Origin of the sequence: Rhodococcus sp. NPDC057297 (assembly GCF_042667435.1) — a bacterium.
In the GTDB taxonomy this organism is placed as follows: domain Bacteria; phylum Actinomycetota; class Actinomycetes; order Mycobacteriales; family Mycobacteriaceae; genus Rhodococcoides.
The window spans coordinates 533,339-590,269 of sequence record NZ_JBHUZE010000001.1; the positions used below are offsets into that span (position 1 = coordinate 533,339).

Sequence of the window (56,931 nt, forward strand, 5' to 3'; positions counted from 1 at the left end):
CAGGAGACCGAGCCCCTCGTCGCGCAGAGTTCTGACGAATCCCCATCCGAAAGCCACGCCGAGGCCGAGGCCGACGATGGCACCGAAGAGCGCGATGAGCAGTGACTCCAGATAGATCGTGCGCCTGACCTGGGGGCGCTGCATGCCGACGGCCCGGAGCATTCCGATTTCACGGCGTCGTTCGACGACCGACAGAGCGAGAGTGTTGACGATTCCCAGCACGGAGATGACGACGGCGAGCGCGAGCAGCCCGTAGAGGACGGCAAGCAATGTGTCGATCTGCTGGCCCTGCGCCCCCTTGAATTCGTCGCGATCCTGGACTTGAACGACGACGAACGGCTTGGTGGCGGCTTCCAGGTCGGTCCTGAGCACGTTCAGGTCGGTTCCCGGAGCGGCGCCGACGAGCACCACGATGTCCGACCGGACGATGCTCGGAGTCACCTTCTGGTAGACGTCGTTCGAGATCATCCACTGCCCTACCAGCGGGTTGTCCTCGTAGACGGACGTGACCGTGACGGGAACCTGCTGCCCGTCGACCGACGTCATGTTCACGACCGAGCCGAGCGCCCACCCCTCGTCGCGCGACGCGGAGGACGACACAGCGATGCTGTCTCCTTGCAGCTCCGGCGACCCGGCGACGACGACGCTGTCGAACAATCCTTCCGGGCTCCCTTCGAGTGCGACGCCGAAGGCGGGCTCGTCGTCGATGTCCACCGACACCGGGTGAAGTACGGCGACACGATCGACCCCGTTCACCTCCCGTGCGGCTGCGGCGGCGCCCGTCGGAATTCCGATCGACGGTGGGCCGCTGAAGATGTAATCGGCTTCGATCCCGTTGTCGACCAGGGCGTCGACGCTTGCTTTGGCGGTGGATCCGAGAACGCCGATGACCGAGACCAGCATAAGCCCTAGCATGAGCGCAAAGGCAGTGGCAGCGGTGCGTCGGGGATTGCGAACCGAGTTGGTGCGGGCCAGGCGTCCGATCGGGCCGAACGGCCGCGTCAGAACCGAACCGAGGGCGCCGACGACGGGCCGGGACAGCGACGGTGCCGCCAGCGCGACGGCGACGATCACGGCCACGGCACCTGCGCCGACGGTCGCTGCGGCAGCGCCGCCGGTGGATTGTGCTCCGATGACGACGGCAGCGGCGCCGATCGCGCCGATCACGACGCCGATCCAGGTGCGCATGCGCAGACTGTCACCCGCGGAGGCGAACTCCTCGCGCATCGCGGCGATTGGAGGGACCTTGGCGGCACGACGTGCGGGTGCGTATGCGCTGAGCACGGTGACGACGATGCCGACGGCGAAGGCGACGACGACGGTTCGAGGTTCGAGTGCCAGTGCGCCCGAGGGCAATCCGAGGTCGAAGGCGTTGAGTAGTGCGCGTAGGCCGTAGGCGAGACCGATGCCGCCCGCGAAGCCGAGTGCGCTGCCGATGACGCCGACGACGAGTGCCTCCAGCACCACGGAGCGGCTTACCTGGCCGCGGCTGGCACCGATCGCGCGGAGCAGGGCGAGTTCGCGAACGCGCTGGGCGACGATCATCGAGAAGGTGTTGTAGATGATGAACGTGCCCACGAGCAACGCGATCGCGCCGAATGCGAGCAGGAAGTAGTTCACGAAGGACAGGGCTTGTTCGATCTCGGCCTGTGCTTCGTCCCGGACGTCGTCCGCGGTCTGCACCTTCAAGTCGGGCAGCGCGGCGGCGATCTCGTCCCTGAGCTCCGTCTGCGACGCGCCGGTTCCGGCGATGTCGTAGTACTGCACGTGCTCGCCGTCGGAGAACAGTTCGTCGGCCTGGCCCTCGGTGAACTGGATGCCGATGTACCCGCCGGATTCGGCGGCGGTGTCGTAGATACCGGTCACGGTGACGTCGACGGTGCCCTTCGACGGCACGAGGACCTGAGTGGTGTCCCCCACGCCGAGCCCGGATCGCGTGGCGCCGCCCTCGTTGATGATGATGTCGCCCGGTGCCGTGGGCGCCGAACCTGCGACGAACACAGCGTCCTCGCCGAGTCGTCGATCGGGCGGTAGGTACGCCTCGCCGATCGTCGGCGCGCCACCGGTCTGCACGGCAGCGCCCGAGGAATCGAGTACGACGATCTGACCTCCGACATACGGTGCGACCGCACGAACGTCGGGCAGGGACGAGATGACGTCGGCCGCGGAGACAGGGACGCCGCTCGAGCGTGCGTCCTCGGCGCTGACGCGGACGTCGGCGCCCTGGGCGGTGTCGGAGAAGATCGAGGAGAACGTTCGTTGCAGCGTGTCGGTGAACACGAAAGAGCCTGCAACGAAGGCGGTTCCGAGCACGACGGACAGGACGGTCAGTGCGAGTCTGACCTTGTGGGCGGCGAGATTGCGCAGTGAGACCTTGCGCATGGGGTTGGTCGCAGGCATGGTCAGGCCGTTTCCAGACGCTTCATGCGGTCGAGTACGTTCTCGGCAGTCGGGTTCGCGAGGTGGTCGATGACCGAACCGTCGGCGAGGAACACGACGCGGTCTGCGTAACTGGCGGCGCGGGGATCGTGTGTGACGATCACGACGGTCTGATCGAACTCGTCGGCGGCAGCGCGGAGGATGCTCAGCACCTCACCGGACGACCGGGAATCGAGGTTGCCGGTCGGCTCGTCGCCGAAGACGATGTCGGGTCGGCCGGCGAGCGCACGTGCGCACGCGACGCGCTGCTGCTGGCCACCGGACAGTTCGCTCGGCCGGTGGCCGAGACGGTCACGTAGGCCGAGTCGGTCGACGACGGTGTCGAGCCACTGCGGGTCGGCCTTGCGCCCCGCGATGTCCAGCGGCAACGTGATGTTCTCCAACGCCGTCAGCGTGGGCACGAGGTTGAATGACTGGAACACGAAACCGATTCTGTCCCTGCGCAGTCCGGTCATCTGCTTGTCGTCGAGATTCGTCAGCTCGGTGTCACCGATCGTGACCGTTCCCGAGGTGGCCGTGTCGAGACCTGCGAGGCAGTGCATCAGCGTCGACTTGCCCGACCCCGACGGGCCCATGATCGCCGTGAACTCGCCGCGGGCGAACTCCACCGTCACGTCCCGCAGCGCGTGGACCTGAGTGTCGCCGGAACCGTAGGTCTTGGTGAGGGCACTCGCCCGGGCGGCAGGCGCTGAACCTGCGGAACGAGCTGAGAGGCCGGTGTCAGTCATGGCATCAGTGTTTCAGTGTTTTCTGCATTTCCATATCGGGGAGACCACCCATCCGCCCCTAGTATGGAGAGATGCGCATCGGAGCACACGTTCGCGACAGTGCCGACCCGCTCGGTTCTGCGGCAAGCCTCGGGGTCGATTTCGTTCAGATGTTTCTGACCGACCCGCAGAAGTGGAACAAGCTGACACCGCATCCGCAGGGTGAGGAATTGAAGGCGAGTGACGTCGACGTCGTCGTACACAGTTCGTACGTTCTCAACGTCGCGAGCCTGAACAACCGGATCCGCATTCCGTCGCGTAAAGCGGTGATCGAGCAGGCGTCCGCTGCGGCCGACATCGGTGCCATCGGATTGGTCGTCCACGGCGGACACGTCCGCGACGGTGAGGACACCGCCAAGGGGTTCGAGAACTGGCGCAAGCTTTTCGAGCGTCAGGCCGACGACGGCGGTTTCGCGGTGCCGATCTTCATCGAGAACACCGCAGGCGGGGACTTCGCGATGGCCAGGCACTTCGACGACATCGCGCGGCTGTGGGATGCCGTCGGCGAATTCGGTGCAGGCTTCTGCCTCGACACGTGCCATGCATGGGCGGGTGGGGAGGAATTGGTCGGTGTGGTCGATCGGATCAAGGCCATCACCGGACGAATCGACCTGGTGCACTTGAACAATTCACGCGACGAGTTCGATTCCGCTCGCGACCGGCATGCAAATCTCGCCGACGGAACCATCGACGCGGATGTCCTGGTTGCAGTCGCGGAGGCGTCGGGTGCACCGGTGATTCTGGAGACTCCCGCAGAAGGTCTCGCGGCGGACGTGCAGTACCTGAAGTCGCTCTGAGGTTTCAGGTCCGAACGAATGCCGAGACGGTCTTTTCCCAGAACCGCTCGAAATCGTCGACGTCGGCGCGAGTGAAAACTCGGCTGTTCCATCGAAACTCGGCGTCGACCATGACTACTCCGTCGAGTTCGGACACACTGCACGTGACCGAGAGGTTGTGACGGAGGGGTTCGTCGTCACCGGGCGCGGCGATCGCTGCGGCGTCGGGCTCGAACGAGAACGCGATCTGCGCGCCGTGCTTGCGGGCGAGGGCGGGTGCACGCCTGGCGGTGACGTAACCCTCGCCGCCGTCCGGGACGGCGGCGATGCGGCGTCGAACTTCGGTGAGAATCGTGCCCGGCGCACCGGTCACCGGCAGCCGAACCGGGTACCGGGCAGAATCCTGCTCCACTGTGCTGCACGGAAGATCCACGAGAACTCCGGAAAAGGAGCACCGGCACCGGTCGCTCTGCCACGCGCCGACGGTGGCGGCGAGGACGGACAAAAGCGTCTCGGACGTCGGGTGCTCCGGTGCGGCCCACTGAGTGTGGGTTTCGGTGACGACGGAGGAGGAGACGGTGTCGATTCGTTCGTCGGTACGCCTGCTGCCGAAGGTGCGCTCCTCGGGCGTGAGGACAGCGACCCAGTACGGGGCCTCCACTGCAGATTGCCCGAGCATGCCGACACCACCTCGAAGTTTTCGTCTTACTGTCGCAAGCCTTACCTAACCTTGCGCCACTGTAGCCAAAGCACCGGGGATCGCCAAACGAGGGATCAGGAAAGCAGACGAGGAACGGTCGGCGCGGGAGGAAGTGCGCCGGCGTCGAGCTGGTCGAGTAGGCCTTCCGACCAGCTCAGCAGCCCGGAGATGTCGAGACCGTGAGGTGGGTCGAGTTCGTAGTCGCGGATCCGGTCGTGCCCCTGTCTCAGCAGGGACCTCGCGCCGACGACGTTGCCGCGGAGAACGTGCGTCAACCCGACGGCGAGCTGGGCGAGGCCCTGCCAGAGCCTGCGTTCCGGCTCGGGCGAGTCCTTCCACGTGCCTTCGAGGATTTCGTGCGCGTGGAACGGCATCGACGCGTCGAGCAGCTCCTGCGCTCGCGTGATGGCCTCGTCGGGAGGCAACCTCAGATCGTCGGGAATGCGTTCGACGCCGACGGCGCCCCGCGCGAGCGGCCTTCCCAGGCCGTCACGGGGGCGCCCGTTGAGCGGTTTGCCGGTGGCGTCGCGTTCACGGTCCGGCACTCTTGTCTCACACCTCGCTGGTAGATGCTTCCGCGGTTTTTCTCGGAGCCGTCGCGGCCGCCGAGTTCTCGCTCGCATGGATCGTTCGACTTGCCTTCGGATTCTGTGCAGGCTGCCGTCCGGACTGTCGCGCCGAGGTGATCGTCACGCCGATCAGGGCCAGCAGAGCGATCGCCGACACGGCAACCATCGTCAGCGATACTGCCACGTTGTCGTTGCCGAGCGCACCCACGACGGGAGCGATGATCGCGCCTGACCCGAACTGTGCCGCTCCGAGCAGTGCAGCGGCGGTGCCTGCTGCCTCACCGTGCCGTGAGAGGGCAAGGGCAGGCGCGTTGGGCATGACGAGGCCGACAGCACCGAGCACGAACCACAGCGGAATGAGGAACCCAAGGATTCCACCGACCCCGGCGACCGCGAGGATGGTCATGACCAGCGCTGCCACGACAGCCGCCGAGAGGGCGCTGATCACGATACGCACGGGCGTGAAGTGTCCGAGCAGCACGACGTTCAACTGCGAGGCGCCGATCAGTGCAATCGCTCCGAGTGCGAACACGATGGCGAACTGCTGTTCGCTGAGACCGAACTCGTCCTGAAGGACGAAGGACGATCCTGCGATGTACGCGAACATGGCCGACATCGCGAGTGCTGCGACGAGCACGAGAACGACGAACTGTCCGTCGCGGACGAGACCGCCGTAGGTGCGTACGACGGGCATGACGCCTCCACTGCGACGACGCTCGGGTGGCAGGCTCTCGCGTAGGGAGAAGACGGCGAGGATCAGCAGCGCGACGCCGAGCACGGCGAGGACGGCGAACACCCACCGCCACGTTCCGACGATGAGAATGCCGCCGCCGATCGTCGGTGCGAGCACGGGCGCCACTCCCATGACCAGCATCAGACGAGACAGAACCGTCGCGGCCGCGCGACCGGTGAAGAGGTCACGAACGACGGCCATCGCGACGACGGCCGCCGCTGCCGCGCCCAGTCCCTGCAGGCCACGGAAGAGTCCGAGTACGGCCACGTTCGGGGCGATGACACACAGAAGCGACGCGCCGATGTGCACCGCGGTGCCGACGATGAGGGGAAGGCGTCGGCCGACGACGTCGGAGAGCGGCCCGATGACGAGCTGCCCGAGCGCTAGCCCGATCAGCGTTCCGGTGAGCGTGAACTGCACTGCAGCCGCAGAAGAATTCAGGTCGTCGACGATGGACGGCAGAGCGGGTAGGTACATGTCGATCGTCAGCGGCCCGAGTGCGATCAGTGCTCCCAGCACCAGAATGATTCTCAAGCGCTCGGCAGAGGTCGGTTCTGTGGATGCCACGGCATCGGTTGCTTGCGTCACCCAAGCGTCAGCAACCGATGCCGGCGTGTTGTTCCCGACTCTGCGGAAAAGTTCCCGGTGTGGCAGAGGTTACGTAATCGTGAAGGCCGGGAGCGGAGCCCGCAGGAGTGACCAGTTCGAAGGCCTGGCCGGCTCAGATTCGTCCGGATACCTCGGTGAGCCGTGCGATCTCGTCGGAGGCGAGCGACAGACGAGGGGCGTCGAGCAGAGCGGGCAGCTGGGAGATCTTGCTGGCGCTGGCGATCGGCGCGGTGACCGTCGGCTGTGCGAGAAGCCACGCGAGTGCGACGGTGGAGATCTCCGCGTCATGGGCGTCGGCGATCTCGTCCAGTGCGGTCACGACGTCGAGGCCCTTCTCGGAGAAGTATCCCGTGGCGAGCTGCTCACGTGCCTGCCCCTCCAAGTCCTCGCGGGTGCGGTACTTGCCCGTCAGGAAGCCGGCTGCGAGCGAGAAGTACGGGAAGACACCGAGGTTGTTGTCCGTGGCCAGCGGAGCGAGTTCGGTCTCGTACTCACTGCGCGTGACGAGGTTGTAGTGCGGCTGCAGGGCGATCGGCTTGGCGAAATCGTGCTCGTCCGCGAGCGACACCCATTCGCGGATGCGATCGGCCGAGTAGTTCGAGATGGCGACGTACCGCACCTTCCCGTCCTTGACGAGTTGGTCGAACGCGGCGAGTGACTCGACGAGCGGGGTGTTCTCGTCGTCGTAGTGGGCGTAGTAGACGTCGATGTGATCGCTCTGCAGTCGTTTCAGTGATGCCTCGGCGGCCGCGGCGATGTTCTTCGGGGCCAGACCCTTGAACTCCGGGTGCTGGCTCACCTTCGTGGCGATCACGACGTCGTCGCGGTTGCCTCGTGCGGCAGTCCACTTGCCGATGATCGTCTCGGATTCACCGCCCGAGTTACCGTCGGCGAAAGCGGAATAGGAATCTGCGGTGTCGATGAAATTGCCTTCACCTGCCGTGAACGCGTCGAGGATCTCGAACGATGCTTTTTCGTCGCTCGTCCAACCGAAGGTGTTTCCGCCGAGAGCGAGGGGAAAGATGTCGAGGTTCGAATTTCCGATGGCGACCACGATGACTCCTTATCTAGGCAAACTAGTCCTGTGTGGCAACGCGGAAAGGGAGCCGAATTGTTCCGCGCGGCGCTCCGGAGGCCCTCGTGTTCCGTATCTAATGCCAGGTGTGGTCGACGAGCGGTGTGCGTGGCCCGAATTTCGGTTTGATTGCCCGGCCGCTGATCTGAAGTAGCTTGACGGCACGAAAGCGATGCGGTGCAAGCGGTTTCATGTATTCGATCATTCCGGCGTCGTCGAGGGGGCGACCGAGAAGCGACCAGCCGACCACAGCGGCCAAGTGGTAGTCGCCCACGGACAAGGCGTCGGGATCGCCGAAGGCACGTTGCGCGACTTCCGCTGCCGTCCAGATACCGACCCCGGGGACAGCCCGCAGGCGACGCGTCGCATCCGCGAACGACATCGAGGCCGCTTCCTCCATCCGCGGCGCTACCTGTGCGCATCGCACGATGGTCTTGGAACGTGCAGGATCGACGTTGGCGAGGTGGTACTCCCACGAGGGAATACGGCGCCAGACGTCCGGAGTGGGCGGAACGAACATCGGCTTCGGAGTCGGCCCAGGTGCCCGCTCGCCGAATTTCGTGACCAGCCTGCGCCACGACGAAAATGCGGACAATCCGTGTACTCGCTGCTCGAGGACTGCGGGCACCAGGGCTTCCATGACGAGTCCGGTTCGACCGAGGCGCAGATGCGGATGCTGCCGGTGAGCTTCCTTCAACGTCGGATGCTCCGGCGCGAAGCCCGACGAGTCGTCCTCACTGCCCAGTAGAGCGGGCAGAAATGCTGCGAACTCCTCGGCGCCGGGACCCCACGCCTGGCTCCGCACCGCGGTGCGCGAGACCGGAGTGAGCCGATACGTGACCGGGCCGGAGGGAAGACGCGACGCTCGCCAGACGCTGCCTGCGCTGTCCCGCTCGAATGTGGGGTCCCCCTTGCCCCTGCGTAGGTCCCGGAGGCACGCCATCGGGTCCAGCGGGGACGCCGACTCGTACACCGTCGAGACGTCACAGTCTTCGGCGGCCGATGGGAGGCCTGGCGTGGTCTTCGGGAACATCGTGCCGCCGACTTTATCCCCTCCGACCGACACGCCGGAATTGGATCAGGTCGCCGGGGCCTACGCGAATCCTCCGGCGACGGCGACGACCGTTCGGCCGGTGACACCCCCGCCGGAGATAGAACCGAGTGCACTCTCGACGTCCGACACCGGCACCTCGGTGGTGAGCGCCGACAGACGCTGCGGACGCAGCTCGGTTTCGAGCTTCTGCCACAGTGCCCGGCGCTCGTCGATGGGGAGCAGTACGGAGTCGATGCCGAGCAGAGACACGCCTCGGAGAATGAACGGCAGCACCGTCGTCGGCAACTGCGCGCCCCCGGTCAGGCCGCTCGCAGCGACAGCGCCGCCGTACCGGACCGTGCTCAGCGCATGTGCCAATGTCTTGCCTCCGACGCAGTCGACGACGCCGCCCCACTCCGCCCTACCGAGCGGACGCGGCTTGGCGTCGGGATCCTCCGGCAGCCGGCCGATGACCCGCGTTGCACCCAGCTCTGTCAGCAGTTCGGTGGCGCCCTCCTTGCCGGACGATGCGACAACTTCGTAGCCTGCGGCCGAGAGGAGGTCGACGCTGAGGGTCCCCACTCCGCCGCTGGCACCCGTCACCAACACCGGCCCGTCGGACGGAGTCACGCCCGCCGTCTGCAGTGCACGAACGCTCAGTGCCGCGGTGAAGCCCGCAGTGCCGATGGCCGCGGCGTCGCGCGTCGACAGGGTGTTCAACGGCACCACCCACTCGGCGGGAACGCGCGCGAACTCCGCGTATCCACCGTGCTGCGCAGTACCGATGTCGTACCCGTGCGCAACGACGCGCTGACCCACCTCGAACTCCGGCGACGTGGACTCCGCAACTGTTCCCGCGATGTCGATGCCAGGAACGATGGGGTACTCGCGGACGACTCCACCCTTCGGCGTGATCGCCAGAGCATCCTTGAAGTTGACCGACGAAAACTCCACCGCAATCGTCACGGACGGTCCCGACACGTCCGGCAGAAACGAAGCGTCGACGCGTTCACGCGAAAGCGTGATCCCGTCGGCTTCCCTTGCCACCAGTGCTTCGAACGACGACGGGGTGGAGTCTCCTGGTGCTGCAGTTGTCACGATTCGAGTCCTCGGTCGGTGCGAATGTGTGATCGACCCTGACGGGTGCGGTCTCGGATGCTTTCCCACACTACCCATTCGGACACCCTTACGGCCTCGAGCGGGGCTCGGCCCTCGAAATCAGAGGTCCGCCGGCTCCACTCCTGCCCTCCTCGGTCGTTCCGCCGGCTCCACTCCTGTCTTATCCGGTCGTTCCGCCGGCTCCACTCCTGCGCGGCGCCTGTTGTTTGTCGGTGGGGCGAAGTAGGGTCCTTCCCGTGATCATCGTGAGTACTGACGGTTCGTGTCTGCGGAATCCGGGTGGCGCCATCGGCTGGGCCTGGGTCAACCACACAGGGCCGTCCAACTCCGGTGGAGAAGCGTCGGGAACCAACCAGATAGCCGAGCTTCGAGCGCTTTTGGAGGCAATCCTCGCTCATCCCGGTGACGAGCCGATGCTCATCGAGTCGGATTCGCAGTACGCCATCAAGTGCGCCTCGGAGTGGCTGCCGGGGTGGAAGCGCAAGGGCTGGAAAACCGCGGGCGGATCGCCGGTGCGCAACCTGGAATTGGTGCAGAGCATCGATCGAGCAATCACGGACCGCAGCGGACCCGTCCGATTCCGCTGGGTCCGTGGACATGTCGGCAACCACTTCAACGAGGCCGCCGACGCGCTTGCCGGTGAAGCTGCCCGTGCCGTCGCCTCGGGCAAAGCGGGCCCCAGCAAACCTGTTGCTACCGCTGCCAGTGCGCCCGCTGCTGCCGCACCTGCCCGCAGCGAATCCCTCGACGAGGTCGCCACCCTCTTCTGAGGCTCGAGCCAGAGCTTGGCAGCGCTCGCACCTCAGTGTCTCGCATCTCAGTGTCTCGCATCTCAGTGTCTCGGGGCGATGCGAGCGTTCGGTAGTTCGGGCGCAGGAAGTCTGAACCCCGGTATCCGGTACCCATCGACCGTGCCGAACTGGTCGTCACGTTCCGCATGCTCCGCTCCTGCCTTCCCTGGTCGTTCCGCAGGCTCCACTCCTGCCTTCCCTGGTCGTTCCGCAGGCTCCACTCCTGCCCCGGCCTCCCAGGCCTCGCGGTAGGCCACGATGTCGTCGTGGGTGCGGCCCATGAAGTTCCACCACATCACTACTTCTTCGCCGAACGGCGGTCCGCCGAGTAGGAGCATCCGTGCATCATCGGTGCCCGAGTTCCGCAGGGTGATGGCGCGATTGCCGGGTTGGAGGTACCCCAATTCGGCTCGGGCAAGGGTGCCGGATTTCGCACCCTCGGTATCTGCGTGGTCAGCTGGGGCGACAGCCTCAACGTTCACCGAGCCCTGGTCGACGATGATGCCGTGCTCGAAGTCCTCGTCGACGTCGAGTTGGACGGCACTCCCTGCGGCAAGGACGATCTCGGCACCGAGGAGCGGTGTGAAGGTCGGGACGGGGGACGTCCGGCCCGCGAGAGATCCCAGGAACACTCGCAGCTCGGCTCCACCCGTTGTCACGGCGTCGGGGACGTAGTGCTGAAAGTCCGGCGACGTGAATCGAGCGGACCCGGGTAGTGCGACCCACAGCTGCATGCCGTGCAGGATGCGGGTGTTGTCGGTCGAGACCTCCGAGTGCGAGATTCCGCGGCCCGCGGTCATGAGGTTCAGCTCGCCGGGGTGGACGAGTGCGTGCGATCCGATGCTGTCACGGTGCTCGATCTCACCGGTGAACAACCAGCTCACGGTCTGCAGCCCGGTGTGGGGGTGCGGCGGGACGTCCATCCCGCCGGACGCGGTTACGTCGTCGGGACCGTAGTGATCGGCAAAACACCACGCGCCGATCAGGGTTCGCTGTTTCGTCGGTAGCGTTCGCCGGACGTTCATGGCGCGAGGGCCGCCGAGGGGAACGTCGCGTGGAGTGATGATCTCGAGGTTCATCGATAGCCGCCTGTCATGAGATGTCTTTCTGCGCGAGCCTCAGTTTGGTGCACAGTGCCGTCAGTGTTCGCAATTCTTCGTCGGTCAACGCGTCGCCGACGTATCTCCTGATGCGCGACGCGTGCTTCCGTCCGATCTCCCGTTGCACAGCGAGGCCGTCGTCGGTGAGGCCGACGACGGTTCCGCGTTTGTCGTTCGGGTCCGGTTCGCGTGTGACGAACCCGAGTTTCTCCAGCCGTTCACAGAGTCGACTGAGCGAGGGTTGCGTCAACAGGATCTCGGCGTTGAGGTCGTGTAGACGCGACTTCCGCGCCGGGCAATTGCTGAGCGTGAACAGTACGTCGTATTCACGCAGGCTGATCGGACCCCAGATGTCGTCGGCGGTGAACTTGCGCATCAGCGCCACCTGGGAGCGAAAGAGCGACTCCCAGGCGACGACCGACAGTTCGGTGCTAGACGGCAACGGCCGTCTCCTTCTCGGCGAGCATGCTCGCGTGGGTGGGAGGGTTCTCGGGAACCCCGGCCGGTCGTCGTGCAGCGAACTCCGCGCGCAGTGTCGGCACGACGTCCTCGCCCAGTAGATCGAGCTGCTCGAGCACCGTCTTCAGCGGCAGACCGGCGTGATCCATCAGGAACAGTTGGCGCTGGTAATCGCCGAAGAAGTCCGCGAACGCGAGCGTCTTCTCGATGACCTGCTGCGGCGAGCCGACGGTCAGCGGTGTCTGCTCGGTGAATTCCTCCATCGTCGGGCCGTGTCCGTAGACGGGCGCGTTGTCGAAGTACGGCCGGAATTCGTTCACCGCGTCCTGGCTGTTCTTGCGCATGAACACTTGACCGCCGAGGCCGACGATGGCCTGGTCTGCTCGGCCGTGTCCGTAGTGCTCGTAACGCTCGCGGTAGAGGTTGATGAGCTGGATGTAGTGCTCTTTCGGCCAGAAGATGTTGTTGGCGAAGAATCCGTCACCGTGGTACGCGGCGATCTCCGCGATCTCAGGGCTCCGGATCGAGCCGTGCCACACGAACGGCGGGATGTCGTCCAGCGGGCGAGGCGTGGAAGTGAAGCTGTCGAGCGGAGTGCGGAAGTTTCCCTTCCACGTCACGACGTCCTCGGTCCACAGCCGTCGCAGAAGCTGGTAGTTCTCGAGCGCGAGCGGAATGCCTTGCCGAATGTCCTTGCCGAACCACGGGTAGACGGGTGCAGTGTTACCGCGCCCCATGATCAGGTCGACGCGGCCGTCGGACAGATGCTGCAGCATCGCGTAGTCCTCGGCGATCTTCACTGGGTCGTTGGTTGTGATGAGGGTCGTCGACGTGGAGAGGATCAGGTTGTCGGTCTGGGCGGCGACGTACCCGAGCATCGTCGTCGGCGACGACGGCACGAACGGCCGGTTGTGGTGCTCACCGGTCGCGAACACGTCGAGACCGACCTCTTCGGCGTGCTTGGCGATGGTGACCATGGCCTTGATCCGCTCGTTTTCGGTGGGTGCGCGACCTGTCGTGGGGTCGACTGTCACGTCGCCGACGGTGAAGATTCCGAACTGCATGGTGTGCTCCCTGGCCGAATCCATCAAGCGCATTTTCATGCGTTTGCATTGACTTCTACTCCAACGGGAGTGTGGTCGGCAGTATTCCAGGCCCGTCCAGAAAAACTTTCGAAAAAGTTTCGATCCGGACCCATCCAGCCTTTCACCTGCGGCGAATGTTGGATGAGACGCCCGCGGCTGCTGTCGCCCCCGACCGCCGTCAGCTGTGGGCGTCTCCCTTACTTCTCGGCTCTGCAACGTTCGATGCTCCGGAATGCCGAAGCTGACTCAACCGGCTCAGCGTTCTCTCCAGATCGATACTCCCTGACGGGATCAAGCCGAAGGTCTCCCGTCGGCCGTCGGCGAACTTCTCCAGCGGGACCCGCGCCTGAAATCGAGTCCGGATGTCCGCGTCGTACAGGATGTCCACGAGGTTCGAGAATCTCCGAACAGCATCGTCCGACGCGTCGGCCAGTGCAGGAATCTGCGTGATGGTCAGCTCCGCACCCGCGTCGAGATGATCGACGACGGCCAGGTAATCGCTCGTCGACCTCGGGGCCTCGCACAGGTCGACGAAGGACTCTCCTGCGGCAGATTCGGTGATGGACCAGCTTCCGGCTGTGAATCCCGAACTCTTCGGGACGGCATCGCCGAGGGTGCGGTAGTCCACGGGTCCGTCGACGCACACCACTCGGAGATTCGCTTTCAGAACCTCGATGGTCGGGACGAAGGCGTCGTGAAACAACGGGTTGGGCAGTAAGCCGTCGGGTGGGTAGTTGGACGTCGCGACAAGGGCGACGCCTTGGGTCACGAGGGCGTCGAGCATCCGGGCGATGAGCCGTGCGTCGCCGATGTCGTGCACGTGGAATTCGTCGAAGCACAGCAATCGGGTGCGGCCGAGTAACGCGTCGAGCGTCGGTTCGAGCTGAAAACGATGAACGAAGTACGACGCGTGCAGGTCGCGGAAGAAGGTGTGGAAGTGAAAACGTTTCTTCGGCTCCGGTGCGGCGTCGAAGTACCTGTCCAACAGCCAGGTCTTTCCGCGTCCGACGGGTCCCCAGAGGTACAGGCCGAGTTCCTCGGCTCGGGTGAGAATGTCCACGGCGGATCGCTGGGACGGGTCCAGCTCGAAGTCGGCAGCGAACGCATCACGGGATACCGGTGGCCTCATGAAGGGAACTCTACATATGTAGAGGTTTTCGCGGTACGATCGACGCCATGGACAGAAGATCCGCGATTGCGGACGCGGCGATCGACGTCATCGCCGATTCCGGACTCCGGGCACTGACCCACCGCAAGCTCGACGACGCGATGGCGCTGCCGGCCGGATCGACGTCGTACTACTTCCGATCGAAAGCCGATCTGTTCGCTGCTGTGATCGCCCGGATAACCGACACGTCGCGAGCCGAGTTCACCCAGATGTCGACCGTCGAGGGTGATCCGGTGGGGGTGACGGTGCGGTATCTGGACCATCTCGTCACGGAGCGGGCCGCCCAACTACGCGCCCGCCACGTGCTGATGCTCGACCCGACGGTGTCCGACGCCGACCGCGCCGCGCTGGCGGGCAGCCTGTTCTCGGGGCCTGGTGCCGTCGAACTGTTCGGTGATGCCGACGTCGGTGCCGGCTACATCGCGTTGTGCGAGGGATTGGTGACGGTGGCTCTCGGGTCTCGCGCCGCGCGCGCGGAGGTGTTCCGTGCTCCTGTAGTCACTTACCTGAAGGGTGCGGGGAAGCTCTAGTTCACGAAGTCGACGCTTCTCACCCCTAGCGTCGAACGTCATGCGACGACTACCAGGTGCCACGCTCGCCCTAACCGTGGTCGCACTGTCCATGCTGGCAGCGGTCACGTTCACTGCATGTTCGTCGGCCGAAGCGGACCGGTCGCCGGACCCTCGACCTCAGTCGTCGAACGGCCAGTTCGATCTACAGGCGCACCGGGGTGGACTCGGCCTCGTCTCCGAGAGCACCCTCGAATCGTTCACCACTGCACTGGAGCTCGGCGTGACCACGCTGGAACTGGACACGCAGATCACCGAGGACGGGATTGCCGTCGTCACCCATGATCGGCAGGTCTCGTCGAAGAAATGTCTGGACACGGCACCTGTCGTCGAGCAGGATCCCGAGTTCCCCTACGTCGGCAAGTATGTGAACACGTTGACTCTGGCGCAGATTCGGACCCTGGACTGTGGGACGTTGCAGCTGGCGGACTATCCGGAGCAACGAACGGTGCCGGGTGCGCGGATGCCGACGTTGGCCGACGTTCTCGAACTTGCCGCCAGTGCCCCCGGGATCAAGCTGAATGTCGAAACCAAGGTCGAAGCGGCAAGCCCGACGGAGACGGCACCTCGTGAGCAGTTCGTCGACACTGTTCTCGGCACCATCCGGGCCGCTGGGATGCTCGACAGAGTGACGATCCAGAGCTTCGACTGGGGCGCGCTGCAGCGGGTCCGGGTAGTGGAACCTGCGCTACCGACCGTCGCTTTGACGAACGGTGACTTTCTGCAGATCGGTCAGTCCGGGAGGTCGCCGTGGCTCGGTGGCTTGGATATCGACGATTTCGACGGTGACCCGATTGCCGCGATCCGCTCGTTCGGCGCGTCCGGATTCTCGCCGGTTCAGGGAAATCCACAGAGCGGCAAGGTAAGTGACCCGGACTTCGAGCTGTACGTGACCCAGAAGATGATCGACGACGCCCATGCCGCTGGAATTCAGGTCATTCCGTGGACAGTCGACGACCCCGAGACCATGAACGTCTTGCTGGACATGGGAGTCGACGGGATCATCACCGATTACCCGGACCGGCTGCGCGCGGTGCTGAGCGACAGGGGTATGCCGCTACCCGATCCGGTCAAGGTAGGCGGCTGACCCACACGTCGGTGCGTCAACCGAGGTCGTACACGACTCCGGTGAGTCGTTCACTAGCTTCCCAGAGCTTTTCGGCGAGCTGGCGGTCTTTGGCCTTGCCGGAGAGCTTTGCCGGTGCGGGAGCGCCACGGGACTCGAACAACCACTTCGGGCCCGTGTACGACCCCGGTCCACCCTTCTCGAGTGCGTGGAGGGTAGGAAGTGCGCCGGCTTTTGCGGACTGCGAGATGATCGGCAGCCCGACGGCCGCGACGAGGGACGCGATCTTGGAACTTCCCAGGCCGTCGGGACTCGAGTACAACTCGGTCGACGAAATGCCGGGGTGGGCGGCGTTGCTCGTGATGTCGATCTTCGCGGCATCGAGACGGCGCTGAAGTTCCAGTGCGAACAGCAGATTCGACAACTTGGAGTTGGCGTAACCCCGCTGCGGGTTGTACCCGCGCGTGGCCTGCAGATCGTCGAAATCCAGTTTCGGTGCTTGCTTGTGGGCGACCGAGGAGACGGTGACGACGGTGGCCTTGTCCGACGCGCGGAGCTTAGGAAGCAGGTGGCCGGTCAACGCGAAGTGGCCGAGGTGGTTGGTGCCGAATTGAAGTTCGAAACCGTCGACGGTCTCGCGCCGCGTCGCGGGCATCATGACGCCTGCGTTGTTGATGAGGACGTCGACGCGGTCAGGAGCCGACGCCGCGAAATCACGCACCGAGCTCAGATCGGCCAGATCGAGTTCGGCAGTGTCCACGACGCCGCCGGTGCTGTTGGTTTCTGCGGCAATCTTGTCCGCCGCTGTCTTGGCCTTGTCCAGGTTGCGGCAGGCCAAGGTCACGTGGTCGCCTTGCTTCACCAACTGGAGCGCGGTGAAGTAACCGATTCCGGTGTTTCCGCCGGTGAGAATGACGCGTCGCTGTTTGTTGTCAGGCACCCGACCAGGTTACCGGCGAGTTTAGGATGTGGCCATGAATGAGCCGATCGACCACTTCCCCGCAGGCACCGGACGCCCCGCAGCAGGCGCATTCTTCGCCGCCGGTTTCACATCGCTGGAGGCGTTGGCCGGGCAGTCGGAATCGGAGCTCGCACAGCTCCACGGCGTCGGGCCCAAAGCGCTGAGCATTGTGAAGGCAGCATTGGAAGCGGAAGGCCTCGGGCTCGAACTTTAGACTGAGTCATTGCGCAGGCCCCACTCCTGAGCCCTTCTGCTCAGAACGGCGGTGGCCGGTACTTCTCGCGTTCGGCGACCACGGCGCGATGCTCGAGGAACTTCTCGCGGAGGTACATCGCGTCGGCTCGGCGCTGCGGATCGTCGAGTCTCGCGATGTCCGCCAGACTTGGTGCGCCGCCGTCGGTGCGCGCATTCAGGAGCCTCCAGAGTTGGCAGTCCTCATCCGTGATGTTGGCTTCCCACCACGTGGGTTCGTACAGTTCGTCCGGCGGGTCGGGTAAGTCGTCGTGGCGGTCGATGTTCTTGCGGGTGTCGGATCGACGGGATGCGCCCCTCGACGTCGGTTCGGACGGCATGCGGAATGGACGGACGTGGACGAAGTCCCCGGGGATGTCGACTGTTCCGAACGCGGGTGGGGTTATGTGCTGCAGCCCAGCCCCTGAGCGCCAATAGATTCCGTCCCCGGCGAGCTTGGTGCACGCCCACAGTCTCAGAGTCTTGGCCTGATGGTGGTACGGGCACAGTGGATGCAGATTTCCGAGAACGGTCCAGCCTCCGGACATCGGATCTCGATGATCGAACGGAACGATGTGGTCGATGTCGCAACGGGCAGCCGGTACCCCACAGTTGGGGAACGTGCAGGTGTGATAGCTCGCGCGAACCAGCGCGACCAGAGCGGCGCTCGGCCGGTAGGTGAGAGCTCCGGGCGGAGGCGTGCAGAATCCTCCATGTCCGTCGGGGTGCAGGCCCTCGGCGAGCGACGGGTCGAATGCAACAGCGTCCATGAACGCAGCAATCGCCGCGGACAGCGCTGCTTCTTCCCCGATCGCCGACGCATGCGGGTTCTCCTTCGCCCGCTGCGTAGGAGTCGGCAGAGGCGCTGCAGGACGTGTTCGGCCACGCGCGACAACCCGCCGAGCACGAGCAGCCCTCCGCCGACTGCGCCGTACTGAATCTTGCTCCGGTGGTCTGGAATTCGGTGTAGCAGGAGGCTCGGTACCACCATCGTTGTTACCGAGGCCGTCGTTGTCACCGAGATCGTCGTTGTTACCGAGACCATCGTTGTTACCGAGACCGTCGTTGTTACCGAGACCGTCGTTGTTACCGAGATCGTCAGTCGCGCCATCGATGTCGAGGCCGCGACGTTCGCGTGCGGCGGTCAGGGTTTCGGTGAGCAGGACCTGCCAGCGAGAGTCGGTGGCGAGGAGTCGGACGGTTTCCGCGTCCAGAACTGTGCCGTCGGACAGTGTTGCCGGCTCTTCGTTCAGTCCGAGCAGGGTTTCGATGTCGATGTGAATGTTCAGCAGGTGTGGTCGCCGGTTGGGGTTCTTGGCATCGACTCCCCGAAACGGGCATTGCTGGCTCCCGCAACGGCATTGGAGCGCATCTTCTCGGTGGATCAACGCAAGCAGGGCGTGTCCGCGTAGTTCTTTCTTGGTTCGCGGATCTTTCGGGCAGACGGTGGCTACGTACTCGTCGAGGAGGGCGTCGCATTCAGCGCCCTCGAGCACGCTCATCTTGGACACCAGGGTGGCGATGCCGGAGTCGTTGCGGCGAATCTCGGCGCATCGTTCTTCGGCGAGCGCAGCTTTTTGTGCAGCCGCGGCCTCGTCAGGGTCGTATTGGAACCAGCGGCGCCAGATGTTCTCCCGCAGCGCTTTCGGAGCACATCGCTGTGCAGCGGCGAGAATGTCTGCCTCCAGAGCTGACACAGTCTCGTCGCTGGCGCGGAGCAGGGTCAGAACTACCGTTCGGACACGGCCGTAGTCGAGGTCCCCGGCCGTGAAGGCGGCATCGATTGCCGGCAGACGCCAGAACAGATGGTTGGCGACAACGATCATCTGGCGCGCAACAGTTCGTGTCGTCGACATGGACACTGCTGCTTCGTATTCGACTGTGTGTCGGGCGCGATCGACGTTCGGTTCCTCACTGCCGTGCTCGGCCCCCAGCGCATGGACGTCCATCTCTGCGCACAGTCGTATCTCGTAGAGATCCTGCAACTCGTGAATCACCACTGCCGACGCTCGGTTCTCTGCCCGCCGTCCATCCGACAGGCGCGTCAGTGACCGCGATGCCGCACTGTCTGCATCGGATCGAACCTGCGTGGAGCCCCCCGGCTGTGCCATGCCACCTAGAGTAATCGAACATATGTTCGAACACAAGGGCCGACGATGCCTCTCTTGATCTTCTTTCTCGGCCCCACATCGGTGTGGTCGGGTCGTCTGCTCCGGTATGGCTCCCGCAACCTGGCTAACCTGAGGCGATGACCAGTACAGGCGTTGTCAGGGAGTGGTATGCCGACGAAGGATGGGGCGTTCTCGCCTCCCTGGACACTCCCGGCGGCTGCTGGGTTCACGTCAGCATGCTGTGGGCCATCGCGCTGCCTCCTGCGCGCGAGAACGAGTCCATTCATATCACCGGTTCCAGTGTTGACGCGGTCGTGGGGGAGACCGTGGATTTCGAGTGGGAACAGGTGAGACAGGACGGTTACGACTATCGCGGAATCAGCGTGAGGCCTCGTCGAGATGGCCCCGAACGGACCATTCGCTGGGAGTACGGAGGCGATCGCCGTCATTCGGGGGTGGAATTTCGGACCGCTCCGCGGCTGCAGGAATAGACGGATGAAATTATCCGACGTGCGTCCACGCGAGCCGACGATCACGGCCTAGCCTGATGCGGGCGCACGGTAGAACGTCCCGCCGGCGGGGCTGACTTGGTTCGCAATGTTGGCTGTCACCAGTATTTGGCCCGATCCGGAGTGGACATCGGTTCGGTATCCATCGTTGGTAGGTATCACCCCAGAAGTGTTTCTGCTGTCCCTGGATTCGCCCGGCGGGTTTCGTCAGCAGATGCACCTGTGGATTTGTAGAAGCCGATCCTGATTCCGGCTGCCTGTAGTCGCAGTGGTCGCTCCTGAGGTGCCCGTGTGAGACGCTGGGGTGCATGGTGAGCATGGGGGCGTGGTCGCTGGCGGACAAGGCGTCGAGGCTGGGGTGGAAGACGGTCGGCCGACGGGTCGACCTCGACGGCGACCAGTCGTGGTTGCGGGGGCCGGTATCGGGTCCGGGCGTCGTTCGGGACAGGTGGCTGCAGCAGGAGGCGGAGCGCATCGGTGGGCGCGTCGTACCCGGTTCCTCGTCGGACGGGTTGCTGCACAGCTTCGACGCGCTGGCCGGTCCGCAGTTCGACCCGAGCGCGATCGATCCGCGCATTCGCGAGTTCTACGAGCACACTGCTCGGTGGCGCATGGATGCGTGGACGCAGTGGACGACGGGCTTCGGGCTACCCGGTGCGGCCATCGAAGCGATGTACGGCAAACGTGTGCAGCAGCTTGCTCTTCCGGTACAGCCGCTGGCGGTGGCGCACGGTGTGGACAGTGAGGTCACCGAGATCGTCGACGCCGACGGCCGGCACGCCGGCTCAGCCTGGTTGCGAACTCTGCGGAAGACCGGCGACTACATGTACAGCGGTTACTACCGCGCCACGACCCTGCCCTCGGCTTCGAGTCCGAGCGTCCACGTCACCTTCCCGTTGGAGGACGGTAACGTGCAGGTCTTCCTGAAACCGACTGTCGGTCCACATGGTTCGCTGATTCTGACGTCCCCGTCGGGCAAGTTCGGGGCGGACGGCGCCTACACGGTCGTGTTGGACAAAGGTGCTTGGTACGCAGCCAGAGCGCCCATCCACGAGGTCTTCCATGTCTACGTCGACGAGGAGGGGGTGCTGCGGACCGATCACGTGCTGAAACTGTGGAACGTGACCGCTGTCCGGCTGCACTACCGCCTCACGCCCCTCGGCTGATCTCAGGTCCGATGTCCGCGCCTTCCCTCGACGAGATCGTCCGGATGTTGCGCGCCGCGGGCTGCGTGTTCGCGGAAATCGAGGCTCGGCTACTCGTCGATGCGTTCGGTGTGAACGCGCTTGAAACCGCTGTCGCACAGAGAGTCGACGGCATGCCCCTGGAACAACTTCTCGGTTGGGCAGAGTTCGCGGGTCTGCGGGTGTCGGTAGCGCCCGGTGTGTTCGTGCCGCGTCGCAGAACCGAGCTGCTCGTTCACGCCGCGGTCGATGCGGAGCCTTCGGTGGTGCTCGACATCTGTTGTGGTTCCGGGGCAGTCGCCGCTGCGATCGCACACGAGCGGCCCGGGGTGGCGCTGCATGCCTCCGACATCGCACCTGCTGCAGTTCGCTGTGCGCGTCGGAATCTGGAACCCGTCGACGGTCACGTCTACGAGGGGGACATGTACAGCGCTCTGCCACCACACCTTCGGGGGACCGTCGACGTCGTGGTCGCCAATGCCCCGTACGTTCCGACCGACGCCATCGGTTCCATGCCGTCCGAGGCGAGGGACCATGAGCCCAGAAATGCTCTCGACGGCGGTATCGACGGCCTCGACCTCCAACGGCGAGTGGCCGACGGGGCGAGGGAATGGCTTGCTCCAGCGGGCCGCATCGTGGTCGAAACCAGCGTCCGGCAAGCGCAGGACACGGCGGCGCTCGTCGAGGCGGCGGGATTCGACGCGGAGATCGTCAGATCCGAGGAACTGGACGGGACAGCGGTCGTTGGGCGCAGTCGCCGAGGATGATTCTGCCGACGGAGAACACGCTCACCACGGGGAACACCCGGAGCGCACGTGAAGTTGAGTCCACATAGCTCAACCGACCGGAGGTGCCGTAATGCCCGAACCCATCCGCCTACCTGTTCTCTTTCTGACCGACCCCGTGGTTCTGCCCGGGATGGTCGTCCCCGTCGAACTCGACGAGGCTGCGCGCGCTGCCGTGGACGCGGCACAGGCGTCCAACGACGGAACCTTGCTCGTTGCGCCCAGGCTCGAGGACCGATACGCCGCGTACGGCGTGGTCGCATCCATCGTGCAGATGGGACGGCTCGCAACCGGAGAGCCTGCCGCAGTCGTCAAGGCCGAGCGGCGCGCTCACATCGGTCACGGTGTCAGCGGGCCCGGTGCTGCCCTGTGGGTCGAGGCCGAACTCGTCGACGAGTCTGCCGTCGACGCTGGTGGTGGAACTGCCGAGAGCGCCCGAACGCTGGCAACCGAGTACAAGCAGCTCGTCGTCGCGATGTTGCAGCGCCGCGACGCGTGGCAAGTCATCGACTCGGTCAACAAGCTCACCGATCCCGGCGCGATCGCCGACACCGCAGGTTACGCGTCGTACCTGACCGATGTGCAGAAGCGGCAGCTGCTCGAGACCCCGTCCGTGCACGATCGTCTGACGCTGCTGATCGAGTGGACCCGGTCCCATCTCGCGGAGGTCGAGGTCAACGACAAGATCTCGAACGACGTGCGCGACGGCATGGAGAAGACCCAGAAGGAGTTTCTGCTTCGGCAACAACTCGCCGCGATCCGCAAGGAGCTCGGCGAGGACGAACCCGACGGCGCCGACGACTACCGCGGACGCGTCGAATCCGCCGATCTCCCGGATACAGTGCGTGAGGCCGCACTTCGTGAGGTCGGAAAGCTCGAACGCGCGAGTGATCAGAGCCCCGAGTCCGGCTGGATCAGGACGTGGCTCGATACCGTCCTGGACCTGCCGTGGTCGGTGACCACGACCGACACGACCGACATCGATTCGGCGCGAGCGATTCTCGATGCGGACCACCATGGCCTGGACGACGTGAAGGATCGTATCGTCGAGTATCTCGCGGTGCGGGCGCGTCGGACAGAGCGCGGCATGGGCCTCGTCGGTGGACGCGGATCGGGTGCGGTCATGGTGCTCGCGGGGCCGCCCGGAGTCGGTAAGACGTCGCTGGGCGAATCCGTGGCGCGTGCGTTGGGCCGCAAGTTCGTTCGTGTCGCACTCGGTGGCGTTCGAGACGAAGCGGAGATTCGCGGGCACCGGCGCACCTACGTGGGTGCGTTGCCCGGACGGATCGTCCGCGCCATCGGTGAGGCGGGTTCGATGAACCCCGTGGTGCTGCTCGACGAGATCGACAAGGTCGGTTCCGACTACCGCGGCGATCCCAGTGCCGCTCTGCTCGAAGTTCTCGATCCGGCGCAGAATCACACTTTCCGGGATCACTACCTGGACCTCGATCTCGACCTTTCCGACGTCGTGTTCCTGGCGACAGCCAATGTGGTCGAACAGATTCCGGGGCCGCTGCTCGACCGCATGGAGCTCGTCACCATCGACGGGTACACCGAGGACGACAAGGTCGTGATCGCGCGGAACTATCTGCTGCCGCGTCAGTTGGAACGTTCTGCGCTCACGTCCGACGACGTCGTCGTCACCGACGATGCGTTGCGAAAGATCGCCGCCGACTACACCCGTGAACCAGGTGTGCGTCAGTTCGAGCGTCTGCTCGCCAAGGCTCTGCGGAAGTCGGCGACGGCGCTGGCAGGGGGAAAGGCGACGGTCCGTATCGACGAGGCAGGACTCGCCGACTACCTCGGCCGACCGCGTTTCACTCCCGACGTTCACGAGAGAACCGAAGTGCCCGGTGTGGCAACCGGTCTCGCCGTGACGGGACTCGGAGGCGACGTGCTGTTCATCGAGGCATCCTCGACGGAGGGCAAGCCCGGGCTTGCTCTGACGGGGCAACTGGGTGACGTCATGAAGGAATCGGCGCAGATAGCGCTGTCCTACGTGCGATCTCACGCGGCACGATTCGGCATCGATCCGCAGGCGTTGGACCGCAGCATCCACGTCCACGTACCGGCAGGTGCCGTCCCCAAGGACGGTCCGTCGGCAGGCGTCACGATGGTGACGGCACTGGTGTCGATGGCGACGGGACGGCCGGTGCGGTCGGACGTGGGCATGACCGGCGAAGTCACGCTGAACGGTCGGGTCCTGCCGATCGGCGGAGTCAAACAGAAGTTGCTGGCCGCGCAACGGGCAGGGCTGAAGACCGTCTTCGTTCCCGCCAGGAACGAACCGGATCTGGACGACGTGCCGGCCGAGGTGCTGGGCGCCCTCGACGTGCGTCCGATGACCGATGTCGCGGACATAGTGGCTCTCGCCTTGGAGGAGGCCGTTGTGTCCGCAGTGGCGTGATGTGGCGCGTTCCTTGACCTCTACCTACGTCGAGGTTCTAGCGTTGCCGGTATGAGCATGGAAGTCACGGCCTGGAATCAGCTGTATCGGACGATGCATGCGTCCGAGCAGAGCACGCAGTTCTCGTCGGTCACGGCTCGGCGGATCCTGAGGTTCGCCGAGCCGCACCGCAACAAACTGATCGGCTTCGTCGTCCTGAGCGTCGTGCTCGCAGTTCTCGCGGTCGCGACGCCGGTTCTCGCGGGCCGCGTCGTCAATGCCATCGTCGACGGCGACTCGTTCGACGTCGTGTTGTGGCTGTCGGTGGCGATCGCGCTGATCGCTGTCGTCGACGCGGCGTTCGGCTTGGTGAACCGGTGGCTGTCGTCGAGCCTGGGCGAGGCGCTGATTCTGGATCTGCGTACCGCGGTGTTCGACCACGTTCAGCGGATGCCGATCGCGTTCTTCACCCGAACGCGCACCGGCGCTCTCGTGAGCCGGTTGAACAACGACGTGATCGGAGCGCAACGCGCCTTCAGCGACACGCTCTCGGGCGTCGTCAGCAACCTCGTCACGCTGATCCTGACGCTCGTCGTGATGATCGGGATCTCCTGGCAGATCACGTTGCTCGCGTTGATCATCCTTCCCGTCTTCGTGATACCTGCCAGCCGAATGGGCAGACGACTCGCGAGACTGCAACGTGAAGCTGCCGAACACGATTCGGCGATGAGTACGCAGATGACGGAACGGTTCTCCGCGCCGGGTGCGACTCTGGTCAAGCTGTTCGGTCAACCGGACTTCGAGTCGCGCGAGTTCGCTGTACGCGCAGCTCGGGTCCGAGACATCGGGGTTCGGAGCGCCATGGTGCAGACGGTGTTCGTCACCGCGTTGACGCTGGTGTCGGCGCTCGCGCTCGCCGTCGTCTACGGTCTCGGTGGTTTCTACGCCCTCCGTGGACAATTGGATCCAGGATCGGTTGTGTCACTGTCTCTTCTGCTGACCAGGCTCTACTCGCCGCTGACAGAGCTGGCCAGCGCACGCGTCGAGGTAATGAGTGCTCTCGTCAGCTTCGAACGTGTCTTCGAGGTCCTCGACCTCGTACCGCTCATCGAGGACAGTCCCGACGCCGTGGACGTCCCCGACGGGCCCGCTGCCGTCGAACTACGCGACGTCAGGTTCGCCTACCCGTCGGCGGACAAGGTGTCTCTCGCCTCGTTGGAGGAAGTGGCGACGCTCGATTCTCGTGGTGGCGACGAAGTGCTGCACGGCATCTCGTTCGTCGCCGAACCAGGGCAGATGATTGCCCTCGTCGGTACGTCAGGCGCGGGCAAGTCCACCGTCGCGCAGCTCATCGCTCGGTTGTACGACGTCGACAGTGGGTCCATCCTGTTGGGCGGCAGGGATGTTCGTGATCTGAAAGCGGATTCGATCAGGGGTGCCGTCGGGATGGTGACGCAGGACGGGCATCTCTTCCACGACACGATCAGGTCCAACGTTCTTCTGCCGCGGCCGACGGCCACCGACGACGAGGTCTGGGACGCATTGCGCCGGGCGCGGCTCGAAGATCTCGTGAAATCTCTGCCCGACGGGCTGGACACCGTCGTCGGAGAGCGCGGTTACCGGTTGTCCGGAGGCGAGAGGCAGAGGTTGACCATCGCTCGGCTGCTGATTGCTCGGCCACGGATCGTGATTCTGGACGAGGCGACGGCGTCGTTGGATTCGACGTCGGAATCAGCGGTACAGGCCGCGCTGTCCGAGGCACTTGCGGGCAGAACATCTGTCGTGATTGCGCACCGGCTCTCGACCATTCGAGCGGCGGACGCCATCCTGGTGGTGGAGGCGGGATCGATCGTCGAGCGGGGAACACACGACGAGCTCCTCGCAGCGGGCGGCCGCTACGAGGAGCTCCATCGAACTCAATTCGCTACCAGTGGATCGTGATCACCCTGCCGGGGCGGGCACGACCGTTGCTGGGTCGTTGTCCGCAGCGGCGGCGAGCATCGGGGTGAAGCCGTCGATCGCGTAATCGAGCGAGAGCGGGCTGGAGTATCCGAGAGCCGACGGAAGGTCCTGATCGAACGATCCGATGTAGGCGGTTCGGTCTTCGGCGACGATGGGCAGCTGCGCGATCAGCGGATTTGCGGTGAGCTGTTCGCGGCTCTGCCCCGCGACGACCATGACGTCTGCGTCGAGCTGGGTGAGTCCTTCCACACTGATGATCTCGGTGGTGTCGGGAATGTCGAAGCCCAGGTCCTGGAAGAACAGTGCACGGATGTCGTCGGCGCCGAGGATCATGTAGCTGCCGTCCTCCATGACGAAGGTCAGCGCCAACTTCTTGCCTGCGAACTGCGGATTCGCGTCCTGTGCCGACTGGAATTTCTGTTCGAGCTCGGCGGTCCTGTCCGCGGTTTCCTGTTCCTTGCCGAGCGCCTTGCCGATGACCTCGAATTCTTGCTGCCAGGTTGCGGCAGGCACGTCGTCGTATCCGCCGATGTCGGCGATCGTCGGGGCCATCTCGGACAGCTGATCGTACTGGCCCTTCTCGATGAAGGAGTACGGCCCGAGGATCAGATCAGGTGACGCCTGAGCGATCTGCTCGAGGTTGAGCTCGGTACTGCCGACCTCGGGGATTTCGGTGCCGCCGAGTGCGTCCTGTGCCCAGGGCCGCTGGCGGTAGTCGTAGCTGAGGTTGCCGCGAGTGGCGACAGGCTTGACGCCGAGTGCCAGGACGAAGTCCTGTTCGTTGAAGCCGATCGTGACGACGTTCGACGGCTCGCTCTCGATGGTGGTCTCGCCGAAGGCGTGCGACAGAGTGACGGGGAAGGCCCCGGACTCCGCGGTGGTGGACGACGAGCTGTCGTCCGACGAGCACCCCGCGGCCAGGGCGATGGCGGTCGCCCCTGCGGCTAGCTTGAGAACACTGGAACGCACGGGTAACTCCTCGCATCGACAACACTGTGCGAGGTAAGGCTAACAAAATCAGTTGGTCGTTCCGCGCGCTCCACTCCCGGACCTTGAACCGATCGAACGTTCAAGGTCCGGTTCGGTCGGTCGTCAGCAGTTGCTGGGAGCCGGGACGCCGTTGAAGCGTGCGTCGATCCATTCCAGCGCCTGCGGCAATCCGAGAACTGCAGCCGTGAGGTGATCGTTGCTGGGAACGAGCACTTCGGTGACCGGAACGCCTGCTGCGCAGTAGCGGCCGACCGTGTTGTCGATGGCCGAGACCGGAATGAGCGCGTCCGTCGGGCTGTGCCACTCGAAGTACGGGGCCTTGGGGACACCGGGGTAGAGCTCGACGCTGTTCTCGTTGACGGCGGCGACCATCTCGGGACTGTCGATCAGGTCGATGGAGTTGGCCACCTGCATCGCACTCTTGCCCGCACCGACGGCGATGATGTCGTTGGTGCACGCATTCTGCAGCTGCGCTGCCATCTGCTGACCGAGCGGATTGAGCTGCTCGCTGATCGGGATTCGCGTCGGGTACTCACGCTCGAGACCGATAGCAGCCGCGAATGCGAGTCCGAACACCGGGTGCGGGTTGAAGCCGAGGTCGCGTGCCATGCGCTCGAGGTTCATCGGTGCGCCGCCCGCAGCGCTTCCGACGATGTTCAGCTCGGGTGCGTAGTCGTTCTGCAATGCCGCAGCCCATGCGGTGGCCATGCCGCCGCCCGAGTAACCAGCGAGCGCAACCGGGCTCTGCTGAACCTGTAGCGGATCGAAACGCTGGGTGGCACGAATGCTGTCGAGAACGATCTGCCCGCCCATCTTGGCAGCGCCGTACGCACTGTTCGGTCCGAGATGGTCGGCCATGTTGATGGTCCAGCCGCGCTGCAGTGCGACGTTCAGGGCAGGAGCCTCACGGATCATCAGGTTGGGATCCTGCGTCCACAGCGCCTGGGACGGTGCGCACTGCAAACCGAGTGCGTTGATGATGTGCTGGTAGGACAGCAGCGGCCCGTTCGGAACCTTGTTCCGCGGAGAGAAGACCGTCGTCACGGCAGCGATGGGGTCGCCCGCAGAGTTGGTCGACCGGAACCGGATCTGCCACACGTCGGTGTCGAAGAAACCTGCCGGAGGCGGCATCGGTCGACTGGAGATTATGTCGCCTGGATTCTTGGCCTCCAGGTCCGGCACGGGCGCATAGAAGACGTCGGAGATCGGCGTCGGCTCCAGAGGATTCGCGGTCGCTGTCCCTGCTCCGACCGCCACAGAACAGGCGATCGCCACTGCCGTGATACTGGCAGCCCCGACCAGTTTGAGTGCGCGCATGACGTTGGGTTCCCTCCCGAAAGCTCTGATTACTCGAGCGAATGTGTTGTCCCTCTACCCCACCGAACGCGATATAGGAAAAAGCAACTCACTCGTTACGCTGCCCCCGGCAGAGATCACCGGAGACTACGAGATTTTATGGCACGCGTCGACAAACTGACCAGTCGGCTAGGGATCGTTCTCGAGAATGACGTCTGCCGGCTGTTTGTCGTCACGAAGACCACGCCAGCTCGGGTGCCTGAGGTGCATGGAGTCCGTCCATTCGTAGAAACGAACCTCGCCGACAAGTGACGGTGTGACCCATACCGCATCTTTCCGGTCGGCGGTCGGCAGCCGCTCCTCGAACGGCGACTCGTTCGACTCGAGAGGCACAAGCAGCGCGGCCAGTGCGTCGAGTGCCGAGTCGCTGAACCCTGTTCCGACCCGTCCCAGATATCTGAGGCCGTTCGGGCCGGGAATGCCGACCAGCAGAGAGCCCAGACCGCCGCCGCGCCTGCCTTTCCCGCGTCGCCACCCACCTACGACGACTTCTTGTGTTCGCCAGTTCTTCGTCTTGATCCAGGTGTGCGCGCGCCGCCCGGGCTGGTAGACGGAGTCGACGCGTTTGGCGACGACGCCCTCCCATCCACGCTCGATGCTGGTGGCGAGAGCTTCTTCTGCCGTGCCCGTCAGCGCCTCGGGCACCAGGACCGAATCCAGGCCGGTCGTGAGGAGCTCGAGCAGCTTGCGTCGATCCGAGTATTTCTTCTTCACCAGCGATGTGCCGTCGAGGTGCAGCAGATCGAACGCGACGAACTTCACGTCGGAACCGGAACTCGATTGCAGTAGTTCGAAACTCGTGGATCCGTCGGCGTCGAACACGACGGCCTCGCCGTCGAGCACGGCCTCGTGATCCGCGAGATCCGCGGCCAGTGCCGAGAAGGCTCGGAACCGCTCGGTCAGATCCTTCCCGGTCCGAGACTCCAGTTTCATCTCGCCGTGGGACATCCGCGCGATGACTCTGAAGCCGTCCCACTTGCCCTCGAACGCCCACTCGCCGTCGGGCAGATCGGTCACGTCGCCTGCCGTCGCCAGCATCGGTTGAATGCTCTTCGGCAACTCGGGTGCGTCCTTGTCCTTCATCAGGTGCATGAGCCACTGGTTGCCCTTGGTGCGAATCAACGCGAAACGGCCCTGTGCCCGAGCGCCTTTCAGAACGACGATGACCTCGTCGTCGCGCCACTTCTCGAGCTCGTAGGTTCCCGAATCCCAGATGGTCACCTCGCCGCCCCCGTACTCGCCCTTGGGGATGGTGCCTTCGAATCCTGCGTACTCGAGTGGGTGATCCTCGGTGTGCACGGCGAGGCGGTTCTGGGCCGGGTCGTCGGGGATGTTCTTGGGCACGGCCCACGAGACCAGGACGCCGTCGTGCTCGAGACGGAAGTCGTAGTGCAGGCGTCTCGCATGGTGTTCCTGGATGACGAACGTGTCGTCGTTTCCTTGTTCGTGTTCGTGTTCGTGTCCAGGGATAGCGCCGCGAGGTTCGGGGACTGGTTCCGGCGTCTTCGACGCGCTGCGCATGCTGCGGTACTTGGTGAGCTTGTCCGGCTCGCGGACCTCCAGCGGTGGGTCCAGGCCGGCAAGTAGATCGCCGTCGTCGTGATATCTGCGCAGTACTTCCTCGAACCGAAGCTGGTGCAGACCGGACGATTCCAGCTCGTCCCAGGATCGTGGTGCGGCGACCGTCGGCTGAGATCTGCCGCGCATCGAGTACGGCGCGACGGTCGTCTTCTTACCGTTGTTCTGCGACCAGTCGACGAACACTCGCCCGGTTCGTTTGGCCTTGGCCATCGTCGCCGTGATGCGGTCCGGGGAGCGTTCCTCGAGCAACGTCGCCACACGCTTGGCGACGGTCGACGCCCCCGACGTCGTGAGCGGCTTCTCCAGCGGCACGTAGAGGTGGATACCTTTGCTGCCGCTCGTGACCGGAAACGCCGAGAAACCGATCTCGGCAATCAGATCGCGGATTTCGCACGCCACCTCGGCGCAACGGGCCAGGTCGACGTCGTCCCCGGGATCCAGATCGAACACCATGCGCGTCGCCGGTCCGGGCTGATTGCCGTCGAACCGCCACTGCGGGACATGGGCCTCGATGGCAGCTTGCTGCCCCAGCCACGCCAGATCCGCCGTGGTGGAGAACAACGGATACGTCACCACCCGATCGGAATGCTGCATGTCCCGGCGATCCAGCCATTCCGGCGCCGACGACGCAAGATTCTTCTCGAAGAACGACGACTGCTCCACACCGTTCGGCCACCGCTTCCGAGTCACGGCCCGACCTGCCAGGTGAGGAAGCATCGCAGGCGCAATGGTCGTGTAGTACTCGATGACCTGGCTCTTGGTGGTCCCCGTCTCGGGGAACAACACCTTGTCCAGGTTGGTCACCGAGACCTTCCGACCTGCGATGTCGAGCGTCGCCATGATCGCCACCATAGTTTGGCCGTCGCCGACGTGGGACATGATGAAAGGTATGGCGACGATCAGTGTGACCGTGCAGATGCCCGAGAACCCGCAGGGCGCGTGGGACAAGGCGTCGGCCCTGAACAGGTTCGACGAGTGGATGACCATCCACGGAGGATGGTGCAGCCCGCCGCCGAAGGAGCTGTCCAAGGGCACCGAAGTCGAGTCCCTCGTGAAGGTCAAAGGCTTCAAGAACACGATCCGGTGGACGTTCACCGAGTACAAGGAGCCCGAGCTCATCGAGATGTCCGGCAGCGGAAAGGGCGGCGTCAGGATCTCGCTGACGATTCACGTTCGTGAAAGCCCCGGCGGTTCCGAACTGACCCTCGACGCGGAATTCGGCGGCGGCGTCCTCTTCGGTCCCGTCGGAAAAGTCGTCGCCAGAGCACTCGACTCGGACGTGAAGAAATCCGTCGCCAACCTCGCGGCGCTGAAGTAGAGAACTCCGGGACTTCTGCAACTCCGGGACTACTGCAACTCCGGGACTACTGCGACTCCGGGACTACTGCGGAGTGCGCGGCTGCCGGGTGCGACGCAGCCACCACAGTCCGGCGATGGGAAGTACGACGGGGATGAAGACGTATCCCTGGCCGAAGTGCGACCAGACCGTTGCGTCGGGGAAGTCGTCGGGCTGGATGTAGCTGAGGGCACCGATCGCGAGGACGCCGACGAGTTCGATGATGCACGAGACCGTCACCACCTTGCGTGATGCTTCGGTGGCACGAGCGAGCCCGACCGTTGCGACGATGTAGACCACCGCAGCGACGGCCGACAGGATGTACGCGAACGGTGCGACGTCGAACCGCGTCGTCAGCTGCACGATCGATCGAGACGTTGCAGCCACGGCGAACACCGCGTAGACCGCGATCAGGAATCGGCCGAATCCGGTGCGTGTCGCCTGCTGCAGGTTGTCCCGGGGTGACGAGGTATCAGGCATATCCGGCCCATATCTGGCTGAGGCGCAGCACCATGGCTGCGAGCGTGACGACGGCGACGAGCAGTACTGCGGTACCGCCGCGTGAGCGATCGCCGAGCGACCACCAGGTACCGATCGGCAACAGCAGCAGGAGCCCCACGAGGTACGAGCCGAACGTGAGGCGGTGAATCTCGCGGTCGCTGTTGAACATCATGACGAATCCGATGACTGCTTGAGCGAGCACGACGGCCTCGGTCGCGGCGATCGTCCAGAACAGCGCCCGATTGGATCGGTACTTCAGAAGTACCGGGCTTCCCATGACGAGTTTGACCAGAACCCACACGCCGACGATCAGGGACATCACGTACAGCAAGCCTGTGACGGCGCCGATCATCGTTTCCTCGTTCGAACTAGGCAGTGGTGCGGGTGGTCAGTAGGACTCAAGAGTATCGGTCCGCGCACGTGCCTCGATGTGAGCCCTTCGAAACAGTCCGTTATTCCAGGCGTGACCATTCGGAAATGGATGGGGCTTGTACTTGTCTCATGGCCGAAGAGCATCTCCGGCTTCGATTCTTCTCTCCACCGGTGGCCAACGATTGCCCACCCCGTTCTCAGTCATCCGCTGATCGACAACCTCTCATCCCAGGAGCACTACGTGTCCGATATCGACAATGCCATCGCCGAGAACATCGCCAAGTCCCTCTCGGAGATCCCGCACCCCTCGCTTCCCAAGGGCAGCAACATCTACGGTTCCACCAAGATCTTTCCCGACTACAAGGCCGAGAACGGCGAAAGCTACTTCACGCTCGTCCACGGTATCGCCCACGAGTCCTCGGTCAGTTTCGTTGCCGTGCTGCAGGCAACACGGGCACTGCGCAAAGGCTTCGAGTCGGCCATGTACTTCTACGGTCCTGGCGCTATCAATTGCCTTGCAACACGAGGCTTCCCGACGACCGGCGACTCAGGCTTCCCGGGTGAGCAGAACATCAACGACTCGCTCGCGACGTTCATCGCCGAGGGCGGCACGGTGTTCTGCTGCCGCTTCGGCCTCGCGCTGCACGGTGGCCGTGAGGAGGACCTGATCGAGGGCGTCATCCCGGCGCATCCCCTCGACGTGCAGGACGCCCTCATTCACTACGCACGCAAGGGCGCCATCATCAACTCGACCTACATGGTCTAGGAGCCTGACATGTCTGTCAGTGCGCGTGTAGACCTGGCGTTGCTCGGAGTTCGAGGGACGCCGCCGGTCAACAGAACGGCCGGCGCCGGGCCCAGCGACGACGGGCATGTCCGAATCGATGGCCTCGGCGCAGCCATCCCCCGTAATCCGCTGAGTCCTTACGTCCTCGAAGAGGGAAGAATCCTGTTCGACGGATCCGACATCGGACTGGACGTTCAAGCAATCGATCGGCCGAAGTTCTACGACCTGGAGACTGCCGACGGAATCGCCTACGAGAAGATCGCCAAACTCCACGGATCCAGTGTTCTTGCAACCACGGTCGTGCAGACCTGTATCCGGTACGGCGCAGACCAGCGCTGCCGGTTCTGCTCGATCGAGGCATCGCTGGAGGCAGGCGACACGATCGCCGTCAAGACTCCGGCGCAGCTCGCCGAGGTTGCCGAAGCGGCTGTTCGACTCGACGGTGTCACCCAGATGGTGATGACGACGGGGACCTCCGCGGCGAAGGATCGTGGTGCGCGGCACCTCGCGCGGTGCGTGAAGGCCATCAAGGCAGTGGTTCCCGATCTGCCGATCCAGGTGCAGTGCGAACCGCCCGGCGACCTGCAGACCATCACCGACCTGTACGACGCCGGTGCCGAATCCATCGGCATCCACGTCGAATCCCTCGACGACGACGTCCGTCGGAAGTGGATGCCGGGCAAGGCCTCGGTGTCGATGGACGAGTACCGAGCAGCGTGGAAGGAAGCGGTTCGCGTCTTCGGGCGCAACCAGGTCTCGACGTACATACTCGTCGGCCTCGGTGAAGACCCGGACGAATTGGTTTCGGGTGCAGCCGAACTCATCGAGATGGGTGTCTATCCCTTCGTGGTTCCGTTTCGGCCGCTCGGCGGCACGCTGGCTGTCGATGTGGATCATGCGGTCGCGCCGAACCGAGACGTTCTCGAGAACGTCACGCGCCGGGTTGCCAAGGAGTTGCAAGCGGCGTCGATGCTCGGCGCAGATCAGAAGGCCGGTTGTGCAGCATGCGGTGCATGCAGCGTACTGCAGAATGCGGGTGGCTGATGTATGCGAGTGACTTGGCCGGTCTGTCGGGAACGGTACCTGTAGAAGCCGATTCGCACTTCTTGATCCAACCGTGTTCGAGCGCTTCGCAGCTCGGCACCTACCGCCGATTGAGACGCGACATCTTCGTCCGAGAGCAGGGACTGTTCGCCGGATCCGATCACGACGATGTCGATGACGACCCGCGCGCGGTGGTGCTCGTCGCCACTGCATCCGACGGCAGCGTGCTGGGCGGTGTTCGGTTGGCTCCCTGCACATCGACCGATCTGGGGTGGTGGGCCGGGAGCCGGCTGGTGGTCTCGTCGGCGGCGCGCACGTCAGGGGTCGGTCCGGCATTGGTGCGGGCTGCGTGCGCGCACGCCGAAAGCCATGGCGTTCTGCGGTTCGACGCCACCGTGCAGAAACAGAACGAAACGCTCTTCACCAGGCTGGGATGGGTCAGACGCGCCGACCTCGACGTGCACGGGGCGCCGCACGTCACCATGTACTGGCCGATCGATCGAATCGAGCGGCTCGTGTCGTCGACCAAGGCGATGCTCGCGGGTGTGCTCGCACCCTTGCGCGCTCAGCCACTCGGTCTCGGCGCCAGGGGATTCCGTGGCGACGATGGAGTTCCTGTCCCAGGGAGCGACATCATCGCAGCATGTGATGCGATCCTTCCTTCCATGGTCGACCGCGATCCCGAGTGGGCGGGCTGGTGTGCCGCGCTGGTCAACCTGAACGACCTCTCGGCAATGGGAGCCCGGGCCGTGGGAATGCTGGACTCGGTCGGCGCCCCCACCCAGTCGAGGCTCACGCGCATCGTCCGAGGTCTGGCCAACGCGTCGCAGGCCTGGCAAGTACCGGTCCTCGGTGGTCACACTCAGGTTGGGGTGCCGTCGTCACTGTCGGTCACGGCACTCGGAAGTACCCTGCACCCCGTTCGCGCCGGCGGCGCGTCCGCCGGAGACGTCCTGACTCTCACCGCAGACCTGGAAGGCAACTGGCGAAGGGGTTATCGAGGCCAGCAGTGGGATTCGTCGTCAAGGCGAAACTCGGAAGAGCTCACGCAGATGGCATCGTTCGTCGCTCGGACGGCGCCCCGAGCCGCGAAGGACGTCTCGATGGCCGGCCTCGTCGGTACCACCGGAATGCTCGCCGAAGCGAGCGGAACCGGTGCAGTTCTCGACGTCGCCTCCATTCCCAAACCCGACGCCGCCAGCATGGGCGAATGGGTCACGTGTTTTCCAGGGTTCGCGATGATCACCGCGGACCGTCCCGACGCAATCACAGCACCGTCGGGACCAGCAGTATCCGCTCGATGCGGACAGCTCACCGACATTCCGGGCGTCGCTTTGCGATGGCCCGACGGAATCACCACTTCAGCGGTCACGTCCACCGTGACCGGATTGGGAGAAGCATGAACGACACGACCATTTCCGTGGCCGCGGCCGAATTCGGCCGCGACATGGAACAGGGATACCAGACCATCGCGGCATTGCTCGAAGAAGCACGCAACCGCGGAAGTCAGCTGCTCGTGCTACCGGAAGCCTGCCTCGGTGGGTACCTCCCTTCCCTGGGTGGCGGTGACGAATCCGAGGAATCGCGACAGCGCAGACTCGAAAGCCTGCCTCCTGCACTGGAACTCGACGGACCCGAATTGAAGCGGGTCATCGACATGGCCGGTGACACCGTGATCACACTCGGATTCTGCGAGAAGGACGGCGACACACGATACAACGCGGCGGTCACGCTACACGGCGACGGGATACTCGGCTCGTACCGCAAGGTGCATCAACCACTCGGCGAGAATCTTTGCTACGACGCGGGCGACAGCTACGCAGCGTTCGATACTCCGGTCGGCCGCATGGGCATGCAGATCTGCTACGACAAGGGATTCCCGGAAGCTGCACGGGAACTCGCACTCGACGGCGCCGAGATCATCACGTCCATCTCGGCCTGGCCGACCGCTCGCACCGCCACTGTGGAGAACATGGAGGACGACCGCTGGAAGCAGCGCTTCGACATCTACGACCGAGCGCGGGCACTAGAGAACCAGGTGGTGTGGGTTGCAGCCAACCAAGCGGGAACCTTCGGATCGCTGCGGTTCGTCTGCAGCGCGAAGATCGTCGGGCCGGGAGGGGAAATTCTCGCGGGCACTGGCGTCGAACCCGGTTTGGCGACGGCGACGGTAGATGTCCAGGGTCTGATGGCCGCTGCTCGCGGAGGCGGAATGTACAACCTGCGCGACCGCCGTCCCTCGGTGTACAGGACGATCACGAAAGAGCCTGTTCATGCCTGAGATGCAGTTTCTCGTGCAGTGGCCCGACGGCCACGAACAGTCCTGCTATTCACCCTCGCTGGTGATGCACGACTACCTCGAACCGGGCACGGAGTACGAGGTGGCCGAGTTCGTGAAGCGGACATCGGAAGCGTTGACAGTGGCCAGCGATCGCGTGTTGGCGAAATTCGGAATGCGGTGCACCTCCGCCGCGCAGCAGATGGAAGAGATTCACGACGTCGGCGCGGGATACACCTCGGGCGTCGTTCGTGTCCTGAGAATGTCGGGAGCTGAACTGTTGTGAGCGAACATCACTCCGTGATCGTTGTCGGTGGCGGCCAAGCCGGCCTGTCGATCAGCTGGCATCTGACTCGGCGCGGCATCGAACACGTCGTACTGGAAGCCGAGACCATCGCACACGAGTGGAAGGATTCCCGCTGGGACAACTTCACGCTCGTCACGCCGAACTGGCAGTGTGCCTTGCCCGGATTCTCCTACGACGGAGAAGATCCCGACGGCTTCATGAAGCGCGACGAGGTGTACGACTTCGTTCGGCGGTACGCCGCCAGCTTCGACGCACCGGTCCGTGAACAAGTTTCGGTGGTGAATGCACTCCAAGGCGCTGAAGGCGGGTTCGATCTCGAGACCACCGCGGGGCCGATGCACGCCGACCACCTCGTCGTCGCGGTCGGCGGATACCACATTCCGACGATCCCGCGTTTCGCCGAAAAGCTGCCGAGCGACATCCTGCAGATCCACTCGTCGGAGTATCGCGGGTCTCACCAGTTCCCGGACGGTGACGTACTGGTGGTGGGCACCGGACAATCGGGTGCGCAGATCGCCGAAGACCTGCACCTGGACGGCAGGCGGGTGCACTTGGTCGCGGGGACCGCTCCACGCGTCGCACGGTTCTACCGCGGCCGTGACTGTGTCGCCTGGTTGCACGACATGGGCGTCTACGATGTGTCCATCGAAGATCAGCCCGGTGGCGTCGGAAAACGCGAGAACACGAACCACTACGTGACGGGACGCGACGGTGGTCGTGACATCGACCTGCGCGCGTTCGCGACCGAGGGTATGCAGCTGTACGGCAGGCTCCTCGGCGTCGACGACGGTGTTCTCCAGTTCGCGCCGACGCTCGAAGCCTCGCTCGACGCTGCCGACGCCGTCGCGGAGTCGATCAAGGACAACATCGACGCCTACATCGAGCGGGAAGGCATCAGTGCACCCGAGGAGCCCCGCTACGTTGCGGTGTGGCGCCCGCAGCAGGAAATCACGGAGCTCGATCTTGCGGACACCGACATCACGGGCGTCGTCTGGTCCGTCGGCTTCCGTACCGACTACCGGTGGCTCAGGGTCGGTGCGTTCGACGGCGAAGGGCACCCGACGCACAATCGCGGTGTCACGTCGGTGACGGGTCTGTACTTCCTCGGGTTGCCGTGGCAGCACACGTGGGGCTCGGGGCGCTTCGCGTCCGTTGCGCGTGACGCCGAGTTCCTGGCCGAGCAGATCGGGTTGGAAATCAGTGCTGCTCAGCCGCAGAAGGTAGTGGTATAGCTTCGTGGCACCCATCAGGATAGGCGCTCTGGCAGCACATTTCGGTCGAGACGTGGATCGCGCGGTGTCCAAGATCGTCACGATCGTCGACAGCGCCAAGCGAGACGGCCTGGATCTTCTCGTGCTGCCGGACGCCTCCCTCGGTGGGTACATCGACAGTCTCCGTGATCCCGATGTGTCCGAGCTTCCTCCGACACTCGACATCGACGGACCGGAGATCACCGCCATCATGGCCGCGGCCGGGGACCTCACCGTGTGCGTCGGGTACACCGAGCTGGCCGGCGGGCTTCGCTACAACGCCGCGGTGTGTCTTACTGGCGATGGTGTGCTGGGCAGCCACCGCAAAGTGCATCAGCCGCTGGGTGAGTCGCTCGCCTACGCTGCGGGGGACACATTCGCGGCCTTCGACACTCCTGTCGGTCGGATGGGCATGCTGATCGACTACGACAAGACCTTCCCGGAATCCGCCAGAACGCTGGCGTTGGACGGTGCTCGCATCATCGCCGCATTGTCCGCGTGGCCCGCGAGCGTCACCGATCGAGCGTCGAGCCTGCCGAACGATCGACAGTCCCGGCTCTTCGATCTGTACGACGCCGCTCGCGCGGCGGAGAACCAGGTGGTCCTGGTCTCGTCCAACCAGACCGGCGTCATGGGTTCGCTCCGATTCCTCGGACAGGCCAAGATCGTCGGTCCCGGCGGCGACGTGCTCGTCAAGACACGCGACAAGGGAGGCCTCGCCGTCGTCGACATCGACGTCGACGCCGAGATCGACCGCGCGCGCCGGGGCCTGCACCACCTGGAGGAGAGGCGAGTGGACGCGTACCCGAATCTGTTGGACGAGAAAGGATCAGGCAGTTGAAGGTGGCACTGCTGACGTACTCGTCCAAGCCGCGCGGCGGGGTGGTGCACACGCTTCATCTTGCCGAAGCGCTCGCCCGCGCCGGCGAGGACGTCACCGTGTGGTCGCTGGGTAGAGGCGGAGACGCGGCATTCTTCCGTCCCGTCGACCCGTCGGTGACGGTCAGGATGGTTCCGTTCGAGGCACGCGAGAACGAAAGCGTCGGAGACCGGATTCTTCGATCGATCGACGTTCTGGGGCAGGCGTTCTCGCGCGATGAGTACGACATCGTCCACGCGCAGGACTGCATCTCGGCGAATGCCGTGGGGCGGTGCATCCGGACGATCCATCACCTCGACACGTTCACGACTCCCGCACTGGCGGCGTGCCACGAGCGCGCGATCACGGAGCCCTGTGCGCGGATCTGTGTATCGGCCGCCGTTGCCGAAGAGGTACGAGCCGGCTGGGGTTTTGCACCGACAGTGATTCCGAACGGAGTGGATGCGCAACGATTCGACGCCGCAGCGCAATCGAGGGGAACAGGATGGCAGCACAAGCTCGGGAAGTACGTTCTGGCGGTGGGCGGCATCGAGCCTCGAAAAGGGTCACTGGACCTGCTCGAAGCATTCTCGTTGCTGAACAGGCCGGAGCTCTCGCTCGTGTTCGCGGGCGGGGAAACGCTGTTCGACTACCGGGACTACCGGCGCGAATTCGAGTCGCGGGCAGTGGAACTGGGTATCCAACCGGTAGTGCTTGGTGTCGTCGACGACGGCGAACTGCCGCACCTGGTCGCGCAGGCGAGCGTTCTTCCGTTCTTCTCGACGAAAGAAGGCTTCGGTCTGGCCGCGATGGAAGCGCTCGCGGCGGGTACACCCGTCGTCGCGCGGGATCTGCCCGTACTGCGTGAGGTGTTCGGAGACGCCGTCACGTACGCGACAAGCCCACAGGACATGGCGTCGGGACTGGCGGATGCGATCGATCATGGCCACTATCCGGATGTCGGTCGCGCCCTTGCGCGCAGCCTGACGTGGGACGACGCAGCACGCAGGCACCTCGACTTCTATCGGTCACTCACATAGGGTCAGTCTCTTCTGTTCCTTCGCAGTGCGTGCGGCTTGAGTTTGTGGAATCCACGAACACGGAGGGAGCGTAGAGACTTGAGGTAGAACTCGGAATCTTCCTTCAGCAGTTCCGTCAGCGTCGTGTCGACCAGGATGGTTCCCGGGTGCGCTGAGCTGGTCAGGCGCGCAGCCATGTTGACGACCGAACCGTAGAGGTCGCCGTAACGGGCAAGCACCGGACCCCAGGCGATTCCGACACGGAGCTCGGGCATGTCCTCGTAGGTCGCGAACGCGTCCTGGAGATCGAGGGCGATGTGGGCGGCGTCCTCGGGCGTCTGTGCACTGAACATCACTTCGTCACCGACGTTCTTGATCACCGAACCACGACCGCGCGCAATGATGTTGGTGGCCACGGACTCGAACTGCTCGAGCAGTTCGGTGAGTTCGTCGATGGCGAGGCGTCGAGTCAGGCTGGTGTATCCGACCATGTCGGCGAAACCGACCGCCAGGGTACGGCTGGTGGTCTCCTCGCCCGGATCGGCGATGGCGCGGCCTGCTGTGGCAGCCAGGTGCCTGCGCCAGGTGTAGGACTGCAGGGCTTCGAGCGTCGGTACCGTCTGCGCAGCGATCTCACGCGCGTCGCGGCGGATGGCGTCGAGGTCTGCGGGGCTCGCGAGCTCGGCCGGGTCCCGGCCCTCTGCGTCGCGTCCCTCGGCGACGCGGTCGTGTATGTGACTGTTCACAACGCCCACTTGCCATTCGGTGAGCCTGGACATCGTCTGACCGAGAGTGCGCGCGATGGCGACCTCCATGTCCGGGCGGATGACCTTCTGCTCGGTGAGACCGGTGATCATGCGCAGAGCATCGAGATCCGCGTCGGTGTACACGACGGCATCGGCGTCGGTGTGAACGGGGAAGCCCATCGCGATCCACAGTTGAATGACCCGCTCGAGCGGTATCCCTGATTTCTCGACGATGTCGGTGCGCGTGTACTTCGGTGTTCCCCCCAGGAGATTTTTTTCGATTTCTCTCTGTACCACCGAGCTGATCTGTTCTTCAGGCATATCCCAACGTTCTGTCGAAATAGGATCGGACGTCGTCGATGTAGTTGTCGATCTTCTCGGGAACCCAGTCCGCGGTGGAGATGGGCTCGCCGACGGTGACATCGACCGTACCGGAGTGCGCGGTGAAATCCTTCTTCCACATCACGTCGCCTGCGTTGTGGATGACGATGGGAACGATGGGTACTCCGGCCTGCATCGCGAGGTGGAATCCGCCCTTCTTGAATCGGCCGAGCCGCGACGTCGGCATCCGGGTGCCCTCGGGCGCGATCGCGACGGAAATGCCGGAATGCAACTTCTCGATGGCCGGGGCCATGGCCTCTCTGGCCTGGGCGGGATCGCCGCGGTCGATGTAGGCGACGTCGAAGATCTTGCCGAGGAGGGCGAATCGCGGGTCGCGTTCGAGTTCCCGTTTGGCCACGGCGGTGATGTCGCGACGGAGGATCGAGGCAACGATGATCGAGTCCGCGGTGCTCTGGTGATTGAACATGAACACTGCAGGCCGAGCGGACCACGCGTTCTCGGTGCCGACGACGTTCAAGCTCACGCCGGCGAGCGTCAACGCGATGTCCGGTGCGATGGAGGAGGTGATGTTGGCACCCGTCCGTCTGCTACGGGTCAACAGGCCGAGACCGAGCCCGATTCCGGCACTGGCGAGAACGGAGCCCAGGGCAGCGGTACTGCGAACCGCCGACGCCAGGTCGGTGCCGCGCTTGGGGTTCTCGAGCCTCAACGAGGTCCAGCCGGCCTTGTCTGCGTGCCGGGTGAGCTCCTCGTCGGGGTTGAGTGCGACGGGATGGCCGACTTCCGCCAGAAACGGCACGTCCTCGCCGCCGTTGGAGTATCCGAAACAGCGACTGAGGTCGAGGCCTTCTCGGTCCGCGTAGTCCGCGACGGCCTTCGCTTTGCGCGGCCCCCACAACGACGTCCCGACGAGTTCACCGGTGAGGACGCCGTCGACGACGACCGGTGTAGTGCACAGCAACTCGTCGAACATCAGGTCCTGCTCGACGGGGATTGCCTGATACGGGGTCGCGGAGGTCGCCATCACCAGCCGGTGACCCGCGTGCCGGTGTGCTTCGACGAGCTTGCGGGCCTGCGGGTAGATCATCGGCGCGATCTCGTTGCGGAACAGGGTGTATGCCTGCTCCATCAGGTCCTCCTCGCGCCGTCCCTCGAGGCCCTTGACGGCCTTGCCCATCAGATTGTCGACGGGTGAGTTGCGCATCCGCATCTCCACGACGGCGCTCGAGATCTCCCACAGTTCGTGAACGGTGACATCGAGAGTCTTCAGGCGTTCCAGGAACACGGCTTTCGCGGAGAAGCCGTTGATCAGCGTGCCGTCGAGGTCGAAGAACGCAGCTGTGTCCGGGCCTTCGGGTGCCTCGGCGATGGCCTGCAGCTGGAGGTCGAGAGGGTTGGTCATCAGGCGTCGTCCTCGTGCTCGTCGGTGCTCGCGACGGGGGCCGGAAGGGTCAACGGATCCACCTCGTCGAGCATGCGGTGGGCCATGTCGCGGACGATTCTCGCTTTCCGTGCCCATTCGTTGATCTCACGGGCGAAGTCTCGTCGGCGCTGCGCGAGGTTCTCGCCCTCCGGATCGACGAGGTTCCGATTGTCGGCCAATTGCAGTGCTGTGTCGAAGAGTTCGCCCGAGATGGCTTCGCTGTGATCGAGTTGCTGCCGAAGCCTGCGGGCCTGAGCTGCGCCGAGGCAGTGCGCGACGAACGACGCCTTGTCGAACTCGACTCCGGTGGGCTGCAGCATGAGCTGATCCGCCACCACCTGGTATGCCTCCAGGATCGGCTGCAACACACGGTGAGCGAGGTGCAGGTCCTGGGACTCGAGTTGCCGCGAGGAGTACTCGGGATCGTCCAGATTTGCACGCCAATCCGGATCGATCAGCGCCACCTCGGCTTCCAGGCGATCACCGAAATCCTTCTTGTCGCCGAAGAAGAACTCGAACTTGAGCAGGTCGCGGAGCTCGAGCGCCGACTTCCACAACGACTCGGGCGTCGACGGTGTGTCCTGGCCCAGATCGGGCAGGACGACGAGTTCGCCGATGGCGCGCATCACGAAGTAGTGAATTGCGTTGTTGCGGAAGAACGCCGCAACTAGATGCTTGTCCTGGGCGAGATAGAACACCGGCTCGGGCCCGTCGTCGAAACGCTTGACGACGCCTGCATTCACCTGCGCGATGACGGCGGACCGAACCACGTCGACCTCGCTGATGTCGATGCCGCCCGCCGTCGGGAGACCGCGCCTCTTGATGTAGCTCGCGAGAGGCGAGATGATGGCCCACATCTCGTGCACGTTCAGGGCACGGTCTTCGATGCCGAGCAACGCCATCGTCACCAGCGCGGCGGGGGTCACCGGCGTCGTGTCGTTGATCGCGTGCGCCACTGTCAGCGCAATCTTCTGCACCGCAACGCGTTTGTCCTCGTTCTCGTTCAGTATCGACCGCACCGAGACGGGCTCCGCGAAGTTGAGGTACACGTTGCCGCGCAGTTTGCCCTGCGCTCGGATGTACCCGATGGCCATCCGAATTCCCTCGGCTTGCTTCTGCGCGCCATGGGATTCAGCGGCCATGGCGCCGACTTCGTGCAGTCGGTCGTACGTGATGGCCGTCGGAACCAGATAGACGTCCTCGGCATCGCTGGACTCGAGTGCGTCGACCAGATAGGTCAACAACCCGAAACGCGGCGGACGGAGTTTGCCGGTGCGGCTGCGTCCGCCTTCGATGTACCACTCGAGATTGAAGCGCTTGCTCAGCAGGAAACTCATGTACTGACGCAGCGTCCACTTGTAGATCTCGTCGGAGAACTTGCGCTGGATCAACACGACGCCACTACGTTTCGCGATGGGTCCGATGGGCCAGAAACCGACGTTGATGCCACCCATCACGTGGTTGAGTGGCAGTCCTTCGGCGAGCAGTGCAGGCCGTAGGACCAGAGGATCGAGGTACGAGCGGTGGTTGGGGAGGAACACCAGAGGGTGCTTCTTGTTGAGTTCGCGCACCTTCTGCAGTTGAGTTCGGTCCACGTCGACCTTGTACGCACGAGAGAAGTAGGCGCCCAGGGTGCCCCACATCTCGACCGCCCGCCTGGTCTCGGTGGCCACCATCTCACCGAGGATGGTGTGTACCCGTCGCTCCACCTCGGGTACGTCCTCGCCGACCTGCTGCGCGAGCTCGGCGATGCCGTCGTGGAACTTCTTCTGTTCGGTCATGTCCTCGACGACGAAGCGCGGAATCTTGTACTCCGAACCGATCACGTCTCGCTCGGCCCGGTCGAGGGCAAGAGTGGCCTGGCGGGCGATGAACGAGGACAACGACCTCCCGCCCGACTTCTCGAACTTCGCCGACAGATCGCCCAGCGTCGCGGGTTCGCCGACCAGGACGGCGGACCGGTCCGGGTCGTCGCCCTGGACCCATCGTTGCCATGTCTTCGTCGGCAGCGAATTGCCGCGCGGTGCGAGTGCCCGACGGAGGAATCCGGGACGCTTCTTGGCCGACAGCGTCACGCGAAGCGGAATCAACAGGGGGTCGTCGCCGATTCCGCGTACCAGCTCGGCCACCTGCCCCGACGAGTCGCCCGACAGCGCGATCGACGGGGGACGTGTCTCACCGTCGGGTGTCGTCGCGTCGATCCACGAGTTGAGTGCCTGGATCTCGAGAGCTCCCGCTGCGTCGAGCAAATAGACCTGCCGGCCCTCGGTTGTTCTCTGATCACTCGCTTCGACGTGGTACATCGAGTCCTCCCGTTTCCCGTACCGCGCGCAGGTACTCGGCCAGGCTACGGGGGCGAAGCGGCCCATATGCGGGTTTGGGGTCGGCTATCTCACAATGCGCTCACGATGCCTCTCGGGCGGCCGCGAAGTAGAGTGGAAAGCGTCGTCGAGCAGGTCTCCGGCACAAGGCCAAATTTATCTGTTACTTCCAGTTACACATACTTAGTTACGACGGCTGGGACCGAAGCGACGAACCTCTCGGCTATCCGCCGGTGAGCACGGGCGTCCGGGTGCAAGCCGTCGGGTAGTGGGAACTCGTCGAAGTCACTCGGACCGTACAGATCCAGACCGTCGACGAGGTACAGGTTCGGATCCTCGCGCTGGCCACACACGCGCCGCAGTTCGTCTCGGACCACGGTGAGCGTCAGCTTTCCAGGCCCCGGATCACCCGTCGCGACGAACCGCACAGTGCCCTCGGCCAAGGCCTGGGGTTCGAATGCGCCTGGCCCAGGAGTGTTCTCGTGGATCGGGCAGTAGAACGGTGACACCACCACGATCGGTGTGCTCGGGTGCCCGTCGCGAATCGTGTCCAGAAACCCGTGGACCGCAGGCGTGAACGCCCGCGTCCGCATGACGTCACCGTTCACGAGGTTGATGCCGACCTCGAGGCTGATCACCTCGGCAGGCTCGTCGCGCACGACCCGGGCGACGAACGGATCCAGCATCGCGCTGCCGGAGAACCCGAGGTTCGTCACCGAAAAACCCATCGCCGACGAGCTCAGACCCACCCAGGTCGTGCTGGGGCTCGTCGCGTTCGATCCCTGGCTGATGGAACTGCCGTAGTGAACCCATCTCGGCCTCGGCGGCCATCCGGAGGTGGACGCGGGAAGGATCGACGAGTCACTACGAAGGGCAATCAGCTCGACGTGCTGATTGTGCGGCAGCCATATCTCCACGTTCTTGGTGCCGGGAGCCATCTCGAATCGCACCGGAACAACTGGGCCGTCCGTTCGATCGACACTGCCGGTCGCCATGTCGACGGACAGGACGTTGCCACCGGCCGACGTCACGCTGTGCACGAGCTCCCCGTCGATCGTCACGTCGAACATTCCCGGCGGACGGGGCGGGAGTCCGACGAACTCCTGCTGCGTCGGAAGGGCGTCGAGTTCGACGACTGTTGCATCGGTGCGGAAAGCGAGCCGAACCCCCGCCGGCTGCACCTCGGCCCCGGCGATCCGGTCGTCGGGAAACCGGCTGCGAGTCCACGCGGGCAGCCGGTGCGGAATCAGGCCGCGTTCGGTGACCTCGGTATCGAGTGCACCTAGAAGAAGGTCGGGGGTGATGGGTGTCGATCGCATGCATGGATTCTGCGTTCCGGGCGGCAAGTGTGGGACAGTATTCGCAAACACTTTCGAGAGAGGTATGCACCGATGCCACCGCGTAGACGTTCGACGCCCACCGGTTCCCTGACGCCGGAGAATCTCGACACGCTGGCCACGGCCCTCGCCGAGGGGCGGCGCGCGACGGTGTACCTCATCGAGCCGACCCCGAGCCTGGGTCTACCCGAGGGGACGTCGGCGAGGGTCGTTGCCATCGACGGAAACACCGTCACCATCAGTCCCAAGGGCGTCAACGACGAACTCCCCTTCGAAGCGGAAGAACTTCGGATCACCCGGAACCCTCCGGGCGGTGCACCCAAGCAGGCACCGAAACCGGCGTCGGCGCCCAAGCCCGAGGTGGCCGAATGGACCGAGCCCGCCCCTGCGCCCAAGCCTGCGGCCAGTAAATCCGCAGCTCCGAAGGCAGAGGTGACGACACCCGCCGCGCCCAACACGGTCACGCCCAAGACGGTCACGCCCAAGACGGTCACGCCCAAGGCTGCGGCAGCGAAGCCTGCGCCGGCGAGGAAGGGAAAGAAGGGGCCGGACAGCGTCAGCGTCACCATCCACGCCGGGCCGGACAACGACTGGTCCGTCACTGTCACCCACGGTGCCCGTAGGCCAGGAAAAGCGCAGTCGGTGTCCCCCGAGTCCGTCTCCCGCGCGGTACGCGAACTGGGCGACGATTCGGCGCGCGACGCCGTCGAGGCCGTCATCTCCTATGCACGAGAAGAAGCGGCCTCGCGCGTCGAGGAGCTCAGCCGCCAACTCGAGGAAGCCCGGTCGATGCTGGCCGCTCTGGAATCGGACCTTTAGTACCCATGTGTACGTATTGACGTCAGGCACTCGTCCATCGGTGCTTCTTATTGCTAGGGTTCTGCGGACACCGCTGGAGAGGGAATACATGTTGAAGAAGTTCATGCTCGTCGCCGTGGCTGCTGCCGCTGTTGCTGCGAGCTTCGGCGTCGGAACTGCGTCAGCTGCGGCCCCGGCGGTGCTGGGGGGCGGATCCGGAATCATCGTCGACAATGCTGCCGAGTGCACCCTGACGACCATCGGCAACGACCGCGAAGGCCGCCTCGTCGGTATCACCGCCGGTCACTGCGGTGGAGCAGGCGCCACGATCGTGCCGGAGTACGACCCGTCGGCAGGCGTCGTCGGACGCATCGCGTTCTCCAACCCCGAGTACGACTACGCGGTGATCGAGTTCGATCGCGCGAAGGTCGTCCCGGTCAACCGCGTGGGCAACGTAACCATCACGCAGGTCGGTCCGCCCGCCTCGTTCCCCAACATCGTCTGCAAGGAAGGCCGCACCACCGGTAACACGTGCGGCGTCGCCTACGGTGACGTCCTGCAGTCGCAGGAGACCTGGTCGCAGCTGTGCGTCGTCGAAGGCGACTCCGGTAGCCCGGTCGTCGTCGGCACCACGCTCGTCGGCATGGTGAACGCGTACCTCGGTGTTGCGTGCTTCGGACCGCAGGTCGGTACCAACATCGACGCGATCCTGCGCCACATCGATGCAGGCAACGCCGTCGGAGCAGGTTTCGCCCCCATCCCCTGATCGGACTCTTCGAGTCTGCGATCGGCTCATCAGCGTTACAGATCGTGCCACCGTGTCAGTTCGATTGACACGGTGGCACTTTCGTTCGTTGGGATCTTTCCCAGTCACTTGTGTAACGGCCGCCACAAAGAATTGCGTACTGTAACGCATCCTTCCTAAGCTGCACAGCACTGCGCGCGGTGTGTCGTGCGTGGTGCCTAGGGGGGAACACACATGACATTGCTTGCGATGACTCCTGTTCAGGAGATGGAAAAGCCGTACGCGAAACGTTGGGCAGCGCTGGGGGTGCTGTGCCTGAGTCTGCTCGTCGTCGTCATGGCGAACACGTCGCTGTTGGTGGCGGCGCCTGCAATGACGCTGGATCTGAACCTGTCGAGCAGCGACCTCCAGTGGGTCATCGACGGATACACAGTGCCGTACGCCGCCTTGATGCTGCTGTTCGGCGTCATCGGCGATCGGTATTCTCGCAGAGGCGCACTCATCATCGGCCTGCTGATCTTCACGGCGGGTTCTCTCGCAGGCGCGCTGACCGGCGCAACGACAGGCGTGATCCTCGCTCGCATCGTCATGGGCGTCGCCGCTGCCATCGTCATGCCCGCCACCCTGTCGCTGCTGGTTGCGACGTTCCCCAAACGCGAACGGGCCACGGCCGTCACCATCTGGGCAGCTACGTCGGGCCTCGCCATCGCGATGGGTCCGCTGCTCGCCGGCTGGCTGCTCGAAAGCTATTGGTGGGGTTCAAGTTTCCTGATCAACATTCCGTTCACGATCATCGGGATCGTAGGCGCCGTCGCTTTGGTGCCGCCGTCGCGTGCAGTGAACCCGGGCCGGATCGACTGGCTCGGAGGGGTGCTCTCCGTGCTCGCAGTGTCCACGGTGGTCTACGCGATCATCGAGGGCATGCACTTCGGTTGGAGCGTCGGACCCACGTACTTCGCGGTTGTGGGTGCGCTCAGCACTGCGGCATTCGTCGCCTGGGAGCTTCGCCACCCGAGCCCGCTTCTCGACGTCCGCGCGTTCTCCTCCCGTATTCTCAGCGGTGCAGTACTGGCCGTTCTGCTGTTCTTTCTCGTCACCTTCGGCGCGATCTACTATGTGGCCCAATACCTTCAGTTCGTACTGGACATGGGCCCGGTCTCGACCGGGGTACACCTGCTTCCCTTGGCGGTCGCCGTGTTCGTCGGCTCGGGCATCACGCAATGGCTGACGCCGCGAGTGGGCATGAAGTACACCGTCACGGCCGGCATGGTCGTCGGCACACTGGCCGTGGTCTCGATGCTCGGAATCGACACCACGGCAACCTATGTCGACTTCGTTCCGGTCCTCGCGCTGTTGGGAATCGGCATCGGGCTCAGCGTGTCGCCGTGCACCGACGCCATCATGGCCGAATTCCCCGAGAGCAAGCTCGGCGTCGCCGGTGGACTCAACGACACTGCACTGGAACTGGGCGGATCTCTCGGAATCGCCGTTCTCGGTTCGGTTCTCGCAACGACCTACCGCGGCGGCATCGTCGACTACCTCGCGGACTTCCCCGGTAAAGGTCCCGACGGGCAGCCGACCGCGCAAGCCGCACAAGCGATCGAAGCGTCCGGAGACTCGGTCGCCGGGGCCGTGATCGTCGCAGACATCATGCGCGAGAACACTTTTCTCACCGGATACGCCGACAATCTGGTGATCACCGCGGTGAGTTCGTTCGCGAACGCCGTCGTGCACACGTCCCTGATCGCGGCCGTGGTCTTCGCCATCGGGACCGTCGTGGTCGGCGTGTTGCTGCCCGGCCGCACCCCGCGCGTGGTGCCTGCCGTCCGCACGGCATTCGATCCCGACGCAGCCAAGGAAGTTGCCGAGCTGGAGCATCTCCTCGAGCAACCGTCGGCCCCGGATGCCGTGGTGAAGAAAACTCCGAAAAAGGTTGCGTCCGAAAGGTCGACGCAGAATCCGGTGGCAACCGAAGTGGTCGACGACGAACTCACCCGACCCAGCATCTACCAGCTCGCCGCCAAGGTCTACGAGGTCCAGGCCGCCACCGAGGAGGAAGTTGCTCTGGCAGCGTCGGACCACCTCACCATCCACCACCTCGCCCTGGCCGACATCGCCCGCAAGCGCCGCGAAACCGCAGAGGAAGAACTGGACGCAGCACTGGACCTGGCAGAACTTCCGGTCATGAAACGGGCGCCCAAGCCCGTCGTCCGCGCAGATCAGCTCAACATCTACCAGTACGGGGATTCCGTCCGCCGCAGATGCACCGAGCTGCAAGAGCGTTCCAGCTCCGTCTGGTCCATGCCGCTCTGACGCACGGCTCGGGTCCGCACCCACCCATCGCTTGAAAGGGCCTCACACGTTGTCTGTTCGTATGAATGGACCATTCAAGCGATGGGGGACACGCTAGATCAGTACTGCACCATCGGATGCGGAGCCGACGAGCTTGGCGTACTTGGCCAGGACGCCGCGGGTGTAGCGGGGAGGTAGAGGTGCCCAACCTTCCCTACGGGATTCGAGTTCGGCGTCGTCGACGAGGAGGTCGAGGGTTCCCTTTCCGACGTCGAGGCGAATCTGGTCACCGTCGCGAACGAAGGCGATGGGTCCGGCGTCGACGGCTTCCGGCGCGACGTGTCCGACGCACAGTCCCGTTGTACCGCCGGAGAATCGGCCGTCGGTCAGGAGCAGGACATCCTTGCCGAGTCCCGCGCCCTTGATCGCGCCGGTGATCGCGAGCATTTCTCGCATTCCCGGTCCGCCCTTGGGTCCTTCGTATCGAATGACGACGACATCGCCCGCAGAGATCGTGCCGTCCTCCAACGCGTCCATCGCGGCGCGTTCACGCTCGAAAACTCGAGCAGTGCCGACGAACACGTCGGAGTCGAAACCGGCCGACTTGACGACGGCGCCACCCGGGGCCAGTGACCCTTCGAGGATGGTGATGCCGCCGGTCGGGTGGATCGGCTCTTCCAGCGCACGCAGCACCTTGCCGTCGGGATCCGGCGGCGCAATGTGAGCGAGGTTCTCGGCCACCGTCTTTCCGGTGACCGTCAGGCAATCGCCGTGCATGAGCCCGGCGTCGAGCAACGCCTTCATGACGACGGGAACTCCGCCGATAGCGTCCACGTCGGTCATGACGTGCTTGCCGAACGGTTTGACGTCCGCGAGGTGCGGCACCTTGGAGCCGATGCGTCGGAAGTCGTCGAGCGTCAGTTCCACTTCGGCTTCGTGGGCGATGGCGAGAAGATGGAGCACGGCGTTGGTCGATCCGCCGAAGGCCATGACGACGGCGATCGCGTTCTCGAACGCCTTCTTCGTCATGATGTCTCGCGCGGTGATACCGCGACGGAGAAGTTCGACGACGGCTTCGCCGCTGGCGCGAGCGTACCCGTCGCGTCGACGATCGGGCGCAGGCGGAGAAGCACTGCCAGGCAACGACATTCCCAAAGCCTCAGCGGCACTGGCCATGGTGTTGGCGGTGTACATTCCGCCGCAGGCGCCTTCGCCCGGACAGATTGCGCGTTCGATGGTGTCGACATCCTCGCGGGACATCAGGCCACGAGAGCACGCACCGACAGCCTCGAACGCGTCGATGATGGTCACCTGGTGCTCACTACCGTCGGACAGCGTCGCGAAACCGGGAAGCGTAGAACCGGCGTACAGGAACACACTCGCGAGATTCAATCGCGCTGCGGCCATCAACATTCCGGGCAGCGACTTGTCACACCCGGCCAGAAGCACCGAGCCGTCGAGGCGCTCCGCGCTGACCACCGTCTCCACACTGTCGGCAATGACCTCACGCGAGACCAACGAGAAATGCATTCCCTCGTGGCCCATCGAGATACCGTCGGAGACGGAGATGGTGCCGAACTCGAGCGGATACCCGCCCGCGGTATGGACCCCCTCCTTGACCGCCTTCGCGAGGCGCTCCAAGGACAAGTTGCACGGAGTGATCTCGTTCCACGACGACGCGACGCCGATCTGGGACTTCCCCCAGTCCTCGTCACCCATCCCCACAGCACGCAACATTCCTCGCGCAGCGGTCTTCTCCAAACCATCGGTCACGTCGCGACTCCGCGGTTTGACGTCCGGCGAATCGTTCTCGGTCGACATAGCTCTCCTGACCTGATCTCGGATATGGGCTGTATCCGTAACGGTCAGCCTAATCCGGGTCCTTCCGCAGGCTCCACTCCTGCCTCCAACGGGTCGTTCCGCAGGCTCCACTCCTGCCCTGACCCGGGTCGTTCCGCAGGCTCCACTCCTGCCCTCCTAAATCTGCTCCCTCGGGCTCAGCGCCGGGGACGACGGGTCGCAGGTGTAGGTGGGGTCCTTGCGAGAAGGACCCCTGACCATGACTGCGGCGATGAGGGAACCTACGACGAGCAGGCCGGCGCAGACGATCATGGCCGTGTGGAAGCCGTCGGAGAAGGTCTGGGGCCGGTCGTAGTCGGCGCCTGCGATTCCCACCAGGCCAGGTAGGGCGGCCACGGCCAGTAGCTGGCTGGTTCTGGCGACGGCGTTGTTGACGCCGGATGCGATTCCCGCGCGGTCGGTGGACACGGCTCCGAGGACGGCGCCGGTGAGCGGCGCGACCAGGATCGACAAGCCGAGCCCGAACACGACGACGGCCGGCAGCACGTCGACGAGGTACGTCGACCGGCTCGTGCGCACAGGCTCCACTCCCGCCCATGAGGTCGTTCCTGCAGGCTCCACTCCCGCCCCGTCCGGCGAGATACGGAGCATCAGCAGCAGTCCGGCGGCGGCGACCAGCGGCCCGACAGTCATCGGCACACGGGGCCCGATGCGCTGCGCCACCCGTCCGGCTCGCGCGGAGAGCACGAGCATCAGAGCGGTGATCGGCAGAGTCGCCACACCTGCGGCGATCGGCGAGTAGTCGAGCGCCAACTGGAGTTGCAGAATCAGCAGGAAGAACACCCCGCCGAGCGCGGCGTACACCGCGAATGTCACCAAGTTCGCAGCCAGGAAGACGCGCGACGCGAACAGCGACGGAGGAACGAGCGGATTCGACGTACGCAGCTCGACGACGACGAACGCTCCGACCGCGAGCACGCCCGCCGCCACCACCCACCACGACGCGTCGATGAAGCCGTAGGTGAGCAGGCCGAGCGCGAGAGCGACGACGCCTGCACCCGGCAGATCGAGCGTCCCTTCCGCATGAGGGTCGCGGCTCTCGGGAACATGCTTGACGGCCACCAGGACCACGGCGACGGCAAGCGGAATGTTAAGTAGGAAGACCGATCGCCACCCGGCCACGTCGACCAACCATCCGCCGAGCAGAGGCCCGACGGCGGACGCGACGCCGCCCAGGCCGGACCACAAGCCGATGGCAGCGCCTCGATCGTCGGGATGAATGGACGCGGAGATCAATGCGAGGCTTCCCGGCGTCAGCAACGCCGCGCCGACGCCCTGCAGCAATCGCGCGGCGACGAGTACCTCGATGTTCGGCGCCAGACCACACAGGACCGAGGCGACAGCGAACCAGACCGTGCCCCAGACGAAGACCTTCCGCCTGCCGAGGCGGTCACCGAGCGCGCCGCCGAGCAGGATGAACGACGCCAACGTCAGGGTGTAAGAGCTCACCGTCCATTGCAGTCCCGAGACGCCGGATCCGAGATCCCGGCCGATGTCCGGCAGCGCCACGTTCACGACGGTCGCGTCGAGCATCGCCAGCGAGGACCCCAGAACCGTCGCGGCGACGATCCAGCGTCCCCGCGGAGTCTTCAATCGGACCGACTCGGCCCCCGTCATGGAAGCACCGTCATGAAAGCACCGTCATGACGGAAGTCTTACACCGATCTACAGATCTTCCACGCAGACGACGAAGTTGCGTTCCGGGTAGCGGAAACCGCTCGTCGCCTGGAGATCGCAGGAGTCGACGTCGGTGGTTCCGCTGAGGATCTCCACGACGCGGACGGAATCGAACCCGGGCGAGCCACAGTCGATGCGTTCGGGATCGTCGTCCATCGGAATGTCCATGCAGCCGCCGATGACCCAGTCGATGTCCAGGCACAGTGCGCCCTGCTCGATGTCCGCGTACGTCTCGTAGTAGTACTGGTCGGCGTCGGAGATGCACTCGGCGTTGGTGGGGGCCTTGCCGATCACCTTGTAGTTCGAATCGACGCTGCCGCATGCGGCGTTGTCGATGGTGGCGTCGTCGACGGTGCCACCGAGGTCGACGCATTCACCGATCTCGACATCGATGTCGACGTCACCGCCGGTGTCCTCGCCCTGCTGCGCCGGCGCTCCGCCCGTGGTGGGCGCAGACGAGCTGGTCTGGGTGGTCGACGTGACCAATTCGTCGGCGGCCGGGATCGCCCGCGGAGTGACGGTGCTGCTACAGCCTGCGAGCACGACAGCGCTACATGCCAGCACAGCAATCGCTGCGCCGCGAAACTTCTGACTGAGGGGGAGCATTGACCGTTCCTTGTTCTATGAAGGTGAGGATCCGAGCACGAAAGATCGGATCAAAAATATCCCGTCCGTCCGGATTTCGTGAGACCAGGTGTGACTCGAGTGAACGCTGAGGCGAACATTCGTGGTCACCTGCGGCGGAAGAAGGTACTCCTCCGCGGTTCCACTAGGGCAGTATTGCTCTCGTGGACCTCCCGATCGCGTGGCCGCTGCAACCGATGCTGGCCAAAGCCGCCAAGACCGTCCCCGCACAGCCGGAGGGCGGAGAGCCCGCATGGTCGTACGAGCCCAAGTGGGACGGATTTCGTGCCATCGTCTTCCGCGACGGCGACGAGGTGATCCTCGGCTCGCGCGGCGGCAAGGACCTCGCCCGCTACTTCCCCGAGCTGGTCTCGGCCGTCCTGGCGGAACTGCCGGACAAGATCGTCGTCGACGGTGAGATCGTCGTGCCGCGGGAGCGGGACGGGCGTACGAGGCTGGACTGGGACGCGCTGTCCGAGCGCATCCACCCGGCCGATTCGCGAGTGCGCATGCTCGCGGAGAAGACACCGTCGATGTTCGTCGCGTTCGATCTTCTGGCGATCGGTTCGACCGACCTGACGGAAGAGCCGTTCTCCCTCCGTCGGGAGAAGTTGCTCGAGGCGATGGCGGGTGGAGATCGCTGCCAGGTCACCAGCACGACCGACGATGCGGCGACCGCACAGGATTGGTTCGAGCGTTTCGAAGGCGCTGGGCTCGATGGAGTCGTTGCCAAGAAACTCGATGGGCTGTACCTACCGAACAAGCGCGAGATGATCAAGATCAAACACGCCAGAACGGCCGACTGTGCGTTGATCGGATACCGAGTGCACAAATCCGGCAACGGAATCGGGTCGTTGCTGCTCGGCCTCTACGACAACGGCGAGCTGCGAATGATCGGCGGCGCATCGGCGTTCACCGACAAGCGGCGCGTCGAAATCCTCGAAGAACTGCAGCCGCTGCGCACCGGGGAAGAACCGAAATCCGCCGAAGCCAACCGGTGGACGTCGAACAAGGACCGCAGCTGGGTGCCGCTGCGCATCGAGCGGGTCATCGAGGTCGCCTACGACCAGATGGAAGGCGAGCGGCTGCGGCACGCCGCACGCTTCCTACGGTGGCGACCGGACCGGGATCCGAAGTCCTGCACGTACGAACAGCTGGACGTGCCCGTCAGCTACGACGTGGCCGACGTGATCGCCGGGGGCAAATAATATGGCAGCGAAGACGCCGCCCGCATTCGTGCAGGTAGGTGACCGAGAAGTGCGAGTATCGAGCCCGGACCGCGTGATCTACGCGGCAACGGACGTCACGCCCGAGATCACCAAACTGCAGGTGTGCGAATACTTCGCCGCCGTCGGTGAACCACTTCTGAGAGCGATCGGCGAGCGACCGACCGCGATGGAACGGTGGCCCGACGGTTTCCGTGACGGGATGCGTCTCGCCCTCGGCCCGCAGGACAAGGAGGGCGACGGTTTCTATCAGAAGCGGCTCCCCAAGGGCGCTCCCGAGTGGATCGAGACCGTGAAGATCGCCTTCCCCAGCCGCCGGACCGCCGAGGAACTGTGCCCCGGTGAACCGGCGTCCGCAGTGTGGGCCGCGCAGATGGGTACGTTGACGTTTCATCCCTGGCCGGTGCGACGCCCGGACGTCGACCACCCCGACGAGTTGCGGCTCGATCTCGACCCGCAACCCGGGACGACGTTCGCCGACGCGCAGCGCGTGGCCGAGGTGACCCGTGAACTGCTGGAGGAGTTGGGGCTGAAGGGATACCCCAAGACCAGCGGCAACCGCGGTATCCACATCTACGTCAGGATCACGCCGTCGTACACGTTCGAGCAGGTGCGGCACGCCGCCATCGGGCTGGGACGTGAGCTGGAGCGCCGCGACGACGGGGTGACGACCAACTGGTGGAAGGAAGAGCGCGGGGAACGGATCTTCCTGGACTTCAACCAGAACAACCGGGATCGGACCATCGCGAGCGCGTGGAGCCTACGGGCGAAGACCGGTGCGCCCGTGAGCACGCCGATGACGTGGGCGCACCTGGCCGAGATCTCCGACCCGCGCGAGTACAACTTGGTGACGATCCCCGACTACCTGTCCGACGGCGATCCGTGGGCGGACATGGACGAGCAGGCCTACTCGCTGGACCCGCTGCTGGAACTCTGGGAGACCCTGCCGGGCGGCGAACTCAACTTCCCGCCCGACTACCCCAAGATGCCCGGCGAACCTCCTCGCGTTCAACCGTCGAAGAAGGTCGCCGAGCACTGGGACGACGACGGCAACCGTCTGTGAGTGCGGAGCCGCGTCAGGTCGAGGATGGTCGCAGCTGTGTCAGTTCCCGGATGAGCGAGGCGGCATCGTAGGGCCCGGTGTGCCGGATCAGGTCGGTGTCCCCGCGGCCGAGATAGAACGTCGGGGTGCCCTCGACGTCGCTCGACACGGCGTCGAGCTCGTCGTCCTCCACTCGAACCACGTAATCGCCGGTACGTAGATCCTCGGAGAACCGGTCCGTGTTCAGACCGAGATCCTCGGCGTAGTCGTCGATGTCGTCGGGAGTGAGTGCGTCGCTGTTCGCGAACAGGACGTCCGCCATCTCCCAGAACTTCCCCTGCGCCGACGCCGCTTCGCTGGCATGGGCTGCGTACCGCGCGTGCGGGTGGTAGTCGTCGAGGGGCAAGTGCCGGAAGATGTATCGGACGTCGTCACCGAAGTGGGCCCGAACCTCCTTGATGCTTCCGGTTGCCTTGCTGCAGAACGGGCATTCGAAATCGCCGTACTCGACGATGGTCAAGGGTGCATCGACGGGACCGCGGATGTGATCGCGCTTGGCGTCCACCGGGCGCAGGATCCGATGCGACACCTCCTGCTTGGGCGGATGGATTCGCGCGTCGATACGGAACAG

51 protein-coding genes (2 of these 51 only partly in view) are annotated in these 56,931 nt (G+C 64.5%); 24 read left to right on the forward strand and 27 right to left on the reverse strand.

All coding sequences use genetic code 11. The features are described 5' to 3' along the window. Together ACFULT_RS02505 and ACFULT_RS02510 are read right to left on the reverse strand one after the other, a co-directional pair. Positions 1-2,382 carry the 5' portion of an ABC transporter permease gene (locus ACFULT_RS02505; RefSeq protein ID WP_378480895.1) on the reverse strand. It extends 126 nt beyond the left edge of the window, so the window shows 2,382 of its 2,508 coding nt (coding positions 1-2,382); it begins with the start codon at positions 2,380-2,382; its stop codon lies beyond the left edge, outside the window. 20 nt (positions 2,383-2,402) lie between these two features. Continuing rightward, the gene (locus ACFULT_RS02510) at positions 2,403-3,167 is read right to left on the reverse strand and encodes an ABC transporter ATP-binding protein (protein ID WP_037109543.1); all 765 of its coding nucleotides are present in this window, start codon (positions 3,165-3,167) and stop codon (positions 2,403-2,405) included. A gap of 71 nt (positions 3,168-3,238) precedes the next feature. Here ACFULT_RS02510 and ACFULT_RS02515 point away from each other — a divergent pair, with 71 nt between their 5' ends. Next, entirely contained in the window at positions 3,239-4,003 is a 765-nt protein-coding gene (locus ACFULT_RS02515; RefSeq protein ID WP_037109540.1) for a deoxyribonuclease IV, read from the forward strand. Positions 4,004-4,007: 4 nt separating this feature from the next. On the opposite strand, the gene ACFULT_RS02520 is transcribed toward ACFULT_RS02515, so the two are convergent. The 6 genes from ACFULT_RS02520 to ACFULT_RS02545 form a co-directional block, all read right to left on the reverse strand. Further along, positions 4,008-4,661: a hypothetical protein gene (locus ACFULT_RS02520; RefSeq protein ID WP_094720003.1), complete on the reverse strand. Its 654-nt coding sequence runs from the start codon at positions 4,659-4,661 to the stop codon at positions 4,008-4,010. Between the two features lie 95 nt (positions 4,662-4,756). Beyond that, positions 4,757-5,227: a DUF309 domain-containing protein gene (locus tag ACFULT_RS02525; protein WP_094720002.1), complete on the reverse strand. Its 471-nt coding sequence runs from the start codon at positions 5,225-5,227 to the stop codon at positions 4,757-4,759. Positions 5,228-5,234: 7 nt separating this feature from the next. Next, on the reverse strand, positions 5,235-6,572 hold the full coding sequence (locus ACFULT_RS02530; RefSeq protein ID WP_094720001.1) for a multidrug effflux MFS transporter: 1,338 nt from the start codon (positions 6,570-6,572) through the stop codon (positions 5,235-5,237). A 133-nt stretch (positions 6,573-6,705) separates the two neighbouring features. Next, positions 6,706-7,647, reverse strand: a complete 942-nt coding sequence (locus ACFULT_RS02535) for an aldo/keto reductase (protein ID WP_378480515.1) — start codon at positions 7,645-7,647, stop codon at positions 6,706-6,708. A 97-nt stretch (positions 7,648-7,744) separates the two neighbouring features. After that, positions 7,745-8,701 carry a DNA-3-methyladenine glycosylase family protein gene (locus ACFULT_RS02540; protein ID WP_378480516.1) on the reverse strand — a complete coding sequence of 319 codons (957 nt, stop codon included), beginning with the start codon at positions 8,699-8,701 and terminating at the stop codon, positions 7,745-7,747. A 60-nt stretch (positions 8,702-8,761) separates the two neighbouring features. Further along, positions 8,762-9,799 carry an acryloyl-CoA reductase gene (locus ACFULT_RS02545; protein WP_378480517.1) on the reverse strand — a complete coding sequence of 346 codons (1,038 nt, stop codon included), beginning with the start codon at positions 9,797-9,799 and terminating at the stop codon, positions 8,762-8,764. A gap of 257 nt (positions 9,800-10,056) precedes the next feature. Between ACFULT_RS02545 and ACFULT_RS02550 the strand changes: the two genes are divergently transcribed. After that, a complete protein-coding gene (locus ACFULT_RS02550; protein WP_037109522.1) occupies positions 10,057-10,590 on the forward strand; it encodes a ribonuclease H in 534 nt (177 codons plus the stop codon). Positions 10,591-10,652: 62 nt separating this feature from the next. Here ACFULT_RS02550 and ACFULT_RS02555 read toward each other — a convergent pair whose 3' ends face one another. The 4 genes from ACFULT_RS02555 to zapE form a co-directional block, all read right to left on the reverse strand. Further along, complete coding sequence (locus tag ACFULT_RS02555) at positions 10,653-11,690, reverse strand: pirin family protein (RefSeq protein ID WP_378480518.1); 1,038 nt, start codon at positions 11,688-11,690, stop codon at positions 10,653-10,655. Between the two features lie 13 nt (positions 11,691-11,703). After that, complete coding sequence (locus ACFULT_RS02560) at positions 11,704-12,096, reverse strand: MarR family winged helix-turn-helix transcriptional regulator (protein ID WP_037110041.1); 393 nt, start codon at positions 12,094-12,096, stop codon at positions 11,704-11,706. 46 nt (positions 12,097-12,142) lie between these two features. Further along, positions 12,143-13,234: an LLM class flavin-dependent oxidoreductase gene (locus ACFULT_RS02565; protein WP_037109517.1), complete on the reverse strand. Its 1,092-nt coding sequence runs from the start codon at positions 13,232-13,234 to the stop codon at positions 12,143-12,145. 199 nt (positions 13,235-13,433) lie between these two features. Further along, entirely contained in the window at positions 13,434-14,384 is a 951-nt protein-coding gene (gene zapE, locus ACFULT_RS02570) for a cell division protein ZapE (RefSeq protein ID WP_378480519.1), read from the reverse strand. Positions 14,385-14,431: 47 nt separating this feature from the next. Here zapE and ACFULT_RS02575 point away from each other — a divergent pair, with 47 nt between their 5' ends. Together ACFULT_RS02575 and ACFULT_RS02580 are read left to right on the forward strand one after the other, a co-directional pair. Continuing rightward, on the forward strand, positions 14,432-14,953 hold the full coding sequence (locus ACFULT_RS02575; protein WP_378480520.1) for a TetR/AcrR family transcriptional regulator: 522 nt from the start codon (positions 14,432-14,434) through the stop codon (positions 14,951-14,953). 40 nt (positions 14,954-14,993) lie between these two features. After that, positions 14,994-16,079, forward strand: coding sequence for a glycerophosphodiester phosphodiesterase family protein (locus ACFULT_RS02580; protein WP_378480521.1), 1,086 nt, complete (start codon positions 14,994-14,996; stop codon positions 16,077-16,079). A gap of 16 nt (positions 16,080-16,095) precedes the next feature. Here ACFULT_RS02580 and ACFULT_RS02585 read toward each other — a convergent pair whose 3' ends face one another. Continuing rightward, positions 16,096-16,998: an oxidoreductase gene (locus ACFULT_RS02585; protein ID WP_019666946.1), complete on the reverse strand. Its 903-nt coding sequence runs from the start codon at positions 16,996-16,998 to the stop codon at positions 16,096-16,098. A gap of 34 nt (positions 16,999-17,032) precedes the next feature. On the opposite strand from ACFULT_RS02585, the gene ACFULT_RS02590 reads away from it, so the two are divergent. Next, complete coding sequence (locus tag ACFULT_RS02590; protein ID WP_037109510.1) at positions 17,033-17,233, forward strand: DNA-binding protein; 201 nt, start codon at positions 17,033-17,035, stop codon at positions 17,231-17,233. Positions 17,234-17,273: 40 nt separating this feature from the next. Here the strand turns inward: ACFULT_RS02590 and ACFULT_RS02595 are convergent, their stop codons facing one another. After that, on the reverse strand, positions 17,274-19,361 hold the full coding sequence (locus tag ACFULT_RS02595) for a DUF222 domain-containing protein (protein WP_378480522.1): 2,088 nt from the start codon (positions 19,359-19,361) through the stop codon (positions 17,274-17,276). Between the two features lie 137 nt (positions 19,362-19,498). Here ACFULT_RS02595 and ACFULT_RS02600 point away from each other — a divergent pair, with 137 nt between their 5' ends. The 5 genes from ACFULT_RS02600 to ACFULT_RS02620 all read left to right on the forward strand — a co-directional run bounded on the left by ACFULT_RS02600 (position 19,499) and on the right by ACFULT_RS02620 (position 26,166). Further along, on the forward strand, positions 19,499-19,852 hold the full coding sequence (locus ACFULT_RS02600; protein ID WP_094719993.1) for a hypothetical protein: 354 nt from the start codon (positions 19,499-19,501) through the stop codon (positions 19,850-19,852). Positions 19,853-20,178: 326 nt separating this feature from the next. Then, on the forward strand, positions 20,179-21,036 hold the full coding sequence (locus ACFULT_RS02605) for a hypothetical protein (protein WP_094719992.1): 858 nt from the start codon (positions 20,179-20,181) through the stop codon (positions 21,034-21,036). Positions 21,037-21,047: 11 nt separating this feature from the next. Continuing rightward, the gene (locus ACFULT_RS02610; RefSeq protein WP_378480523.1) at positions 21,048-21,821 is read left to right on the forward strand and encodes a putative protein N(5)-glutamine methyltransferase; all 774 of its coding nucleotides are present in this window, start codon (positions 21,048-21,050) and stop codon (positions 21,819-21,821) included. 91 nt (positions 21,822-21,912) lie between these two features. Then, the gene (gene lon / locus ACFULT_RS02615; protein WP_378480524.1) at positions 21,913-24,246 is read left to right on the forward strand and encodes an endopeptidase La; all 2,334 of its coding nucleotides are present in this window, start codon (positions 21,913-21,915) and stop codon (positions 24,244-24,246) included. A gap of 51 nt (positions 24,247-24,297) precedes the next feature. Further along, positions 24,298-26,166 (forward strand): ABC transporter ATP-binding protein, encoded by a 1,869-nt coding sequence (locus ACFULT_RS02620; RefSeq protein ID WP_037109493.1) that lies wholly within the window; start codon positions 24,298-24,300, stop codon positions 26,164-26,166. Here the strand turns inward: ACFULT_RS02620 and ACFULT_RS02625 are convergent, their stop codons facing one another. The 3 genes from ACFULT_RS02625 to ACFULT_RS02635 form a co-directional block, all read right to left on the reverse strand. After that, on the reverse strand, positions 26,167-27,156 hold the full coding sequence (locus ACFULT_RS02625) for an ABC transporter substrate-binding protein (protein WP_037109491.1): 990 nt from the start codon (positions 27,154-27,156) through the stop codon (positions 26,167-26,169). Between the two features lie 123 nt (positions 27,157-27,279). Continuing rightward, entirely contained in the window at positions 27,280-28,494 is a 1,215-nt protein-coding gene (locus tag ACFULT_RS02630) for a lipase family protein (RefSeq protein WP_378480525.1), read from the reverse strand. 168 nt (positions 28,495-28,662) lie between these two features. After that, a complete protein-coding gene (locus ACFULT_RS02635) occupies positions 28,663-30,954 on the reverse strand; it encodes an ATP-dependent DNA ligase (protein WP_378480526.1) in 2,292 nt (763 codons plus the stop codon). Positions 30,955-31,003: 49 nt separating this feature from the next. Between ACFULT_RS02635 and ACFULT_RS02640 the strand changes: the two genes are divergently transcribed. Continuing rightward, positions 31,004-31,432, forward strand: coding sequence for an SRPBCC family protein (locus tag ACFULT_RS02640; protein ID WP_037110037.1), 429 nt, complete (start codon positions 31,004-31,006; stop codon positions 31,430-31,432). A 63-nt stretch (positions 31,433-31,495) separates the two neighbouring features. On the opposite strand, the gene ACFULT_RS02645 is transcribed toward ACFULT_RS02640, so the two are convergent. Both ACFULT_RS02645 and ACFULT_RS02650 read right to left on the reverse strand, forming a co-directional pair. Next, positions 31,496-31,930 (reverse strand): hypothetical protein, encoded by a 435-nt coding sequence (locus tag ACFULT_RS02645; protein WP_019666934.1) that lies wholly within the window; start codon positions 31,928-31,930, stop codon positions 31,496-31,498. Then, positions 31,923-32,303: a hypothetical protein gene (locus ACFULT_RS02650; protein ID WP_378480527.1), complete on the reverse strand. Its 381-nt coding sequence runs from the start codon at positions 32,301-32,303 to the stop codon at positions 31,923-31,925. Before ACFULT_RS02650 ends, ACFULT_RS02645 begins: the two co-directional genes overlap by 8 nt. 261 nt (positions 32,304-32,564) lie before the next feature. On the opposite strand from ACFULT_RS02650, the gene ACFULT_RS02655 reads away from it, so the two are divergent. The 8 genes from ACFULT_RS02655 to ACFULT_RS02690 are packed head-to-tail and all read left to right on the forward strand — an operon-like array spanning position 32,565 to position 39,888. Further along, positions 32,565-33,089 carry an MSMEG_0572/Sll0783 family nitrogen starvation response protein gene (locus ACFULT_RS02655; protein ID WP_026348108.1) on the forward strand — a complete coding sequence of 175 codons (525 nt, stop codon included), beginning with the start codon at positions 32,565-32,567 and terminating at the stop codon, positions 33,087-33,089. A 9-nt stretch (positions 33,090-33,098) separates the two neighbouring features. After that, a complete protein-coding gene (locus ACFULT_RS02660) occupies positions 33,099-34,154 on the forward strand; it encodes an MSMEG_0568 family radical SAM protein (protein ID WP_378480528.1) in 1,056 nt (351 codons plus the stop codon). Further along, complete coding sequence (locus ACFULT_RS02665) at positions 34,115-35,557, forward strand: MSMEG_0567/sll0787 family protein (protein ID WP_378480529.1); 1,443 nt, start codon at positions 34,115-34,117, stop codon at positions 35,555-35,557. Before ACFULT_RS02660 ends, ACFULT_RS02665 begins: the two co-directional genes overlap by 40 nt. Continuing rightward, positions 35,554-36,435: a carbon-nitrogen hydrolase family protein gene (locus ACFULT_RS02670; RefSeq protein WP_094719985.1), complete on the forward strand. Its 882-nt coding sequence runs from the start codon at positions 35,554-35,556 to the stop codon at positions 36,433-36,435. Before ACFULT_RS02665 ends, ACFULT_RS02670 begins: the two co-directional genes overlap by 4 nt. Next, positions 36,428-36,718: an MSMEG_0570 family nitrogen starvation response protein gene (locus tag ACFULT_RS02675; protein ID WP_378480530.1), complete on the forward strand. Its 291-nt coding sequence runs from the start codon at positions 36,428-36,430 to the stop codon at positions 36,716-36,718. Before ACFULT_RS02670 ends, ACFULT_RS02675 begins: the two co-directional genes overlap by 8 nt. Beyond that, positions 36,715-37,971, forward strand: coding sequence for an MSMEG_0569 family flavin-dependent oxidoreductase (locus ACFULT_RS02680; RefSeq protein ID WP_378480531.1), 1,257 nt, complete (start codon positions 36,715-36,717; stop codon positions 37,969-37,971). The genes ACFULT_RS02675 and ACFULT_RS02680 overlap by 4 nt, the downstream gene beginning before the upstream one ends. 4 nt (positions 37,972-37,975) lie before the next feature. Then, positions 37,976-38,830 carry a carbon-nitrogen hydrolase family protein gene (locus tag ACFULT_RS02685; protein WP_378480532.1) on the forward strand — a complete coding sequence of 285 codons (855 nt, stop codon included), beginning with the start codon at positions 37,976-37,978 and terminating at the stop codon, positions 38,828-38,830. Then, positions 38,827-39,888, forward strand: a complete 1,062-nt coding sequence (locus ACFULT_RS02690; RefSeq protein ID WP_378480533.1) for an MSMEG_0565 family glycosyltransferase — start codon at positions 38,827-38,829, stop codon at positions 39,886-39,888. The genes ACFULT_RS02685 and ACFULT_RS02690 overlap by 4 nt, the downstream gene beginning before the upstream one ends. Before the next feature lie 2 nt (positions 39,889-39,890). Here the strand turns inward: ACFULT_RS02690 and ACFULT_RS02695 are convergent, their stop codons facing one another. The 4 genes from ACFULT_RS02695 to ACFULT_RS02710 all read right to left on the reverse strand — a co-directional run bounded on the left by ACFULT_RS02695 (position 39,891) and on the right by ACFULT_RS02710 (position 46,018). Continuing rightward, complete coding sequence (locus ACFULT_RS02695; protein WP_378480534.1) at positions 39,891-40,934, reverse strand: adenylate/guanylate cyclase domain-containing protein; 1,044 nt, start codon at positions 40,932-40,934, stop codon at positions 39,891-39,893. After that, the gene (locus ACFULT_RS02700) at positions 40,927-42,357 is read right to left on the reverse strand and encodes an HAD-IB family hydrolase (protein ID WP_037109466.1); all 1,431 of its coding nucleotides are present in this window, start codon (positions 42,355-42,357) and stop codon (positions 40,927-40,929) included. The genes ACFULT_RS02695 and ACFULT_RS02700 overlap by 8 nt, the downstream gene beginning before the upstream one ends. Then, a complete protein-coding gene (locus ACFULT_RS02705) occupies positions 42,357-44,681 on the reverse strand; it encodes a glycerol-3-phosphate 1-O-acyltransferase (protein WP_378480535.1) in 2,325 nt (774 codons plus the stop codon). Before ACFULT_RS02705 ends, ACFULT_RS02700 begins: the two co-directional genes overlap by 1 nt. Positions 44,682-44,872: 191 nt before the next feature. After that, positions 44,873-46,018, reverse strand: a complete 1,146-nt coding sequence (locus ACFULT_RS02710; RefSeq protein ID WP_378480536.1) for an SGNH/GDSL hydrolase family protein — start codon at positions 46,016-46,018, stop codon at positions 44,873-44,875. 72 nt (positions 46,019-46,090) lie between these two features. Here ACFULT_RS02710 and ACFULT_RS02715 point away from each other — a divergent pair, with 72 nt between their 5' ends. The 3 genes from ACFULT_RS02715 (at position 46,091) to ACFULT_RS02725 (ending at position 49,892) form a co-directional block, all read left to right on the forward strand. Next, entirely contained in the window at positions 46,091-46,855 is a 765-nt protein-coding gene (locus ACFULT_RS02715) for a DUF6319 family protein (RefSeq protein ID WP_378480537.1), read from the forward strand. Positions 46,856-46,943: 88 nt separating this feature from the next. Beyond that, a complete protein-coding gene (locus ACFULT_RS02720; protein ID WP_037109455.1) occupies positions 46,944-47,600 on the forward strand; it encodes a S1 family peptidase in 657 nt (218 codons plus the stop codon). Between the two features lie 213 nt (positions 47,601-47,813). Further along, positions 47,814-49,892: an MFS transporter gene (locus tag ACFULT_RS02725; protein WP_378480538.1), complete on the forward strand. Its 2,079-nt coding sequence runs from the start codon at positions 47,814-47,816 to the stop codon at positions 49,890-49,892. Positions 49,893-49,985: 93 nt separating this feature from the next. On the opposite strand, the gene ilvD is transcribed toward ACFULT_RS02725, so the two are convergent. The 3 genes from ilvD to ACFULT_RS02740 all read right to left on the reverse strand — a co-directional run bounded on the left by ilvD (position 49,986) and on the right by ACFULT_RS02740 (position 54,014). Next, complete coding sequence (ilvD, locus tag ACFULT_RS02730; protein WP_037109451.1) at positions 49,986-51,692, reverse strand: dihydroxy-acid dehydratase; 1,707 nt, start codon at positions 51,690-51,692, stop codon at positions 49,986-49,988. A 156-nt stretch (positions 51,693-51,848) separates the two neighbouring features. Beyond that, positions 51,849-53,348, reverse strand: coding sequence for an MFS transporter (locus tag ACFULT_RS02735; RefSeq protein ID WP_378480539.1), 1,500 nt, complete (start codon positions 53,346-53,348; stop codon positions 51,849-51,851). Positions 53,349-53,396: 48 nt separating this feature from the next. Further along, a complete protein-coding gene (locus tag ACFULT_RS02740) occupies positions 53,397-54,014 on the reverse strand; it encodes a hypothetical protein (RefSeq protein WP_037109447.1) in 618 nt (205 codons plus the stop codon). A gap of 182 nt (positions 54,015-54,196) precedes the next feature. On the opposite strand from ACFULT_RS02740, the gene ACFULT_RS02745 reads away from it, so the two are divergent. Both ACFULT_RS02745 and ACFULT_RS02750 read left to right on the forward strand, forming a co-directional pair. Continuing rightward, on the forward strand, positions 54,197-55,240 hold the full coding sequence (locus tag ACFULT_RS02745; RefSeq protein ID WP_094719977.1) for an ATP-dependent DNA ligase: 1,044 nt from the start codon (positions 54,197-54,199) through the stop codon (positions 55,238-55,240). Between the two features lies 1 nt (position 55,241). Next, the gene (locus ACFULT_RS02750; RefSeq protein ID WP_378480540.1) at positions 55,242-56,321 is read left to right on the forward strand and encodes a DNA polymerase domain-containing protein; all 1,080 of its coding nucleotides are present in this window, start codon (positions 55,242-55,244) and stop codon (positions 56,319-56,321) included. Between the two features lie 13 nt (positions 56,322-56,334). On the opposite strand, the gene nhaA is transcribed toward ACFULT_RS02750, so the two are convergent. After that, a protein-coding gene (gene nhaA, locus ACFULT_RS02755) for a Na+/H+ antiporter NhaA (RefSeq protein ID WP_378480896.1) crosses the window boundary here: on the reverse strand, positions 56,335-56,931 show its end. Its footprint extends 1,260 nt past the window's final position; 597 of the gene's 1,857 nt are visible here — the last part of the coding sequence; its start codon lies beyond the right edge, outside the window; the stop codon is at positions 56,335-56,337.

What these genes read in the sequence shown, in the direction of transcription:
- ACFULT_RS02510 (WP_037109543.1), bottom strand. Translation starts at nt 3,167, where the DNA reads ATGACTGACACCGGCCTCTCAGCTCGTTCCGCAGGTTCAGCGCCTGCC.
- ACFULT_RS02515 (WP_037109540.1), top strand. Translation starts at nt 3,239, where the DNA reads ATGCGCATCGGAGCACACGTTCGCGACAGTGCCGACCCGCTCGGTTCT.
- ACFULT_RS02520 (WP_094720003.1), bottom strand. Translation starts at nt 4,661, where the DNA reads ATGCTCGGGCAATCTGCAGTGGAGGCCCCGTACTGGGTCGCTGTCCTC.
- ACFULT_RS02540 (WP_378480516.1), bottom strand. Translation starts at nt 8,701, where the DNA reads ATGTTCCCGAAGACCACGCCAGGCCTCCCATCGGCCGCCGAAGACTGT.
- ACFULT_RS02555 (WP_378480518.1), bottom strand. Translation starts at nt 11,690, where the DNA reads ATGAACCTCGAGATCATCACTCCACGCGACGTTCCCCTCGGCGGCCCT.
- ACFULT_RS02565 (WP_037109517.1), bottom strand. Translation starts at nt 13,234, where the DNA reads ATGCAGTTCGGAATCTTCACCGTCGGCGACGTGACAGTCGACCCCACG.
- zapE (WP_378480519.1), bottom strand. Translation starts at nt 14,384, where the DNA reads ATGAGGCCACCGGTATCCCGTGATGCGTTCGCTGCCGACTTCGAGCTG.
- ACFULT_RS02575 (WP_378480520.1), top strand. Translation starts at nt 14,432, where the DNA reads ATGGACAGAAGATCCGCGATTGCGGACGCGGCGATCGACGTCATCGCC.
- ACFULT_RS02580 (WP_378480521.1), top strand. Translation starts at nt 14,994, where the DNA reads ATGCGACGACTACCAGGTGCCACGCTCGCCCTAACCGTGGTCGCACTG.
- ACFULT_RS02590 (WP_037109510.1), top strand. Translation starts at nt 17,033, where the DNA reads ATGAATGAGCCGATCGACCACTTCCCCGCAGGCACCGGACGCCCCGCA.
- ACFULT_RS02595 (WP_378480522.1), bottom strand. Translation starts at nt 19,361, where the DNA reads ATGGCACAGCCGGGGGGCTCCACGCAGGTTCGATCCGATGCAGACAGT.
- ACFULT_RS02600 (WP_094719993.1), top strand. Translation starts at nt 19,499, where the DNA reads ATGACCAGTACAGGCGTTGTCAGGGAGTGGTATGCCGACGAAGGATGG.
- ACFULT_RS02605 (WP_094719992.1), top strand. Translation starts at nt 20,179, where the DNA reads ATGGTGAGCATGGGGGCGTGGTCGCTGGCGGACAAGGCGTCGAGGCTG.
- ACFULT_RS02610 (WP_378480523.1), top strand. Translation starts at nt 21,048, where the DNA reads ATGTCCGCGCCTTCCCTCGACGAGATCGTCCGGATGTTGCGCGCCGCG.
- lon (WP_378480524.1), top strand. Translation starts at nt 21,913, where the DNA reads ATGCCCGAACCCATCCGCCTACCTGTTCTCTTTCTGACCGACCCCGTG.
- ACFULT_RS02620 (WP_037109493.1), top strand. Translation starts at nt 24,298, where the DNA reads ATGAGCATGGAAGTCACGGCCTGGAATCAGCTGTATCGGACGATGCAT.
- ACFULT_RS02630 (WP_378480525.1), bottom strand. Translation starts at nt 28,494, where the DNA reads ATGCGCGCACTCAAACTGGTCGGGGCTGCCAGTATCACGGCAGTGGCG.
- ACFULT_RS02635 (WP_378480526.1), bottom strand. Translation starts at nt 30,954, where the DNA reads ATGGCGACGCTCGACATCGCAGGTCGGAAGGTCTCGGTGACCAACCTG.
- ACFULT_RS02640 (WP_037110037.1), top strand. Translation starts at nt 31,004, where the DNA reads ATGGCGACGATCAGTGTGACCGTGCAGATGCCCGAGAACCCGCAGGGC.
- ACFULT_RS02645 (WP_019666934.1), bottom strand. Translation starts at nt 31,930, where the DNA reads ATGCCTGATACCTCGTCACCCCGGGACAACCTGCAGCAGGCGACACGC.
- ACFULT_RS02650 (WP_378480527.1), bottom strand. Translation starts at nt 32,303, where the DNA reads ATGATCGGCGCCGTCACAGGCTTGCTGTACGTGATGTCCCTGATCGTC.
- ACFULT_RS02660 (WP_378480528.1), top strand. Translation starts at nt 33,099, where the DNA reads ATGTCTGTCAGTGCGCGTGTAGACCTGGCGTTGCTCGGAGTTCGAGGG.
- ACFULT_RS02665 (WP_378480529.1), top strand. Translation starts at nt 34,115, where the DNA reads ATGCGGTGCATGCAGCGTACTGCAGAATGCGGGTGGCTGATGTATGCG.
- ACFULT_RS02670 (WP_094719985.1), top strand. Translation starts at nt 35,554, where the DNA reads ATGAACGACACGACCATTTCCGTGGCCGCGGCCGAATTCGGCCGCGAC.
- ACFULT_RS02675 (WP_378480530.1), top strand. Translation starts at nt 36,428, where the DNA reads ATGCCTGAGATGCAGTTTCTCGTGCAGTGGCCCGACGGCCACGAACAG.
- ACFULT_RS02695 (WP_378480534.1), bottom strand. Translation starts at nt 40,934, where the DNA reads ATGCCTGAAGAACAGATCAGCTCGGTGGTACAGAGAGAAATCGAAAAA.
- ACFULT_RS02700 (WP_037109466.1), bottom strand. Translation starts at nt 42,357, where the DNA reads ATGACCAACCCTCTCGACCTCCAGCTGCAGGCCATCGCCGAGGCACCC.
- ACFULT_RS02705 (WP_378480535.1), bottom strand. Translation starts at nt 44,681, where the DNA reads ATGTACCACGTCGAAGCGAGTGATCAGAGAACAACCGAGGGCCGGCAG.
- ACFULT_RS02710 (WP_378480536.1), bottom strand. Translation starts at nt 46,018, where the DNA reads ATGCGATCGACACCCATCACCCCCGACCTTCTTCTAGGTGCACTCGAT.
- ACFULT_RS02715 (WP_378480537.1), top strand. Translation starts at nt 46,091, where the DNA reads ATGCCACCGCGTAGACGTTCGACGCCCACCGGTTCCCTGACGCCGGAG.
- ACFULT_RS02720 (WP_037109455.1), top strand. Translation starts at nt 46,944, where the DNA reads ATGTTGAAGAAGTTCATGCTCGTCGCCGTGGCTGCTGCCGCTGTTGCT.
- ACFULT_RS02725 (WP_378480538.1), top strand. Translation starts at nt 47,814, where the DNA reads ATGACATTGCTTGCGATGACTCCTGTTCAGGAGATGGAAAAGCCGTAC.
- ilvD (WP_037109451.1), bottom strand. Translation starts at nt 51,692, where the DNA reads ATGTCGACCGAGAACGATTCGCCGGACGTCAAACCGCGGAGTCGCGAC.
- ACFULT_RS02735 (WP_378480539.1), bottom strand. Translation starts at nt 53,348, where the DNA reads ATGACGGGGGCCGAGTCGGTCCGATTGAAGACTCCGCGGGGACGCTGG.
- ACFULT_RS02740 (WP_037109447.1), bottom strand. Translation starts at nt 54,014, where the DNA reads ATGCTCCCCCTCAGTCAGAAGTTTCGCGGCGCAGCGATTGCTGTGCTG.
- ACFULT_RS02750 (WP_378480540.1), top strand. Translation starts at nt 55,242, where the DNA reads ATGGCAGCGAAGACGCCGCCCGCATTCGTGCAGGTAGGTGACCGAGAA.